Below are 57,671 nucleotides of genomic sequence, written 5' to 3' on the forward strand. Positions count from 1 at the left end.
ATGAGCTATTTTCGGCTCTGCGCGGTAAAGGTGCTAAGTACAACGAATTCCGGATGCGCGTATCTAAAAGAAACGAACTTAGCGAAACAATTATTGCGACCGGCTTTCCTTTCAAAGCAAAACAGCACACAGAAACTTACATGAAAATATTGAGTGAACTATTCACACAATGTGCTGATTTACGTCGTGCAGGTTCTGCCGCTCTTGATCTAGCTTATGTAGCTGCAGGTCGTGTTGATGGTTTCTTCGAAATTGGCCTTAAGCCTTGGGATATAGCTGCAGGTGACCTGCTGGTTCGTGAAGCAGGCGGTACCGTTACTGACTTTACTGGAAACCATGAGTACATGACCTCTGGCAACATCATTGCAGGTTCGCCTAAAGTAACCTCTGCAATTGTCAAAACGGCTCGTCCACTGTTGAGTGAAGCACTTAAGCGTTAATATATTCCCAAACCGCTTGAGTATGCATAAAACAGATGTAAATAGTGTCATAGAGAGCCATCCAACAGGATGGCTTTTCTGTATCTATTCCCCTTGAATTAATGCTCAGCTTCATGATAGGTGTCATTTACCTTGTCGATTGGTATTATTGTGAAAAGCGTCACAGATATAGACAAGAATAGAATGTAAATCCTGATACCATTGAAAAAAATTATTCAGAGGCAACCATGAGATCAGCATACCAACGATATAGTTCCAAAAGCTTAAAGGCAGTTGAACATCTCGTATTGTTTATCATTGCATTAGCAACCATAGTCGCAATTGGGCAAGAAATATTTCATATTTTTGAGGTTGGCAGGGTTAGTCTTGCAGATCTTCTTCTTCTATTCATCTACTTAGAAGTGTTGGCCATGGTTGCCAACTATATCGAATCAGGAAAGTTACCTGTTCGTATGCCGCTTTATATTGCGATAGTTGCTCTCGCTCGTTATCTTATTTTGGATATGAAAGGAATGAGTGACTGGCGAATCATCGCCATCGCAATGGCCACTTTGATACTCGCATCCACAGTGATTATTATTCGATGGGGGCAGCTCAAGCTTCCATACCCAAAAAGCGAAGATTAATACGACAGAAAATTGAACATAAACTCAGCCAGCTTTAGGCTGAGTTTCCTCAAAAAAACAACACTAAACCATCCTATTTAATTTTTGTTTTTAACTTGATAAACATGCTACGTTTAAAAGGGTGAATATATCAAGGATGTGCAAATGGAAGATATTGAAGAGAAGCGTCAATCTTTAAGAATCGATATGGAGTCCGATAAAGTAGAGTTAATCTGGCTCGATGAAAATGGGCACGAACAAGTTGCAATGGCAAGATGTATTGACCTATCTCGACGCGGTGTACTCCTAATGTACAGTGGCAACTTTACTCTAGGTTCATTACTCAATATTACATTTAACCCTGATAATGAAGGAAGTAAACACACAGTCAAAGGCCAAGTCTGTCGTAGCAAAGATATTGACGATGCTTACCACATTGCTATTCAGCTAATTGGTTTCAATTAAAGAATCTATTTCATTTTCCGACTAGTTTTCAGCAGCATCAAAGAGTCTGTTCTATACTTATTCTACTTAATAATCCTCGGATAATAAGAAGAAATGTCATGGAGATGCTTATATGATAATGCTCGTGGGTGGTGAAAAGGGTGGAGCAGGAAAAAGCTGCTTAGCTCAGAATCTGGCCGTTCATATTACCCAGAAATATCAGGCAAATGTGCTGATGGTCGATTGTGATCCCCAACGAACAACCTCTGATTGGATCCAAGCCCGTAATGAGGATCCAGAGCTTCCAACCATCAACTGTATTCAACTCTACGGAAAAATTCGTAACGACCTTCTCAGTCAAGATGAAAGGTTTGATTACGTGATTGTTGACTGTGGAGGACAAGATAACCTCGCCATGCGAGCGGCAATGTCTGTCGCGACTTATGTTTTACTTCCCTTAAGACCTAAACGCCGGGATCTCAAAACACTTCCTCATATGGAAGATATGCTCAGTACATGTAAAATGGTTAACCCTAAGATGGTAGCTTGTATCGTCATGACACAATGCCCTTCACTTCCAAGCCAATATAAACGAATTCTTGAGGCCAAAGAGGTTGTACAATCCTTTGGTCTTAGGGTATTGAACTCAGTGACTTTCAGTAGAAATATCTATGACGACAGTGAAGAGCAAGGTGCATCGGTTATGGAGATAGAACCAGAAGGTAAAGCCGCGATAGAGATCGTTGCCATCGCCGATGAAATTTTCGCTATAGAGCCAGAAAACTGCTATGAGCTTAACTGATCTCAAACGAAGAAAAAAGAAGTCCCCACAGGATTCTATCTCTGTCGATGACTTTATAGAAAATGCCAACAGCTATGCTTTTGGACAACAAAGTGCCGTCAGTCGTAACAGAAAAAAACTTAAACAAGCGCAGTTAAATGGTTTGGATAAACATTCGACAAAAATATTTAAACATGCAACCTTCTCATTGACTGAAGATGCCATTATTATTTTAGACGATTTAGCAACACAATCAGAAATAGCAAAATCTCGTTTGGTACGGATCTTAATTCACTATTTTTTTGATAAATGTGACTCAGAAAAACGCCAGATAATAAGCAATGGTGAGAAGTAAAATGATCTGACGAGAAAAGACAATTACTGAAAATGCCCCCCGAACATATCGTACCCAAACTATCTGAAAATGCGCATTAAAACCTCAAGATACCCCACCATTTCAGGCCATATATCGATCGCGCTACTTACAAGTCTCAGATATTATGGTCTTCAAATAATTGTTCTGCCTTATATTAAGACTATGCTCAACGCCTCACTGTTGAGTGGAAACCATAATACTCTATTTTGCAATTTTCCAATGCTCTGGCAAAATAACCCTATCATTTATTAGGATAGATACCGATGTCATTAATCTTGCTTTTAACACAACAGATGAGCCTATATCTGGTGATAGTGTACCTTGTCAGCAAGACACCACTGTTTAAATTTTTCTCAGAAGCAGCCACTCGGCTTCCCCATAAGATATTTATCTATCTCACCTTTTCAAGCTTTTGTATTATGGCCACCTATTTCGGTGAACACACTAATGATGCATTAGCCAATACTCGAGCTATGGGGGCAGTGCTTGGTGGTTTACTCGGTGGCCCTGTAACGGGATTTCTAGTTGGGCTCACAGGCGGCTTGCATAGATATAGCATGGGAGGTTTTACCGATCTGGCTTGTGCCATCTCAACGACACTTGAGGGATTATCTGCAGGTGTCATCAGCCTCTATCTCAGAAAACAAGGCAAAGGAGAGTTAATTTATGCTCCACTACTGGTTTTTTTAGTCACTTTTTCCGCTGAACTGCTACAAATGGCAGTGATATTACTCGTTGCTCAACCCTTTGGAGATGCCTGGTCTTTAGTTAAACAGATAGCGATACCTATGTTACTGATCAACTCGGTAGGTGCTGCACTTTTTATGAGCATGGTACGGGATCAAAAAGCCATGTTTGATAAGATGTCATCGGTATTTTCAACTAAAGCACTCAAAATTGCAGAACGTAGCGTTGGCATATTATCCAAAGGTTTCGATCAAAGAAGCAGCGCCGAAATTGCTCGAATAATCTTAGAAGAGACCAATGTAGGTGCAGTTGCCATCACCGATACCGAAAAATTATTGGCATTTATTGGTGCAGGCGCCGATCACCATATCCCTGGAACGCCAATATCATCGAAGATAACCCAAGAAGCCATCGATAATAATTGTGTCATGTTCGCCGACGGAGTTAATGTCGCTTATGCCTGTTCCATCTCATCCCAATGTAAATTAGGTTCAAGTTTAGTGATCCCCCTCCGCAGTGAAACTCAAGTCATTGGCACCATCAAGCTCTATGAGCCGAAAAACAAACTTTTCCTGAATATTAATCGCACCTTAGGTGAAGGAATTGGTAAGTTGCTCTCGAATCAAATTCTATTTGGTCGGTTTGAACAACAACAAAATCTACTGACCCAAGCTGAGTTGAAATTACTGCAGGCTCAAGTCAATCCACATTTTTTGTTCAACGCACTCAATACAATAGCTGCAATCATAAAAAGAGATCCACTAAAAGCAAGGCTGTTAATCCAACAACTAGCCCAATTTCTGCGAATCAATTTAAAACGCACTACAGGCTTAATAACACTCGACGATGAGCTGGAACATATAGAGTCTTACTTAGCAATAGAGAAAGCCCGCTTTATCGACAGACTAGAAGTCACAATTCATATATCCAACGAGCTTCATCACTATCGTCTTCCCGCTTTTACATTACAACCCATCATTGAGAATGCGGTCAAGCATGGCACATCTCACATGCTTGATAAGGGAATTATCAAGGTCACAGCTATAATTCATGAAGATCTATTACTGCTAGAGGTAACTGATAATGCGGGCCTTTATCAACTCAAAGAGAACTCTGAAGGCTTGGGAATGAATCTAGTGCATAAACGAATACAGAATCAATTTGGTTCAGAATATGGTCTAAAGGTCGATTGTGAAGCTGATGTTTACACTAGAGTTACTATTCAATTACCTTACTCCGGAGCAGAAAAGTGATCACATCCATCATCGTTGACGATGAACTTTTCGCCCGTGAAGAGTTAGTAGACCTGCTTAGCGAACATGCCGATATTGAGATCATTGGCCAATGCAGTAATGCCATCGAAGCCCTACAGATGATCACAAAACTCAAACCACAGCTTGTCTTTTTAGATATTCAAATGCCTAGAATCACAGGAATGGAACTCATTGGCATGTTAGATCCTGATACTATGCCCTCTATTGTATTTGTCACAGCGTTTGATGAATTTGCCATCAAAGCTTTCGATAATCATGCTTTTGATTACTTGCTAAAGCCCATAGATGAGATGCGATTAGCACAGACATTAACTAAACTCAGAAAAAATATCAGTCCTAAACCCGTCAGCATACTCGCGCCTGCACAACTTACACATCTCCCCTGCTACACAGGAACAAAGTTAAAAGTATTAGCATTAAGTGAAGTTGAATACATTTTTAGCGATCTCAGTGGTATTCATGTCGCAACCAATAAAGAACTTGTACACACTCACTTAACCCTGAAAGTACTTGAAGAGAAGACATCACTTGTTAGGTGTCACAGACAATATCTGATCAAACCTGATGCAGTATCTGAAATAGAAGTACAGGAGACAGGCGCCGAAGTCACAACAGTATCAGGCGCTAAAGTTCCCGTATCTCGGCGCTACCTTAAACCATTAAAACAACTGTTTGGTTTTCAGTAACTCTCTAAGGAAAATGATCAGTGATCGCGATACCACTTAGCTGATGTTTAATACCGCTTAGTCAGCTAAAGCGACCACTGACCACTTTTACACTTATCCTCTTTTCAGTAAATCTTTACAATCTCAGCAACTGAACATGGGAGATTGTAATTATGATGTGGTTTTTAATGTGTGTTGGCCTACTTATTGGCGGATACTTTATCTATGGTAAATTTGTTGAAAAAGTATTCGGCATAAATTCTCAACGCCAAACCCCGGCATTTACAAACACCGATGGCGTCGATTTCGTGCCTATGTCTAAGGGTAAAGTCTACCTTATTCAACTATTAAATATCGCAGGTGTTGGCCCAATATTTGGTCCAATTCTTGGTGCTCTTTATGGTCCAGCAGCCATGCTATGGATTGTATTCGGTTGCATCTTTGCCGGAGCGACTCATGATTACTTCTCTGGTATGCTATCGGTTCGCAACGGTGGCCAGTCAGTTCCTCATCTGGCTGGAAAATATTTAGGTAAAGGTGCTAAGCACTTTATGAACGTCTTCGCCATCATTCTGTTGCTGCTTGTTGGCGTAGTATTTATCTCAGCTCCGGCTGGCTTATTAGGTAAGCTGACTGGATGGGATGTCTCAATTTTCGTTGGTATTATTTTCACTTACTATCTTATCGCCACTGTTGTACCAGTCGATAAGATAATAGGAAGACTTTATCCTTTCTTCGGCGCTTTACTCTTTTTCATGTCAATCGGATTAACGATTGCTATCGTAGTATCAAGCGAACACACCTTGCTTCCAGGTTTTGAAGCTAAAGATTTCCTAACAAACTTAAATCCGAATGATATGCCACTGTGGCCAGCGCTGTTTATCACGATTGCCTGTGGTGCTGTATCTGGTTTCCATGCGACTCAATCACCGTTAATGGCTCGTTGTGTTGAAAATGAATCAAATGGTCGCTTTGTTTTCTTTGGTGCCATGATAGGTGAAGGTGTCATTGCTTTGATCTGGTGTGCTATCGCACTTTCTTTCTTCGGCGGCGTACAGGGATTAAATGAAGGTATGGCAGGTAACCCTGCTAACGTAGTGTATGAAGCCTCTACCGGACTTCTTGGTGCCGTTGGCGGATTTATGGCTATCTTAGGTGTGATAATTCTCCCTATTACCTCTGGTGATACCGCTTTCCGCTCAGCTCGTTTGATCTTAGCTGAATTCTTTAAAATGCCGCAAACTGCACTACCAAAACGTTTGTTACTTGCTATCCCACTATTCATTATGGGCGCAATTTTAACCCAAGTAGATTTTGGTGTTATCTGGCGCTACTTTGGTGTTGCCAACCAAACGACGGCAGTGATGATGCTATGGACTGCTTCTGCTTATCTACTGCGCCACAATAAACTCCATTGGATCTGTACGATTCCGGCAATGTTTATGACAACGGTAGTAATTAGCTTTCTACTCAGTTCACAAACTCTCGGTGCAGGCTTACCAATGACAATTTCAACTGTCGCGGGCTTAGTTTCAACTGCCATTATTACCGCCTTAGTTATGCTTAAAACGAAAGGTAAAGGGGATGAAGGAATAATCGAAGAGACATAAACCTATCGGTTTATCTTCGCCCACTAAAAAGCCAGTCCTAGTGACTGGCTTCTTTAATTGACGATTTTATTTATCTTAGTGGAATTGATGTGATTACTCTTTTAGAATCTCAGGCTCAACCAACACACTCGCTTCATCGGTTGAAACCCACACCTGCCCTTCACTGATATTATATTGCAGCTTCATGCTCCTACTCACAAGTTCGCCCATCTCTTTAACGGCATCTTCTGGAATATTCCATACCTTAAGATTTTGATAACGAGTAAAACTTTGCTCATTTTGCTGCCACCAGATTGGTACACTACGTCCGCCATAAGCAAACAATTGAACTTGTTTAGAGCGGCCACACGCCTTTCTGATCCACTTTTCATCACTTTGACCAAACTCAATCCAGAGTTCTATATCGCCAATTAACGACTTCTCCCATAACTCAGGTTCATCTTCAACACTCAGTCCCTTACTGAACTCTAAGGTATCGCTGGCATTCATTGCGAACGCTAGCAAACGTAGCATCATTCTGGAATCAGTTTCAGAAGGATGCTGAGCCAAGGTGAAATGGTGATCTTGATAGTAGCCACGATCCATATCGGCTATCTGTAAATTTACTTTGTAAACCGTTGCTTTAGCTGCCATAACTGCTTTTATCTTTAAATTATTGGCATTAGTGTACCCTAAAATGTCATCAAGTATAGGTTTGAGACATTCTAAGAGTCACCATAAAAGGTAATCAATTTAATTATTATAGACTTAAAATAGTTTCAGCTTCCATTTTGGAAGCCGAAACTTGGTAAATGATTAGAGTGAACCCGGTTTAAGGTGTTTGGCCATAGGGAAATGGGCTTTTAACTGTGCAATCTTATCGGCATCTGCATAAACAAGATTCCGCTTGCCAGCCTTAAGCAGTAGAGATAATTCATTGGTAGCAAGTAATGGCGATCTAGTCGCATCTCGCCTTACCAATTCATTAAGCGCTAGCGGCAACTCCTCATTAGCAAAAACATGATCTAACTTCTGCATTAATGACATAGCCGCTATCGGCAGCATCGCTATGGGAGTGTTGTCGTCAATTAATAACATCTCACCTTCAGTAACTAGATGTTGAAAAGAGTCTTCATAATATAACGCGGTTCTCTCATCAAATTTATCACCGTTAGCACGAAAAAAATGTTCCCAGAAAAGTTTACGTTGCTTAAAAATAGGCAACTTATCTTGCACCTCTTTACGCCGTTCTGCGACAAAATCAAATAAGTTGGTGAGCGAATGAGGTAACCAAGACTCTAAACGGGAACGTAACTCTCTGGCAAATACCGGTGCAGCTCCTGCCGTGCTTATCGCTATCTGTAATCGACCTCTATCAACAATCGACGGCGTAATGAAACGACAAAGCCCAGGATTATCAACAACATTAACCCAGATACCTGTTTTTGTTGCCAAATGTGCAAGACGAGTATTCAACTCATTATTTGCCGTCGCTAAATAGACAAGATCAACACCAATTATATCTTCATCCACCACAGTCCGTTGAACAAGGGAGATGCGTTTGTTATCTGCATAAGTTTGTACCTCAGATGAGATATCAACAGCAATAACACAGATTGATGCTTCAGTTCTGGCCAACAGTTCTAATTTTCGACTCGCAACTTCTCCAGCACCGATCAATAATATCTTTAATTGAGTCGTATCAACAAACAGGGGGAAGTATTGCATCTTACGCTGCTCCTCTATTTTTCATTGAGGTTTTACTAACGGTAGCTGATTTTGAACCCAAGCTTTATATCCACCAGTTAAAGAGCCCACATCTGTATAACCCATTATCTGTAAGTTCACTGCAGCTAAGGCTGAGCGGTAACCCCCACCACAATAGAGTAAAATAGGCGTCGTTTTATCAGGGAATTGTGTCTCAATATCACGCTCAATGATCCCTCGTCCCAGATGATAAGCCTTAGGAAGGTGATCTTTTAGCCATTCATGATCTTCTCTAACATCGATAAGTTGCCAGCGAATATCTTTTTGATACTCCTCAACCGACACTGCTGTGATCTGAGGCAATATACTCTCCACCAGAGCTAAAAACGCTGCATTATGTTGCACGACAGACACTCCAAAATAACTGACTATAACGTAAGTTTAAATGATTAAAATCCAAAAAATTTAATTGTGTTGAACACACCTTTCAGCACTGCATTGCCAGCAAAGCTCAAAGCTATCTTCATTGATTTCGTGGCATTGGACACACTGCCATTGAGGACTTTCAGTATTCAGTGATTCGAGTTGAGCCTTTGCTTGTTCATATTGTGACTCGCACACCCAAAGTTCAACATTTTGTAGATCTACAGGTAACTCTCCAATCCCGCCTAATAACGCTTCACCTTTCAACTGAACCTCTATTCCACAGGCTTCTAGTAACCCTTTCCAGGTATGAGCTTGAAGTAAGTTTCCACCTGCTACGATTCGATTACGCTTTTCCATTTATTATTCCCCAACATCTCTTGCTCTTCTGGCAAATTTATAGGTTTCATCTCACATCGAGAATGGCTATCAACATCCTACTGCCAAATAGGGAAGACTGTCGAGAGCTAATACTCCGCTTATTGTTAACTTTGTAATTGAAATAAGGCTAATAACTGATCGTTTTAATCAGACATTCAAGCTGTTACTTTTTAGAGGCACAAGTTATATAAGGTCATTTACCCTACCCTATACTGCCGCTATACTGATGAAAGTTTAAGATCTAAACCCATAATGCCTAACTTAACTAAAAATAAGTAAGAGCAAACTTGAAACTAACACTAAGGCTGCCAACACAATGAAATTTATTAACAAAGTATTTAGAGCTCCGAGTTACCTCATCTTTACTATTATGATAATGCTCTCTGTCAGTCAAAGCTCACTTGCTGGTGATGAAAATCCGCAAATAGCTTGGGACAAAATTGATTCTGGAGCGTTAATCGTCGATGTGCGTACCGCAGAAGAGTTTGCTGCCGGACATCTGAAAAATGCCATTAATATCCCCTTTCAAAGTATTAAAATGGGTCTTGAGAAACTACACATAGACAAAGACAGATCCATTGTACTCTATTGCAGAAGCGGTCGTCGTAGTGGTGTAGCAAATGAAACTTTAGTTAAAAACGGTTACAGCAATACTTATAATGGTGGCGGATACGAACGTTTAAACACCTATACAAACAAATAACGCTGCTAAATATTCATTATCGAAAATGTAAAAATCAAATTGCAGCCACTCAGATTATGACTGGCTACTTCTTATTAATACCCTCGACAATATTAAAAGACAAAATCATTCCTCAGGTTTCCACTGACTAAATAAGATCTTCCAAAAAATCATTATCCAAATTCATATTTCACGATTAAAAACGAACTAAAAACACGGCACACGCATGAACGGTGTCTCTAATAACCAACCCTCCCTCTTATTACTTTTGGTTATTACATATTCCATACATCAACGAGTATTTAATCATTTTAAAATCATAACTTTATAGTTAACAAGTAAACACTACTGCTTATATCCATCATTAAAACCACTTTGTATACAAAAATATTCCCGCTCAACATGAACGCATACTAATTCAGTAAAAACGGCAAAATTCGCAATAACATGCATCTTAAACGCAATATTTACTCACTAAAACCCAACTGTTACAAGATGATTTTAATTCAAAACCTCGCAGATACATTTCATTTACAAACGCATCACACGCGGATACATTCATTGTCGAGTAACTGGATTTTTAGCAAAAAGACTAAAAACCAATCTAATAATAATGATAAAAACTAATTAACATGGAAGGCAATTATGACAAATAAAAAAACCACCACGGTGGCGTTAAGCCTATCAGTATTAGCAATGGCTATCTCTGCCAGTGTAACTGCTGCCCCCGCCTTTACCCCGGGATTACAGTCTCTAAACTCAGGCATTGAGCAAACATCTCCGCTACCAAAGCGTTATATCATCAAGTTTAGAAATGCAAACGCCCTCGCTAACTTTCAATCTCAATCAAATGAACTTAATGATGCGCTTTATGAACCAAGATCTAATGAAGTTTTCTCCCATCACAGAGCAATGAACAGTGCCTCAGCCAAAGAGATGAAGCGAATAGGTCGCAGTAACAGCTATACAGCCAAACTGAACGCTAAAGGTATTCGAGTACTTCAACTACGCCCAGATGTAGAATATGTTGAAGAGGATGTACCAAGAAGACTTCTTAGTGAAACGACCCCCTGGGGACAAACCTATGTGGGAGCGACGAGTCTAAGTGACTCTCAAACAGGTAACCGTACTATCTGCATTATCGATTCTGGCTACGATCGTGATCACAGCGATCTCAGCGGTAATAACGTCACAGGTACCAACAACTCTGGTACAGGCAACTGGTACGATCCTGGTAACAACAATGCCCACGGAACACATGTCGCAGGCACTATTGCAGCCATCGCGAACAATGATGGTGTTGTGGGTGTAATGCCAAATCAAAATGCCAATATTCATGTTATCAAGGTATTTAATGAATCAGGTTGGGGATATTCATCCTCACTTGTTTCTGCTATCGATACTTGTGTAAACAATGGCGCTAACGTCGTGACCATGAGTCTAGGTGGTGGAGCTTCTAGTACAACGGAGCGCAATGCACTCAACGCCCATGAAAGCAATGGTGTACTGCTTATCGCAGCTGCGGGTAATGACGGTGATAATACACATAGCTACCCTGCATCCTATGATGCTGTGATGTCTGTAGCTGCGGTCGACAGTAACAAAGACCATGCTGCTTTTTCTCAATACACCAATCAAGTTGAAATATCTGGCCCAGGTGAAGCGATTTTATCAACCGTAACCGTTGGAGAAGGACGTCTTGGCGACATCACAATCGGCGGCCAATCTTACTTCACACAAGGTGTTGTTCCCCACAACCGCTATGTGAAATCTGGAACAAATCACGTAGCCACCCCGATATTTGGCAGTGTTACTGCAGAATTAGCAGAGTGTACGGTATCGGGCACGACATTTAATTGTGGCAACATGAGCAATAAAATCTGTCTTGTTGAGCGAGTTGGCAACCAAGGCGATACGTATCCAGACATCGATGCCGTTAAGGCCTGTAACAGTGCTGGTGCTAGCGGGGTTATTGTCTACAGTAATACCGCATTACCGGGTTTACAAAATCCATTCCTAGTCGATACAAACAATGATGCACCTTTAGTGTCTGTTTCTGTTAGTCGCGCTACAGGTCAAGCACTTCAGGGACAAGTAGGAACAACCGTCACTGTTGCAAATACAGACAATGAAGATTACGAGTATTATAATGGTACCTCTATGGCAACACCTCACGTTTCAGGTGTTGCAACCTTAGTTTGGAGTCATCACACCGAATGTAGCGCAGCCCAAATTCGTTCTGCACTTCACGCCACGGCGGAAGATCTAGGCACTGCCGGTCGTGATGATAAGACAGGTCATGGTCTTATCGATGCCGTTGCAGCAAAAGCATACTTAGATCAATCATGTGATGGTCCAACCGATCCTGGCACTGGACCGGGTGATAATGTACTGGTTAATGGCACAGCTAAAACCAGCCTTGTAGGTGCACAAAATGAAGAGCTTCATTACTCAATCGATATTCCAGCGGGGGCGTCAGACTTAAGCTTTACCATGAGCGGTGGTACAGGAGATGCCGATCTTTATGTTCAATATGGCGCAGCACCCACGACTGGTAGTTATGATTGTCGTCCGTGGAAAGGAGGAAACAGCGAGTCTTGCCCTATTACCAATGTCCAAACTGGCACTTACTATGTCATGGTTCAAGGTTACAGTGCATTTAGCGGCGTGAGCTTAGTGGCTAACTATACTGAATCAAACGGCGGTGGAAACCCAGGTGGTGGTGCAGCGAGTTACACCAACAACACCAGCTACGCAATCCCTGATAACAGATCTTCAGGTATCAGCAGTACACTCTCTGCAACTCGTACAGGTGACTCAGGTACTGTATCGGTAATCGTTGATATTTCACATACTTATATTGGTGACTTACAAGTTGAGCTACACAGTCCTACTGGTCAAATCGCCATACTCCATGATAACAGTGGTGGCAGCGCTAACGATATCAACAAAACCTATAATGTCGATATGACAGGGGTTGAATCCGCAGGTCAATGGACACTTAAGGCTGTTGATAGTGCCAGACGTGATACTGGGACGATAAACTCTTGGACGCTAAGCTTCCAGTAATTAATCACTTTCAGTAAGTAATAGCTGATACTAAGGCAACTTGGTATAACAATAGATAGAATTAAGAGGGCGTTCACGCCCTCTTCTTATTGCCTGCTTTATCCCCAACCAGATTTACTGGTATAATCTAGTTAATTTCAACTGATCCAGTAAACACATGACACAAGCAAATAATCCACTGCACGGTATCAAGCTAGAAGCCCTACTTACAGATCTGGTCGAATATTACGGGTGGGAAGAACTCGGAGATAGGATCGATGTTCGCTGCTTTAAGAATGACCCTAGCATGAAATCCAGCTTACGTTTTTTGCGTAAGACTCTCTGGGCCAGAGAAAAAGTTGAATATCTTTACCTTAAGATGAATAAATTACCTCTGCCTGCACACAAGCCAAGGGACGACGGCTACCAAGCCAGTGATAAAACTCGTCGTGCAGCAAATGACAAAACGGCAGCTAAACAAAGTAAAGACTCGAACGATGATGCACAGGTAAACGCCAATATCTGGGGTAACTAACCTGAACAAGGGTTAAGATCTGACGGTTTATATCACTGTCATCTCCCTTCTCTGTATTGACTGCGTATAGACAATAAAAAAAGGCTGCAAACTTATCGTCTTGCAGCCTTTTTAGATAACGAATACTTTAACAGTGCATATTATAACTGATAGTCACTGCCATCTTTAGCGGTAAACATTTGTTCTTGTTGCTCTTTTGATACTCTGTTCTGCTCATCAATATTAAGCAAACTAATCCAATACTCGTGTCCCTCAAGTTGGATATCATCAATATTTGCCGAATCTTGTGATCCGCTAATACCACAGCGATCAAATGTTAACGCCACATGTGTTCCTTTATCTTGAAGTAGAATAGCTGCAGGCTCACTTTTATGGCCATTTAGTGCAACAAATTGACGAGGGTCACGCAGACCACTATGAGTGCCATCTTTAAAGAACATTAATAGATTTTGGTAATAAACAACATAGCTACTGACATCTTTATGTGATCCCGTTGCTAATGGAAAAGTCGTATCAAGAAACTCTTTCGCATTGCCCTTAGTCTCTTCTGCCTTAGATGCAGCATAAGCATCCATTGACACGACATCAGCACTGATAAGGTCGTTCATCTGTTGTTCGTTTTGAGTGCTTCTCATTGTTGATGTGTTCATAGCCTTATCCTCTCGCTCAATCTTAGGTTTGATTTTCCGTTTATTACCGCATCACCGAGATAGTCTTAATTGCAAAAAACTGTTTTATTAACTTTCCCGACTGCTTGATTTGTAGTCTAGCTAATTTTTCATTACAATTTCACAATTAAAATTTTACATTGTGAATTTTACAAAATGAGCAAATCTCAAAGTCTAATGCGCAAATCACATTTTCTTGGAACCAAGATACGTAATCTAAGAAAGCGTAACCATCTCACCATGGAAGATCTATCAGCCAGGTGCATGAGAGTTGATCCTGAATCTGCCCCATCTATCTCATACCTGTCAATGATAGAGCGAGGGAAGCGAGTTCCCAGCGCGAATATGATGGCCGTTATCGCGACCGTTTTTCAAAAAGAGGTCGATTGGTTTTTAGATGATGTGCCAGAAGATCAGGCTATTACGCCTGAAAAGGGACGCCGTGGCGGCATAAGCGGTATGGCACTAGAGCCGAGCTTTCTTTTCTCCAAAGACATACTACAAATTGCCATTCCAGAGATGCTTTCACAAACAGGTATTACCGGCAGACAGTTTGCTCACCTGCTTATTCGAGCCCATCAAGAGCATCACCAAAATCACTTCCCCGATCTCGAACGAGCGGCTGAAGAGATAGGCATGAAACGAATGCCATTGGCAGTAGAAGACATTATGGATATCGCCAAAGGCATAGGCTTAACGATAAAGTGGGTCGATCGGGCACCACAAGATGTAATCGATGAGATGGGCGTCACCTCAACACAAGTTATTACCTCTTTCTTTGAGCCTCCCTCTACCATCTATGTCAATAAACGACTTCAAAACGTACCCTTTAGGCTTAAATACGATCTTGCAGTACACATAGGACACTGTGCATTGCACAATAAAGACGGTTTAAAGTCGGTATTAACCACAGGACGAAGCCAGATAGGTGCATCTGGAGAGCTTGGTACGCCCGCCTCTTCCACGGTTAACGCCCAAGACATCTTGCATGCTTGGCGCGATTTTGAATCCAGTTTTTTTGCTGGAGCATTACTTTGCCCCAAAGTGCCGTTCAGGCAACTACTCGACCGCCATGGCTATGAAATTAATGTTCATGAACAACTGGGGATCTCGGCATCCGTTGCCATGCGTCGCATGACCGTAGTGTCACCCTACCCTCATTGGCACTATTTCGATGCTTATGCTCCCGGAAAACTAAAAGCCGTATATAGAGGCAATGGCATTCCCCTTCCGTGGGGCAATATGAGACAAGTGCAAGATCCATGTCAACACTGGGCAGTATTTAGAATGATAAATGAGCCCACACAAGGCACCTCGGCACAGATATCGATCCTCAATGTGGCCGATGAGCCGAGAATTTACTGCTGCGAATCAATAAAGGTGGAAGATTTAGCGGGAAATAATCATGTGCTTTGCGCAGGTATCGATCTCAATCCAGCTATCGACGCCCAAGGCGGAGACTCACGGTCAATCGCTTCTGAGCTGAAACAAGCCTGTGTCGGTAAAAACGGTTCTGCTCAGATCCCGACTTCAATCAAGAAAGATCTAATGAGTGTCGCCAAGATATTGAACATAAACTGGATAGAGCGGGGGATCGAAAATGAAGCCAGACTTATCTGCTCAAGAGGTGCAGCCTGCCCTCGTCAGCCAAGTTGTTATGCATCAGGAAAAACTGAATGTGAAAATTGACCAGTGAGAATGAGATTGTAACGGTAATACCTATTAGTATGCGGCGTATTCTGGCTGTTCATATTTAACCGTAATGCCAGTGGTGGGTCGAGTGTTAGACTAAATAGGAAACTCAAATATTAAACGCCACACCTGGATCCCATTTCCAGACCTTACACTCAAACCTAACCTGTCGATGCCCATCCACTCCCAGTGGTATGGGCTTAGAAAAAGCTAAGGTCGCACCGAACTCAACACTATGAGACACAAGTACATTATTTTCAAAAGGAGTCACAAAGCGTAACTTATCAAAATACCAGTAACCAGCAGCAAAGATTCTGGGCTCAACATCTACACCTAACCAATTCCAACGCCAATGGATATCGGTACCAATATCGATCCCAGATTGTATCGCTGAATAGGTTTCAGCCTGAAAACCGTCAAAACTTCTGTAGCCCGCAAAAAACAAACGGTTAACCCAAACTGGCGTGTTTTGCTTAACATTTAGATCCAAAAGGCTCGAAACACCTGTGGACATAATGGCGACATTTGCTCCGGAATTTAAGTTTTTGCCATAACCCAGATCGAAATAAGTTTGAAATTCATGATCTTCAGCCGTACGCATACGATACTCAACACCGGGAGTAAAAGTAACGGTTCCAACACTCGACGGGAAGTCACCTCCAGGAATATCATCCCACTTAAAATTAAAAAAACCGAGTGAAATGGGAGTACGAAGCGTTAATGACTCGGTATCACTTTGTTGAATATTGAAACTTAACGGCAAGTTTACGACTGTCGTATTTTGCCCTGCCGTACGATACAGACCACTGCCAAGATAGTTTGCAAATGCATAGTGAGTAAAATCTTCTTCTGTTGCGTGAACAGGCAATGAAAGGGAGATAAAACATAAAACTACAAAGATGATTTTATTCAGAACCATACATTAACAAATAAGTGTATTTATATGGTACTGAATATAACGTGTGATAGGATAAAAATCTAGAATACCCAGAGAACGATCTATAAAAACATTCTACAAAAGCTATGAATCACCATCAACGGCGAAGTAATGTTCTGACATCATATGACCAAGCTCGGTAGACTTAGTTTTAAGATAAGCCTCATTGTATCGGTTTTTACCGACCTGTAAAGGAATGCGCTCAACAACCTTAATCCCTAACTCCTGCATCGCCTGCACCTTGCGCGGATTATTTGTCATTAGTCTGACTTGATTAATACCTATCTTTTCCATCATAGGTAAAATCATATCGTATTTACGCATATCAGCGGCAAAGCCTAATTTTTCATTAGCTTCTACGGTATTTGCACCTTGATCTTGTAACTCATAAGCGCGGATTTTATTCAACAAACCAATACCACGTCCCTCTTGACGTAGATAAAGAATAAAACCTTGTCCTGCTTCCGCAATATTCTGCATTGCAGTTTGCAACTGAAAACCACAGTCGCAACGTAAACTAAACAGTGCATCACCTGTTAAACATTCGGAATGAATTCGGCCTAACGTAGGGAGCCCAGCATCGAGAACACCAAATGTCAGTGCCACATGCTCTTTACCTGTCTCTGTATCTTCAAAACCATGCATATCAAACACACCCCAAGAGGTGGGTAACGTTGAAGAAGCGACATACTTAATCGACATGAAATAACCTTAACAACTCTCTTCCCTGAGACAACAATAAATCAAGAAAACAACGAGATGAATGTTTACCAATGAATAAAAGAAGCAAAATAGTACATTTTATTTCTCTACATAATAGGCCGAATTTTATCGTTTTTTTCCAATAAGTGAAATAGCTTAGCGATTTAATCGACTATTACTTCATCTTAAGGATAGTAGACCCACTTCATCAGCGCATAAGAGGATATGCTGAGCGACAACAAAAAAAATTGATATCGCTCACTAATAATTAATCGCTAGCTAACTAATTTATCAGTATTTAAAACTCTTTTGCTGCAAAGCCAGTCACAACCTTAATACCCATTTCACGGCCAAGTGCCGTCATGGGATGAACCACAACAAGACCCTTAACTGTTTTCTTGAACTTACCCATATCGGCTTGTTCTTCTTTCGTTAGCGCGCGGTTGAACTTCAAGCCCATGACCGAACCACCCTGTTTACTCAGTTCTCGAGTCTGCTGTGCTTTAACACTCGCAATACGCTTAGTCACTGCGTTTATCTCTTGTCTAAACTGCAACATGATACCTTTATCAGCGCGCTTTTCTGCTGCAGCTAATTTACGACGAAACTGTTCTAGTTTATCGCTGAGTCCATGAAGTTCTTCTTTTAAATTCATCTTCGTGCCTTAAAAATTCTATAAAATGCAAAAACAGCCTCAATACCGAAACGACTTATTAACAAGATAAATCCTGTTTTTAGATGCCGTTTAGCTACATATAATGGCTGTTTTATAATAATTAATTGGATCTGATGACGGCATTATAACAGCATCTGGGCGAATACAGTTACCGCTTTTCTGCGTGATCACCGAACACCTGAATTTCAAATAGACAATTGGCTTAACTAAATACCGCTCAAAAGAAGAAAATCAAGCTCACCCACCACTCAGGCAGTGAATAATTTGATTACTGCTTCCTCTGAATTGCAAACTGGGGTCCGCCAACACCTGCTCAAATTTTCCATCCACCAGCACATCAACATAAGCGATAATCGCTTTTTGCGCTTCACTTAACTCATCGAGTCGATAGCCAGACCAAAGCCAGATATCTTTCTCTGGACACTCGGCTTTAACTCGTTTAACTAAAGCGAGTATTGATGCTAGATTGTCAGGAAAAAGTGGATCGCCACCAGATAAGGATAATCCTCTGCGCTTAATGCGGGTGTCTTTTAAATCCCGCAACACTTGATCTTGCATCTGCTGATCAAACTCATGCCCGTGACTAGGATTCCAAGTCGACTGGTTATAACAACCGCGACACTGATGTTCACAACCAGAGACAAACAAGGTAGCACGGGTACCGGGTCCATTAATCACATCGACCGGAAAATATTGGTGATAATTCATCGCATTTTCTTAAGAGTTAATGAGTTCATAAAAAAATATCACCTCCGAGTAAGCTGAGTCGCAAAATGGCGTCTCACTTATCTGGAGGTTATCTATTTAAGAGCCAGCACAATGGATATCAGCTCTATTTATGCTTTAGCAAAAAAGTTCGTTATCTTTATGTTTTGCCACGGCAGTGGCTTACATAATCCATGCTTTAGCATAAAAAAGTCTGTTATCTTCATGCCTTGCCACAATAGTGGCCTACATAGAAATGCGCAGCAGCTCTATTGTTATAGGTGCTTCACTCTGCGCTTAACTTCTTCTTGCTTACCGAAATTAAATGGACGCGCATCTGGGCTGCCTAAATAACCACACACACGGCGTGTTACAGACACTCGGCTCGGCTCGTGATTACCACACTTAGGGCAGGTAAATCCCTTACTGGTACAGGAAAACTCACCTGTAAAGCCACAATCGTAACACTCATCAATGGGTGTGTTAGTGCCATAATAGGGAACGCGACTAAAACTGTAATCCCATACATCTTCTAAGGCTTCGATATTATGCTGCATATTGGGGTATTCCCCGTAACAGATAAATCCACCACTGGTTAATTCAGGATAAGGTTGCTCAAAATCTAATTTGTCATAAGGATTAACGGCTTTCTCAACATCAAGGTGAAAGCTATTTGTGTAATAACCCTTTTCAGTCACACCTTCTACCACGCCAAACACCTGAGTATCTAGTTTACAGAAGCGACTACAAAGGTTCTCACTCGGTGTACTGTAGAGGCTAAAGGCGTAACCCGTCTCTTCAGTCCACTTCTCTGTGGCAGCCTTCATATACTTGATAATCTCGATAGCCTTCTCTCGCAGCACTTCGCAATCATACAGATGCTTATCTAAACCAAACAGCGCGTTAATGGTTTCATGCAAACCAATATAACCAAGAGAGATAGAGGCTCGGCCATTTTTAAAGATACTTGAGATCTCATCATCGGCATTTAATCGCACACCACAAGCCCCTTCCATATACAGGATTGGAGCCACTCTGGCTTTCACGCCTTCAAGACGTTCAATACGAGTATCAAGTGCTTTACGGGCAATTACTAAACGCTGATCTAGAATCCGATAGAACTCGGCTTCATCACCTTTTGATTCTAAGGCAACACGCGGCAAGTTAAGGCTCACAACCCCTAAGTTATTTCGACCTTCATGAATTAACTCACCATTCTCTTCATAGGTGCCAAGAAAGCTTCGACAACCCATAGGCGTTTTGAATGAACCTGTTACTTTCTCGACCTGTTCGTAGTTAAGAATGTCTGGGTACATACGCATTGTGGCGCACTTAAGTGCTAACTTCTTAATGTCGTAGTTGCAATCACCCACTTTGTGATTAACACCATCACGAATAGCAAAAACCAGTTTAGGAAAGACAGCCGTTTTACGATTCTTACCCAATCCTGCTATCCGCACCTGCATCATAGAAGATTGGATTAGTCGAGACTCCCAAGAGATGCCTAAACCAAAACCAAAGGTCACAAAAGGGGTTTGACCATTGGCAGTGTGTAAAGTGTTAACCTCATACTCAAGAGACTGGAAAGCATCATGACACTCCTTCTCCGTTTGCGCAGTCGCGAACGCTTTTGCATCTTTTACCTCCCATTTCAGGGCGACTTGATAATGCTTGTCATAACTCTTCTTCACAAAAGGCGCGAGCACTTCATCGATGCGATTGATGGTAGTGCCACCATAAATATGACTGGCAACCTGCGCAATAATTTGTGCTGTTACGGCTGTCGCTGTCGAAATTGACTTAGGAGTATCTATCTCGGCATTACCCATTTTGAAACCTTGGGTCAACATGCCTGCAAGATCTATCAACATACAGTTAAACATAGGGAAAAATGGTGCATAATCGAGATCGTGATAATGGATCTCACCCGATTCATGGGCCGCGACCACATCTTTTGGCAATATATGTCTGGTCGCATAATGTTTAGCCACAATACCAGCAAGTAGATCCCTTTGAGTCGGGATCACTTTTGCATCTTTATTGGCATTTTCATTGAGAAGCGCGGCATTGCTCTGATCGACTAAACCACGGATCTCACGGTTTAAACGGCTGCTAGTTTCGCGGTGTAGATCTCTGTCATGACGATATTCAATATACACGCGTGCTAAGGACTTATATGGCCCTTCCATAAGTTGATTTTCAACCACATCTTGTAGGTCGTGAATATCAATCTCTTGCTTATCAGCCACAGATTCAGCGACTCTATTTGCCACTTGATTTGCATAACTATTATCTTCAATACCTGCCGAGATTGCCGCTGCTGCAACTGCATCTCTAATCCTTGTTTCGTCAAAAGGCGTGCGGTAACCATCTCGCTTAATAACCACTGGCATTGTTTATAATCTCCTCAAGTGAAGCTGCAATTAACACCACATATAGTGTTAGTTTAGATCGAAAGCACAATATGTTGCGTATTAAGCTACAAACTAACGTTGAGAACATTGATCTTGATCATATTATTGCGGATGTGAGAAAAGAACAAAACATAAGTGCCATTGAGGCCACTTATCTCATATTTGCCCCTTGACCATACCGATAAATCGGGCTAGATAAAGGATAAAAAAGGTAAAAGTTGTGGATAAAACTTACAAGAAAATTTTATTTCAAATGTTAATATTTTCCTAAAGCTAAGTAACTATTGAGCTGTCCGCCAGCTTGCTGACTATCCCCCATAGAGGAAGCCAGTTGCATCAAGGATTTAAGCCCTTGCCATTGATCTTTATCTTTCGCACTCATCTCAACATCGGCCTGTAGGTAAACATTCAGTTGAGAGGAAACCCGTGCGGCTTCTTGGCTGGTTTCTTTACTTTGTACACTGTCCATATTATCTAACACGGACTCTGCGTCATCCAATAACGTGATCAATACATTCGACATAGACTTGTCATCTTGAGATGTTTTTTCAAATTCATTGCGCTTTGATTGGATAAATGTCTTCATATCTTGCACTTTATCTTGAGACTTTGGCAGTTCGATGCCTCCCTGTGACAAACGGTTTAGTTGAGTTTCTGATAAAATACCGTCTTGATATAATCTCTGAACCAACTTAGGCAAATCAGTGCTTGAGAAATTACCATCAGCAAAAAAATCTTTCGCCATACTCTCAATCTTCTGCGCTCGAACGGCTCTAGGTGACAGGGACACCGACTCATCTTTAACCTGCTCCTTGCTGCCAACCTTCGACGAGTGACTGGTCTGACTTAAGCTCACTTTATCGCTATGCTTTCCTGCTTCAGCTTGGTTACTGTTGATACCATATTTATCAGCAAGACTAGTGTTAGTCAGCTGACTTGCTGTGCTTGTAGTATTAACGATTGGATTCATTGTCAAAAATTCGGCGTATTAGGAAGATATGAACATTCATATGCATTAATTACGCCGAAACTAATCTTTTAAATAAGGATTTGAAAATAAAGATGAAGAGGAATAAAACTCACTCAATTAATGTAAATTAAGCAGTTGCAACACAGTAGGCATTAACTCATTTTGTTTGATGGGTTTACAAAACCAACCAGTAGCTCCAGCAAGTTTTGCCTGATCTTTAAGCGCTGAACAGTTTGACTGTCGATACTATTAAGATAGGTATGCCGATATAAGATCTTAACTCTCTTAACTTTTGGATCAGCTCAATACCATTAAATTTCGGCATATAAAAATCAGTAATAACCATATCATAATCCACCAATTGAGCCGCTCGGTAAGCTAGAGCACCATTTTCAGCAAGGGTAACCTCAACACCATCATAGACTAGAATTTTCTTAAACATATTTCGCATAGCAAGTTGATCATCGACCACTAAAATTTTCTTCATATATTCAGTCCCGTTGACTACATACTAGAAACTTAGGGCTAAATGAATAACCCATATCCTGTATATTGTTCACTATTAGACCAAAAAGCGTAAAAAATAAGGATAAACAATTGTTTATCAGTAACCCTCCAATCTCACCTCAATTTGATGTCTGGCAAGTTTGACCGCTAACTCACCTGCGGCAATCGCCTCTTCAGCGCGATGAAATTCCATGGTACCGATATCTCCAACGTCTGGAATGAGACAGATATCAGGTGGATCACCCATTAACCTCGCTCGCTTATAGCGTTGCTCGAGTATGTCCATAGACTGTGACATTACAGCTAACATGCCAGGGTTTGAGCGACTGCCCATTGAAAATTTATCAGTCAAGTTAGTGACATAATCTCTACCTCGGGCGAGCAAATCCATAAACCCTGTTTCTTCATGAGCTTGGGCTTGTACTCGCTCTTCAACCGAAGGCTTATTACAGGCCATATCGATAGGTAGAACCTGCATGCGACCTCGCCTTTGGCCATTAAGATCCACCGCTATCACCACATCGACATCCATGGCCCGACTAACAGACACTGGCACAGGATTCACCACTGCACCATCGACAAGCCAACGATCACCTAGTTTCACCGGCGGTAAAATACCAGGCATAGAGCAAGAAGCGCGAATCGCATGGCGTAGATCCCCCTCTTTAAACCAGATCTCCTGTCCAGAATAGAGATCCGTAGCCACTGCAATTAAGGGACGCTGAAGCTGCTCTATCTGTAGATCGCCGATCCGACTTTGGATCACATCGAACACTTTCTCACCGCCAATCAGCCCACCTTTGCGCCAACTCAAATCCATCAAGCCCAATACGTCCCAACTGGAAAAGCTACGCACCCAAGTTTCAAGTTCATCTAGTTGATCGTTCGCATAAGCCGCACCAACAAGCGCACCAATTGAACAACCTGAGACTTTATCAGGTTTAATCCCCATCTCCGCCAACCCATTGAGCACCCCAATATGTGCCCAGCCTTTAGCAGCACCACTGCCTAACGCAATTCCAATCGTTGCCATTATCGACTCTCTACTTTCATTAATAACCCCTTATATCGCGACAAACGAATATTCGCAATAATAAAAGATCATCACCTAAAACGGAAATGAGATGAATCAAGTGTTCTCTATGGCTGAACAGCATAAACTTAGGTTATAATGCTCGGTCAAATTAATCTTGGAGCACCCCCCTTTGCAATTTACCGAATTTTCCCTGGACACTCGTCTATTACAGACTCTCGATCATATGGGTATCACGACACCTACTGAGATTCAGGAGAAGGCGATTCCCGTTGGTCTTGCAGGAAAAGACCTGATGGCGTCATCAAAAACAGGCTCGGGTAAAACCTTAGCGTTTTTGTTACCGGCAATGCAGAGAGTCATTTCAAGCAGAGCCTTGAGCAAGCGTGACCCAAGAGTACTTATTTTACTGCCGACTCGAGAGCTTGCTAATCAGGTTTACAGCCAGTTGCGTCTGTTAGTCGCCAATACTCAATACAAAGCCATGAAAATTCTCGGTGGTGAGAATTTTAACGATCAAGCTAAATTATTATCTCGTGAGCCTCACTTTATCGTTGCCACGCCAGGCCGACTTGCAGACCACTTAGCACAGCATCATATACACCTGAATGGCCTAGAGTTGCTTATTCTAGATGAAGCTGACCGTATGCTCGACTTAGGTTTCGCCCAACAGCTTAAAGCCATCAATGCCGCAGCCGATCATAAGCGTCGTCAAACCTTGATGTTTTCAGCAACCTTAGATCATGGTGAGATTAACGAGATTGCCGCAGAGTTATTGAAAGACCCTAAGCATGTGGCTGTGGGGGCTGGCAATATTGAAAACCAAGATATTACTCAGAAAATCTACCTGTGTGATCACCTTGACCATAAAGAAGCTTTATTACTCAGCATTCTTAAAAGTGGTAATCAAAAGCAAGTCATTATCTTTACCGCAACTCGCCAAGATACCGACCGTTTAGCCAAGAAGCTCGCCGAAGATGGCTTTAACACAGCCTCGCTCAGTGGCGATCTTAACCAAAACGCCCGTAATCAAATCATGGATCAATTTAGCCGTGGCATGCAGGATATTTTGGTGACAACCGATGTCGCATCCCGTGGTCTCGATCTATTGAATGTCTCTTTGGTTATTAACTTCGATATGCCTAAGCTACCCGAAGAGTATGTACACCGAATCGGTCGTACTGCGCGTGCAGGCGCTAAAGGAGACGCGGTATCTTTAGTTGGACCTAAAGATTGGGTTAACTTTAAACAGGTGCAACAGTTTTTGAATAGAGGCTTCGAATTGAGCACTATCGAAGGTCTTAAAGGCAAGTTCTCAGGCCTAAAAGATAGGCCTAAGGCTGGCAAGAATGTATCAAGTAATGCCAAGCGTACTAAAGTAACGCCTAAGAAAAATGCTAAGCCGAAGCCTAAAGTGGCTAAAGATAAGCGCTTTATCACGGGCATCGATATTGGTGATGCGCCTATGTTAAGAAAGCCTAAATCTAAGCTGCAAGATACACCTGAAGATTAATCTTCTTTAATATGATTAACATTAAAAAGCCCTACCGCTGTAACCGTGATAGGGCTTTTTTGTAACGAGGCGCTTATTTTGTTAACTTCTTGTCCCACTGCTTATCGGCGCGATCGACATAACTTTTGGTGTCTTCAAGCCAAGTTTCTCTGACCCCTAAGCTGTAATTCAGGTATAACTTATCATTAAGAACAGTAAAGGCTTCCGGTACCGTGTCGACCACAAAACCGTGAGACATGGCATAGGCACAGTAACCGCCATATTGCGGCAGATACCGCTCTGGCTGATATTCAAACTGAGCTAGATTCTCAGCAGAGCTAAATAGCCAAATCACCTGTTCATGCTCGACCTTAAATAGCTCACTTCCCTTCACAGGGGCATTTTCTGCAAAATAAGCAACAGGATCATAGCCATTAATTGCCACTCCCTTTTCGACATAAACTGGATGTTTATCTAAACTGGTGCAAGCTGATAAGAAAAGCACTAGCACCGCGACTAAGTAGCCATATCGAATATTGTTCATCCTTTATCCCCTCTAATGATTTTTCTGATCCTTGTTCTCATGCAATAGAAGACCTTTAAACCTTAAAGTTAATTTCATGAGCAAATATAAACCCACTGTACTTTTATGGTTTTTTCAAAGGAAAATCTCATTCAGTTAAATCTAAACGCTGACCCTCGACACGTTTCACTGTACAATGCGCGCAATATTGTTTTATTTAAGGTGTAACATGAGAGTTTGTGGCGTTGAATTAAAAGGTGGCGAAGCCGTTGTCTGCTTATTGAGCTATGAAGGTGAGACTTTTAACGTGCCTGATTGTCGCCAACAATCATTTGTAATTTCACACTCAGAAGCGACAGAATCGATCCGTGATTTTCACTTTGCATTCAGTAAATTGATGCAAGATTACCATGTCGATAAAATCGTGATTATTGCCCGTGAGCAAAAAGGTAAACTAGCCGGTAGTGCGACCAGCTTTAAAGCTGAAGCCGCCATCCAGTTACTCGATTTGCCAGTGATATTAATGTCACCTGTCACAGTGAAAGAGCGCCTAAAGCGTAATCCACCTCTTGTCGACTTTGATGGGTTAGAGCTTAAACGCTTTCAAAAGCCTGCATTTGACGTAGCTTATGCTTATCACAATCAGCATATCTTCAATGTTTGGGACAATGTGTAACCTAACCTGAACAAGGGGATAAGTTACAGTCTCAACAGAGCACGAGCCTAGTATCTACTAGGTTCGGCTTTCTCATCACGCTATGCTCTCAATATATTCACCACAGTCTGACTTATTATGAATCCACTCAAATACCTCAATGGCTATCGGCAAGAGATACAAGATCAAGTTTCCAACCTACTTAACGATGATAAACTGAAAACGGTCTTACTCAAACGCTACCCTAAAGCCCATGAAATTCGTACCGATAAAGCACTGTATGACTATACGATGGCAATTAAAAACCAGTATTTGCGTAAGTCTCAGCCACTATCGAAAGTTCTCTTTGATGATAAAATTAGCTTAAGCCACCAAGCACTAGGCTTGCACTCTTATGTGTCTCGAGTGCAAGGAAGTAAGACTAAGGCTAAAAATGAGATCCGTATATCGTCACGATTAAAGCGCGTGCCGGAGCCATTTCTGCGTATGTTGGTCGTCCATGAATTGGCCCATCTGAAAGAGAAAGATCATAACAAAGCCTTCTATCAACTTTGCTGTCATATGGAAGGGGATTACCACCAGCTCGAATTTGATCTGCGCTTGTTACTAACCCAAATCGATCACCACTCGAACCCATACGCTTAGCACTCAGTATTGTAACCAAAACGCCAGTATCTCTCTGCTGGCGTTTTGGTTTGTAATGAACAATAAGCTTAGCTCATGCCCATCATCATTTGGCGTATTCTAACCAGCTGCTGAAACTCGCTCATCTCTTTATTCGATAACTGGCTTGCCATGGGAATATTGGCTTTCATCGCATTCACCGGACGACCATTTACATGGAACTCATAGTGAAGATGGGGACCCGTTACCCGTCCAGTATTGCCAGATAGCGCAATAACTTGACCACGGGAAACCCGCTGACCTTTATGCACCAATGCCTTAGAAAGATGAAGGTAACGAGTACGGTATTTATTTCCATGCTCAATCACTACATAGGTTCCAGCATAAGGATGTTTAGTCACCATTGAGACTATACCATCACCTGGAGCGACAATCTTGGTGCCTATTGGCGTAGCGAAATCGGTGCCGTTATGGTGCGTGACACGCCCAGTGACGGGATGATGTCGATTACGATTAAAGCTGGAGCTGATACGATAATTGGCCTGCAACGGTATACGCTGAAAAGCGCGGGATAAGCTACGACCTTGATCATCATAAAAATTTCCGTCACGGTTTTGATAAGCATTAATATCGCTGCGACCACGGTGGATGGTAACCCCTAATATTTCACTTGCCCCAGTTTCATTACCGTCAATAAACTGATCGTTCATCAAAACAGAGAAAGTATCGTCAGCTCTAAGGTCTCTGGAAAAATTTAACTTCTCTTTTAGCAAGGACTCGACACGCTGAATTTCAGCAGCATTCAAGCCTGCTCTTTTCGCTGACACATAGAAAGAACCTTGAATATCGCCAGAAACGGTGCGACTTTGCCAGATCCCATCGATATTGATCTCTTCAACCTTATAATCACCATCATCAAAACGACTAAACACCACTTGTCGTGCAGCCGAAAAATAAAGCTCAAGTTTTTGCAACTCGCCTTTATCATCCAGCCAGAAACTGATCTTATTGCCTGGTTTTAGCGTGTCCAATGCTAGAACATCAAGATCAGCCTCAAGCACATGATGCATGGTATTTTGATCTACACCCGCCTCAACAAACAAACCACTTAAGGTATCGCCAGAAGCAATACTCTTGACATAATCGGGCTTACTGCTTAACGCTTCAAAAGGGGGTGAGGGTGTCAACTGTGCCACTAAGGTGTCAATATCGAGATCGATGGGAATACGTTGAGGTAAAAATTCCTGTTGACTGGGCCATAAAATCGCCGCGCCTAACAGCAGTCCAGCACCCAAAATAAGTTTCTTGTGAACATTCGACTTCTGCGAAAATGACAACACCTGAACATTTAACTGCGGCATCTTAAAAAATGATGTTTTACGAATATGCAACTTTAGCCCCATCTAACTTTATTATATTTTACATCGAACTTAACTCACATGAAACTGGAGCAATCCTGACATGAATACATCACCTATCATTGCAATGAAATTACAATATCCTCAGTGACTTTCACGGTTTAGTTACAAGTGTAAAAAACTGAAACGATTAGTCTTAAAATTATACTAGCAAGTCAATTTATACCAAAAAAAAACCAATTTACAAACTGTTCCACGAAACAAATTCAATAATTATTATTAATGAATACCTAAGCTCAGGCTAACAGCTGAGCTTTAGATCCCTTCCGCTTTCAACTTTAAAGCTTAAAAAGCTTAAAAAGCTATGGCAATACAATGACCGTCTTACTGCCATTGATCGTTTTGATGATATCGATGCGAGTACCAATCTGTTCTTTCATCTCTGACACATGGGAGATAACCCCAATCATGCGGCCCGCAGACTGCAGATCCATCAAGGTGCGAATGGCTAAATCCAGCGAGTCTTGATCTAAGCTGCCAAACCCTTCATCGATAAACAGAGTATCTAGCTTAATTCCTCCCGCATAAGCCTGCACCACCTCTGATAATCCCAATGCCATCGATAAAGCAGCCATAAAGCTCTCGCCACCGCTTAAGGTCGCAACAGGACGCACCTTGGAGGTGTAAGCGTCTTCAACTTCCAATTCAAGCCCAGAAGCCTTATTACCTTTAGACCTATCTTCTTTGCGTATTAATCGATAACGCCCTTTACTCATTAACTGCAGACGATGACTCGCTTCGAGTAGCACATCGTCGAGTAACACGCTAAGGACAAACCGCTGCAAGCTAATTTTATTGCCTGTCTGACCGTTGGTGACATCAGACAAAGTGCCGATAATCGCGTATTCATCCTCTAACTTCTTGGCCCGAGCATCGGCATCCTTCAACTGTTTTTGCGTTTGAGTCAATTGTGTCACTCGGCCATGTAAGACTTGCCATAGCTGTTCGGCTTCTCGTTGCTTAGCCTTAGTCGCCACTAAACACGCTTCAACTTCACTCAGTTCAGGTTTAACCTGTTCGAACAACTTCTCATTAAGTTGGGTTAATGACGTTTGGTTAGCAATACATGCCTGTTGATAATCTGCAATGTCATCACTTATCCGTTTAACCTCTTCAGCCGACAACAAGGCCTGTACTAATGCTTGTTTATCATTAAAACCGGATGACGATAGATGTGAAATAAGCTCTGCTTGCGCCCTATCACTTTGATTTTTTGCCTGACTAAAGCTTGACTGAGCCGCTGCAAATGCTGCTTTGTGCATAGCATCTTGCTCAAGAGCTTGAGTATGCGACTGGCGAATCGTGCTTATGTTTTGCTGAATAATTGTTAACTTCTGTTTCACTTGATTTATCGCACTGTTAAGCACATCTAAGCTACGCTCTTGTTCAGGTACTGTGGCGAGCACCTGTTCCAACTTTCCCTGAAGCTCAGAGACTCTATTCTGTAGCCCTTGAAAGATATCTCGCTCAAGGTCAAGTTGAATCTGTAACGCCCTCTCTTTTGACTGCCACTCTTGGATCTTCTGCCTAAGTTTAGTTAACATCTTAGCTGCGGTATTAGCTTGCTCAGCTTGCCCCTGTAACTGTTGTTGATGTACCTGTAGCGAATCTAAAGAGTGAGATGACCACTCACCGAGTCTTTGTTGATACTCATCCCTTAGCTTCACCTGCTCCTGTAACTGGGCCTTTAATCCTTTGTAGTCGGAAATAAGTTGATTTAAGGCATAATTTGCCACTTCACACGCCTGCTTGCTTGATTCTAAATCCTCTTCAGAGGGCAAAGCATGCTCGCTATAAGCAAGATTGGGGTGCACAGCACTACCACATACAGGACAAGGCTCTCCAGGGTTAAGTTTTTGCGCTAATACACTGGCCTGCCCGCGATGCCAGATCAGTTGTAGTTGATCATAAACATCTTCTCTGTCTTTGGCATCGAGACGAAGCTGCTTGCCTTTCTCCTCGGCTTTCAGCAACGCTTGTTGGGTTTTATCTGCATTACCTCTCGCTAGCTGCCATTGATGATAGCGCTCAACAGTGTCATTGTGAGCGGTCACAGTTTGCTGGACATTCACCAGCTCAGTAGCCTGCAGTTCCAGTTGGGGAAGTTGCAGTTCAGCACCGTGCTTATCTGCCAATAAAGCATCTAATATAGCTTTGCCTTTAATCCCTTTATCTTTAGCTTGCCCAAGACTACTATTGGCTTGGATTAGCTCTTTTTGCAGATTATCCAGCCCCTGCAACTGTGGGATCAGCTGAGTTAATCTCATCTCTTCACCCTGAGACTGTTGTAATTTCAGATCTTCTTCGTCCAAAGTAGTAAATTTAGCTTGAGCAAGTGTAAGATCTTGCTCACTGTGCAGCTTGGCTGACTGGGCTTGTGTTATCACGTTCTGAGCTTGAACCACCTCAGACTCACGAGCCAGCGACGCATCTAACATCGGCTTGATTTGCAGTGCTTTTTGGCCATTTTCAATTTGATATTGACGCTGTTCAATACCCACTTTTTGCTCAGCCAACAATGTCGCCATCTGTTGCAATTTAGCTTGAGAGTAGAAATCACTGATCAACACTTTGGCAGATTCAAACTGTTTATTAACCTCAATCAACGCCGACGTCGCCAGCTCTTTACTCTCAGAGGCACTGGCGAGCTTAGGCGATATATCTGTCAGCTCAGCAGTCAAGGCTTCATCAGAGCCGAGCTCGACGCTTTGAAGTATACCGTCACGTTTATTACGCCCATCTCGCACTTCATTACGGATAGCTGATGCTTGAAGTTTCAATTTATCTTCAATCTTTCGATAAATTTGCGTCTGGAACAGCTGACTAAATATCTTCTCTCTGTCTTTAGAGTCTGCCATCAACAACTCACGGAACTTGCCTTGGGGCAATACCATTACCTGACGGAACTGATCGGCATCAAGGCCAGTAAGTTGCTCAATCTCTGCAGTGGCTTCAGAGACCTTGCTCGCCACCAGCAGATGCTCTGAGCCATCTTTGTCTATCCGATACAACTGAGCTTCCGGCTTTTGCACCGTAAAACCCTCGCCACTTTTTTTGGCTCGATGCTGCTCTGGTACTCGACGGATGCGATACTGAAACTCACCTAAGCTGAAACTAAAGGTCACCTCTGTCAGTAGGTTATTATCTGCCACATCACAGCGCATCTGACTGCCTTCACGCTCATCACCAGTGGTTTTACCATAAAGCGCAAAGCAGATAGCATCGAGGATGGTGGTTTTACCCGCACCAGTCGGTCCATTGATTAAAAAAAGCGGGTTGGTGCCTAAAGCAGAGAAATCAACCTCTTGAGTCGAAGCAAACGGACCAAATGCAGACATACTCAGAATAAGTGGCCTCATGACGTACTCTCCACTTTATGTAGCTCATCAATGGCATTGACCATCACGGCTTGCTGCGCATCAGTCATAGGCTCACCAGAGACTTGAGAGAAAAAATCAGTGAACATATCGAGTTCGCCCTTTTTAATATGATCACGACCGATAGCAAGCTGGCTATTATTAGCCATCAAACCGGTACGTTCCAGATGCAATACATTGGGATAAACGGCTCTGAGCTTGCCCATGGGATCTAAAATAGCCTTCTTGTCCAGCAACCTAACCATCAGGTAATCGTCTCGATGCAAGTCAACTTTACCCAGTTCAAGTAGCATATCGAGCTCACCTTCAATAATACGTACATCGCGCATCGCACTCAGAGGTAACAGTTCAATGCTCGCCTTGCCCTCGGGCGTCAGCTCCACTAAAGTCACTGACTTCTTCTGATGCTGCTCACTAAATGAATATTTTAAGATGGAACCTGAATAGCGAACATGCTCCTCGCCCTTATACTGTGGTCCGTGAAGATGACCTAAAGCAGCGTAACTAAAAGGAGTAAACACAGTGGGAGAAATTTTATCCGCGCCGCCAATACTCAGAGGACGCTCAGATTCAGACTCACAGCCGCCATCGAGGAAACAGTGACTTATCACTACCTTGGGTAAATCTTGGCTATCATGCTCAATAACCTGTTCAAGCAGTTGCGCCATCGCTTGTTCGTGGGTGCTCACGTCAGAATCAAACACATGACGCACCATCGCAGGGTCGGCATAGGGCAAACCATAGAAAATGGCATTACCAGACTTACCCACTATTTCTATCGGCACCAACACATTATTGAGAGGGCCTATAATATGTAAACCGCTCTCCCTCATCTGCCTAGAGGCAAAGCCTAAACGTTCATGACCATCATGGTTACCAGCGATCATAACAACGGGGATATTGAGTTCATTGACTAAGCGATTGACCACTTCATCAAGTAAAGCAACCGCATTGGCTGGCGGTATAGAACGGTCATAGATGTCACCGGCAATAATCACTGCGTCGACATCATGGGTCACTGCCAACTCAACAATTTGCGTCAACACATGACGCTGATCTTCAAGCAAACTCTGGTTATGAAGTTGACGGCCAATATGCCAATCCGAAGTATGGATAAATTTCATGCATTCTCGTTTAAAAATGAGGAAGATAGTCAAACATTTGAGCTTGCTATAGTAAGAAAACTGAAGCTTTTTCACAAGAACAAAGGCGCTGCCAGATAAAAATGTTGTCGCTTATGAGATAACAAATTGGGGACTTGTCCGATAACAAGTTTCAAGTCTCTTTATGGTTGGCTCATTGGGCAGGTTTGATGTTTATTTGAATTATTGATTGGCATGGCTTTCATTTGTATAAATTGCTTGCAGCAGGCCAAACGTGCAGATACTTCTGAGGGACGCTGTAAAACCATCCCTGGCCGCTTAACAAAAACATCCTTTTGATACCCTCAGCCGTATCACCACCTGGTTATCAATCTCTTAGATTAGGCTTTCTAATATGAATTAAAATAAAAGATAAAGTGTAAAAGCTTTTGAACTTATCGCAGCAAAGCGCTCTAGCAGTGAGCTTGCGAACGAACTCGCAGGCACAAAGTGCCATCCTATCCACTTCAACAAAACAAAAAAGCCCTTATTAATGAATAAGGGCTTTGGTCTTAACCTGCGTATTACTGTTTTTTAAGTATTAACTATAGTTGCCAGTTAATGCCGACAAAGACTTGGCGACCCGCTTGTGGCATAAAGTCACTTTGATAATAAAGTTCATCAAACAAGTTAGTAGCTCTAACATATAGCTCTAAATTATCATGCAGTATCTGTTGGCTCACGCTGAAATCAACTAATGTATAGTTGTTTAACTGAACGCCTTTGCCGTTCACTTGATCGATGATACGTTCTGCATTTAAACGCGTCGTTAAACCAAATGAGAAATCATAACTCGCTTGTAAGCGTAGGTTGTGAGTAGGACGGTATTGTAGACGTTCATTCGTCACACTATCTTCTGTGTCAATATAGCTATAAGCAAAGGTTAATCCTAAGTTATCAAAATAACGATTAGTTAGCTGCAGATCGACGCCCATAAAACGGTAGTCACCAATATTTTGCTCTTGCTTGTTGTCATCTTTAGCTATGTAATCATCAGCTTCAGTAATGTAACTACTAATATCTAATTGGCTATCAAAAGGTAAAGATTGCTGTAAGCCAAGTTCAAACTGGTGAGCAACTTCCGCTTTAAGGTTTATATTACCTCCCTCAACCGCGTATAAATCGCTAATTGATGGATAACGTACTTTTCGAGCAAAACCGGTGTGTATACGACTTGAATCTGTGATTTGATAAAATGCTGATGCTTGCACTGAAAAGTCAGTTTCGCTATTAATATCGCGATCATAATTATGCACCGCAGCACCTAAGCTGTAACCATATTGACCATCGTCTTGATATTGGTATTCTGCAGCGCCCGTATAAACGATGATACTTTCATCAATATCGCCAGAGCCTCCTTGACCACCACCTGAACCTGACCCGTCACCACCGGCTTTAACGCTGCGCATGTTACTGGTATGAGAGAACCAATCTTGCTTTTCTACAATAACCGATGTGGTTAATACGGCGCCATAATCAAATTCGCTAATAAATTGAATATTAGTACCACTGACTGTCGAGGTGCTTTCGACAATGCTATTCAAATTATTCATTCTGTGGTTATAGAAGTTCTCAACCATATCTGTTTGGTTATAGTAAACAAAACCACGAACAGCATATTGCTCGTTTATTTCATGTGCGGCACCAAGTTGAATGCTTTGTTCGTTATAATCTTCTACCCTTGATGGCGCTTTTTTACGATCAACTGTGGGTGATTTACCCCATTCACCATCACGTTGGCTATAGTTTGCCATCAACTTAGTTGAGTCATTGATGAAATAACTACCTTGAGCATAATAGTTAGTTAACTTTCTATCCGAGTTAAAACGCACATCACCGATTTGATTACGCGTATCTTCAAAATCATCTGACATCGGCGTGCCATCAGTTTCTTGATGAGTGACACTCATAATACCTTGCCAGTTATCACCAGAACCCGCCGCGCTTATATCTGCATTGAGGGTATTGTCTGGGGCTGATTCAACTTTACCTGACAGTGACGATGATTCATCACCTTGTTTGGTGATAATGTTGATGACACCTGCACTACCACCAGGTCCGTATAGTACAGAACTTGGACCCACAGAGACTTCAACTTGTGCGATTTGATTAGTTGGGATCACACTTGGATCAAACTGACCATCTTCAGTGCTACTTGCAGGTACGCCGTTAATTAAAAAAGTAATATGGCGAGTTTTTAAACCACGAATATCAACACGTGGTGTAGAGTCACCGCCGACTCGAACATATACACCTGGTACATTCTCAATGACTTGATCAAATGTTTGTGCGCCTGAAGCAGCGATCTCATCTGCATCGATGACCCACTTAGTGGTAGACATTTCGCTTGCTTGAAGATGTTCCCCTTTTACAACAATAACCTCTGCGATATCAAAGATACGATCGCGTTCAATCTCATCTGCAGAAACAGGACTGACTAAGCCCATCGCAAGCGTTAGGCTACTTAATGTGAAGATATTTCGGGTTATAGACATTCGTTTATACTCAATTAGGCGGTTGTAATATCATTTTCGCGGCGATTATTAACAGCCCACTAATATCGGTCAAGCTTAAGCTACCAGAACAGGGATCTAACCGACTTATTACTCCATTTAACGGCGAGATATCACAGGAAATAGGCCGTATTCAGTCATTTTGGGATACTCTTTCTATCAAACCTTAGTCAAACTTCGAATTTAAACTACGTCAATGTCATTATTAAATTACACTGCACATTTAATAACCAATATTATTTCCTATTTCTTACAATGACTTAACTCGAGATCGTAAAATTAACTAACTGATTAAGCGAACATTTATAGACACGAGTTTTATCATATTACGTCTGAATATCAGGAGGTGACCAAATAGTCTCATCACGCCTAAACTTGGACATTATGTCCCTTACAATAAGAATGGACAGCAGATACTTAGCTAAAAAGTTGACTCTTATCTGTTTATTAAACTAAATCACTTGCTGCGGCGTTATATTGCATAACCAACAAGTATGGAAACGAGGGTAACTCAGCCAGATTGGATAATTTGTTAAAACTATTTTTCAAGTAGATATAACTCTATTTTTTCCATTTCGTTTTGCTTTATATAAAGCATCATCCGCACGTTTTAAGGCTGTTCCATAGGAAGAGTCTCTCAATGAAATAGTTGTCACACCGATACTGACAGTGGTGCATGCTCCTTCAAAACTCCACTTATTGAGTTCCAAGTTAAAAAGTTCGCGCAATCGATTAGCAAGGTGAACCGCCTCCGCCAGTTCAATACTTGGTAAGACAATAACGAACTCATCTCCGCCCAAACGATATGCAGTATCAATTTTCCTTAGTTCTGACCGACAAACATTTGCAACAGCAATGATGGCTTCATCACCGACATGATGTCCATACGTGTCGTTGAGTAGCTTTAGGTTATCGAGATCGAAGAGCAAAATAGAAGTTGGTTCTGAATATCGTGCAAATGCTTCATATTGCAGTATTAAATCTTGCTCAAGCCTCCTTCGATTGAAAAGGTTTGTAAGCTGATCTTTATCACTTAATTCACGAAGTTTGATTTCCTGCTCATGTCGAACTGAAATATTACTTGCAACCCATAGCACAATTTCTTCATCATCGATAAGGAAATCAAGTGCATAAATACGTCCTTCGAACCAGATCGGTTTATCTGGTCCTTCATCAAGTAAACCTTTTACATCTTTATTGCTAAGTTCATATTCTACTATCAGCAACTTTCTAGATTGAAGAGCCTCAACAATTTTCTCATCAAACCAATCCGCTTTTTCCGGTTTAATCAAATCAGATATATATAGACCGACAAGCTTAGAGCCATCATGATAATAACGGGGATCTCTACCACCAAACACTGCCAAATATCTACCGCTACGGGACAATAAAAATGCAGGATCAGGTAATGAAGCAAGAACGCAGGACATGTGCTCGACATTACTCATTAAACAATCCATGAAATTGACTTGAGAAATGGTTGAATTCATATATTCACAACTCCTTTTAATTCCATCTAAGTTGGTTAGAATATGCTTATGTAACGTTAACGAAAATAATGCTTTTACTTATAAAGTAATATCTTACTGACTTATGGCTGCAAGGCAAGTGAACTAAGTTTATTAGTCTTCTTTTTACAAAATCTATCCTATGCCAGCGATTTTAATATTATAATTAAAACATCGGTAGCATCGTAAATCCTTTTCTTAAACTTTTCACTTAGTGCTCCTAAGGTTGGTAAACCTAGCTCAATGTTAATCAATGGTTAACATAAGGCTAGGCACGTAACCAAGATAAGGGTTAAAAGTCTTATACCTTTATAAATCTCAGTCAGATTATTAATTGAACTTTATTTTACCCAATGACTGTTTATAATAGTCTCCTTTAAAATATAAGCTGATTTCCACAAAGGAGATTAGCCTTGAGTTCATTTCACATTGATAATCTACCTATTATGAAAAAACATACATTATCCGTTATATTAATCACTAAAAATGAAGCCGACCGAGTCGAAGCTTGTTTGCGCTCAGTCGTTGACATTGCAGATGAGATTATAGTGCTAGACAGTGGCTCAACCGATAATACTGTTGGTATATGTCAAAACTACACTGATAATGTCACGATCACCGATTGGCCAGGTTTTGGTAAGCAAAAGCAACGTGCGTTAGATAAAGCGAACTGTGATTGGGTACTCTCCATTGATGCTGATGAAGCATTAGATGAAGAGATGAAGCAGGCTATCATTGCTCTGCTATCACAAGATGCCATTAAAGAGACTTCATATCGCCTACCTTGGGGGGTAACACTCTATGGTAAAACCCTTAAATATGGTCGAAGCGCCCGAGCGGTATTACGTCTATTCCTTAGAGAAGGTTCTCGTTATACACTCGATGAAGTGCATGAAACAGTCATACCTGCGACAGGTTCCACTGGCAAACTTCAAGGCTTACTGTTGCATTATACCCACAGAGACTATGGCCACGGACTGAACAAAGCCGCCCAATACGCTTGGCTTGGATCACAGAAGTACTATAGAAAGGGCAAGAAATCAAAAGGATTAGGACTGGCACTGCTGCGAGGCTTATGGACCTTTTTCCTTATTTACTTTATTCGTCGTGGATTTTTAGATGGCAGCATAGGTTTTATTGTCGCCATGACCTATGCACAAGTTAGCTTTAATAAATATGTAGGGCTTTGGTTGATTGAGCAGGAAAGAAATAAATCTGACACAAGTAACAAGTAACAAGTAAGTATAATTATAGTAACGGTAATTTGATATGTTGAATACAAACGAAAGAAACTGGCAGAGTAACCTCGATAGTCTGAAGAATATGCATTCTGAAATAGCAAAGAGCTTGAAAGGAAAGAAAGTAGCTTATATTGACATTCCACTTTATTACAATGTAGGTGACATTCTTATATATCTCGGTACTGAACAATTTATTGAAGATAATGATATCAATGTCATACATAGAGCATATCAAAAGAACATTGATTACAGCAAGCTCGAACATGCGGACGTAATAATGTTTCAAGGAGGTGGGAATTTTGGCGATTTGTATATAAAACATCAAAATCTTAGGGAAAGAATTATAAAAAAATATCCACATAAGGATATTATAATGCTCCCCCAAACCATCTATTTTAAATCTCAAGAAGAAGAGATTCGTTCAGCAAAAGTATTTAACGAACATAAAAACTTAACCTTCTATGTTAGAGACAAAAGATCATTCGATATTGCTCAATCTTTTAGTAATAAGGTTATATTAATGCCCGATATGGCTCACAGTCTCCATCCTTTAGTTGATATTCAAGAGGTTGTGGATAATAACAGACCCATTAGAAGAGTGTTGAATTTAGGAAGGAAAGATGTAGAAAGTACTGGACAGTCTAATGCGTTGAATAAAAAGACATTTGATTGGGTAAATATGCTTTCTCTATCAGATCATATTATTCTCAAGTGTTTCAAAAAACTGCAGAAGGTACCAGTGCTAAAGTATAAAACAGCTAGCAACTGGAAAATACAATCCGACTCTCTACTATTTAGATCTTCAAATTTCTTCCTTCAGCATGAAATAGTTCATACCGACAGGCTTCATGGTTTAATTTTATCTGTTTTATTAGGGAGAAAGGTAATTCTGTCCGATAACTCTTATGGTAAAAACACTGCATACCACAAGCAATGGCTTTCAGAGAATCCACTAATTACAAAGAAATATTAATTAAGTATTTAAAACATAAACAAAAACATTCTATTTTTAACAATCGCTATTGGGTATGGCGATTGTTAAAACATCACTACATCTACATCACTTATTTTTCTTATTATAGGCAGATTGAGCGACTTTTTTAGTAAACCTATAGAGTTCTGCACTGACTTTATTCAATGTACCAAGACGTGACTTGTCTTTACGCTTTCCAATAACCGAGCTAGCATCACTTCTAGAAACTAATTTCGGATGATAACTGTACAGTGTTTGCTCTGTACGCCATTCATTATCCATGAAATCATCTACGGGTTCAAAAAAACCAGCAACGTGTTCAAGATAATTCTGTGCAGCTTTGGGTGTTATTGCATATGCAGATGTACCACATGCACCTTTCAAGTTCGAAATAAGTGTATATTTCTCATCTATTCTTTGGATCTCTGTATATTTTCTCTCGAAGATATTTCCAAGTTTTACAACACCATACTCTATAACTAAAGATTTAATGTTACTAAGCTGTTTATTTAAATCGCCGAACAAAGACAAATTGTCTTCAAAAATCAAATATTCTTCCCCATCAGCAACACACTGTCTCCATAATGAAATATGACTGGCGAAACAACCTAACTCTGGAATGGTTAAATCATAGCCTTTATACCTTTTTGTTTTCGCCTTGTCGTATAAGGAAAAAATAAAATGATCTGGGTTTTCTTTTAAATTGGAAGCATCAAAGAAAGAAAAAGGTATCCCTTTCAACTCTTTTGCTGCTGTTTCTCGACGTGATACTGAGCTTTTTAAACTAATAACAAAAATCTTCATTGATGACTCTACCTAACTAACACAGAAAACCCGATCGCTAATTGACCAAAAGCAATATGGCTAAGACATATTATACACCGTGAGACTATAGCCTTGATACAAAAATATCGGATATAGAGTTTTGCTCTATTTAATACCTGTGAACAAGTGAAAGAACAATTATTCAGCGATTTGTTGACACATCCTTAATAAAGACAAAATTATTCACTAAAAAGAGAAAAAAGAAGTGCGTTTATCCTGAAATATGTTACTACAGGCACTCTTAAGCAATTTTGGTTTTCAGGTACCGTTTTCATGCAGTTTTCAAAGTTTGGTGAAAAGTTTAATCGTTACTCAGGTATTACCCGTTTAATGGATGATCTCAATGAAGGTCTTCGTACACCAGGGGCCATTATGCTAGGTGGTGGTAATCCAGCGGCTATTCCAGCAATGCAAGATTATTTTCACAAGGCAACTGCTGAGATGCTTGAAAATGGTGAATTGGTGTCAGCCTTAGGTAATTATGATGGACCTCAAGGGAAAGACTCTTTCTTAAAAGCCTTAGCCGATCTGTTAAAAGACACCTATGGATGGAATATCAGTGAAAAAAATATCAGTCTGACTAACGGTAGCCAAAGCGCTTTTTTCTATCTGTTTAATTTGTTGGCCGGTAAACAGTTGGATGGCAGCCACAAGAAAATCCTTCTACCACTGGCGCCTGAATACATAGGCTACAGTGATGCTGGTCTAGATGATGATATTTTTGTCTCTTACAGACCAGATATCGAACTGTTGGATAACCGCATGTTTAAATACCATGTGGACTTTGAGCAACTAGAAGTCGATGACTCGGTTGCGGCTATTTGTGTGTCTAGACCCACAAACCCTACGGGAAATGTACTCACCGACACTGAGATCTTCAAGCTTGATAAATTAGCCCAGTCCAAAGGGATCCCTCTTATCATTGATAATGCCTATGGCACGCCCTTCCCTAATATCATCTTTGAAGAAGTGACACCATTTTGGAACAGTAACACCATACTGTGCATGAGTTTGTCTAAACTCGGACTTCCAGGGGTTCGCTGCGGCATCGTCATAGCCAATGAAGAGATAACTCAAGCGCTGACTAACTTGAACGGGATTATCAGTCTAGCCCCTGGTGGATTTGGTCCAGCCATTGCCAAACATATGATTGATTCAGGTGATCTACTGCGTTTAAGTGAATCAGTCATCAAGCCCTTTTATCACAAACGAGCAGAGTTTGCAGTCACCTTGCTGCAAGAGTCAATTCGCGATGAGCGCTTTAAAATTCATAAACCTGAAGGCGCCATCTTCCTCTGGCTATGGTTTGACGAACTCCCTATATCTACAATGGAGTTGTATAAACGATTAAAAGCGAGAGGTGTATTAATCGTTCCAGGAGATTATTTCTTCTTTGGCCAGAAAGACCAACCTGAGGGAAAGTGGCAACATGCTCACCAATGCCTGCGCATGAACTATGTCCAAGATGAAACCAAGATGCGAGATGGCATAGCAATTATCGCAGAGGAAGTGATAAAGGCTTACGCAAACGACTAACTTGTCAGATAACAAGTTTAAGTATCTATTTGGTTGGTTTCATTTGGCTGACGTGGTATTTGGTTGCATACCAAGTACCAATAAGCTTTTAGACAGAGATACCGTTGCAAGCATATTCATTTACCTTTCAATTAAGCCTTGCTTTTTAAGCTCCGAAGTAATTGCATTTTTAGTTCGTCCATGCGTTTTAGCAAGATTAGGAACTCGTTCATCAGCTTCAAATTGACTTGCAAGTTCATCTCTTTGCTCTTTTGTCCAAGGTAGTCCCGCATTTTCAGGAAAACCATTTCCAACATTTTCTGATTGTTTTTGTTCAATCGTTTTCTTTACTTTAGGTCGCTTACTCGAAGGGAGCTTCATACGATTAACTGCAGCAGAGCCCTTAATAACATCAGGGTGACTATAAGGAGATTCATTAGTCAGCTCTTCCCCTGTTACAGGATTGATACCATTAGCTAATGCCTCAATAATTTTCAAGTGTGTATCAAGACTCATTTATATCCCCAATATTTGAAATCCACATCGATTCATCTTCTATGTTTTGCCATGCTTCAAAGTTAAAATATAGATCCTTTCTAACTTTATTTATTTCTTTTTTGATAAATAAAGTTAGATTACGACATCCACCAGTTCTAAGTCTTTCTAGGCACTCATTACAAACTTTGGTTTATGCAATAAAGTAATGAGATGACGATTCAAAAAAGCCATAACTGAATATATCAATATCTAATTGCCAAGGTGAATGTATACACCTTGGCTGATGTAAAACGGTAGGATTAGATTGGCACCTGATGATTTGTGAGGCGGCAAACCTTCATCATATAGATAGTCTAGGAAGAGGTCAGCTACCTATTAAGTCGCTGTAACTGTTTAATCTTCATTCGAGGCACTGACACCTAAATCCAGAAAAACAGATCATATTGAGTTGATAGTAACTTAACGCTCATGATCAATGACATTGTCACCACTAATGGCTTGATAATTTTAGTGCCTTTCGTCAATACCATGCGTGAGCCCAGTGTCGCACCTATGGCTTGACCCACTAACATTATGCCGCCTAGTAGCCAGAAGACCTTGCCACCGATGGCAAAGAAGATAAGCGAAGCTATGTTAGTTGAGAAGTTCAACACCTTAGCATGGGCGGTTGCCTTGGCTAGGCCGTAACCTGCCAATGACACAAAGGCTAAAGCAAAGAAACTGCCAGTACCAGGACCAAAAAAACCGTCGTAGAGTCCAACCCCAAGCGCAGCTGTTAATGCAAACAAACTAGGAGTTAATACTTGATGTTTGTCATCTTCACTGATCTTTTTGGAAAACAAAAAGTAGCCACCTATGGCTAACATGAGAAATGGCAATAACACCTCCAAAAAAGCAGTGTCGACCAGTTGTACAGCAATGGTACCTATGGCTGAGCCAATAAATGCACAGAGTATCGCCAATTTCATTTCTCTGAGTTTCACCATACCTTTACGCACAAAATAGAGACTAGCAAAGAAACTGCCTCCACAGGCTTGAAGCTTATTGGTCGCCAACGCTACCGTTGGAGGTAAGCCCGCCCACATCAATACAGGAATCGTCAACAAGCCACCACCGCCAGCAATAGAGTCTATAAAGCCAGCCAGTACCGCGACAGCAAACAGTATTGCGATCAGTTCATAGGTGAGTTCTATGCCCATGGGGATTGATTCTCTATATGAGTATTGAAAGTTCCATAATTAAACGCGGTTTGCAGAAGGAACACAAAGGAGTTATTGTCTTCACATTGTGAGAAAAACTCACACAATATTAATATCGTATGGATATAATAAATGCACACAGCGTTTCCCCCTCTCAATGCACTGCTGGCGTTTGAAGCAGCCTCGAGACATTTAAGCTTTTCACATGCAGCGGATGAGCTTTTTGTGACTCATGGAGCCATTAGTAAACAGATAAAAGGACTTGAAACATATTTGGGCGTGGCCCTTTTTCTTCGTCAACATAGAAAATTGGCACTCACCGATGATGCCAAACGATATCTGCCACAAATACAGGCCGCACTGCAAACAATCAGGACTGCAACAGATGAGATTAAGTCACATCAGATGCAGTCACAGTCCTTAGCCATAAATGTCTTGCCTAGCCTGACCATTAACTGGCTTATTCCTCGTATGGAGGAGTTTAAACAACGTTACCCTCACCTGTATGTGGATCTATCAATTGGTGACTTTACGGTCAATTTTAAACAACAGCGCTGCGATATTGCCATTAGAAGTGCAACTCAGCCTCCAAAAGAGGTTAATTACCTTAAGTTAATGGATGAGGATCTTTGTCTGGTCTGTGCACCACAACTGCTTAATGAACTCAATTGCTTAGATGATATTAACAAGATGACACTACTGAAACATACCACTCGCCCAGAACTCTGGCCCTACTGGGCAAATCAGCTTGGTCTAAGTTTGACGACAGAAAAAAAATTCGGCATGGAACATTTCTATATGTTGAGTCAGGCGGCGGTCAGTGGCATGGGAGTTGCGTTGATACCGCGTTTTTTCATAGAGGAACAACTCGCTGACGGCAGCCTAGTCATCCCCTTTGATGCTGGCTTTACCAGTCCTTATACTTATTATGTAATAACCCCAAAATCGAAAAATATGCCATTGAAAGCCCAAGTCTTTATCGATTGGTTATTAGAGATATTCGCCCCATACCGCAACGTTTAACCAAATATCACCCAATAAAAAAGGCGTCACTTAAACCAAACTATCGACCACATCAAACGCTTCAAGATAATTATCACCAGGCTTAACATCGAATTCAAAATTTAAGACTTTCATGCAAGTATCAAACGTCTTCTCACCAAACCAGGCTTTATCGAATGAATTTAATGCCTGAATAATCCCAGTCTGTCCTTCGTCACCTTGCAAAGCAATAGGCGCTAGTGTGGCAATAAAGCTGGCAACCAAACCATAAAGATCTTTCTCAGCTTCCCCTTCAGCCGCCCATAGCTGTGGATCGGCATACTGACTTGCGTAATGGCTTGTTGCGATATCCAAACCTATCCCAAAGTTCACCAGTATCGCTTTCTCTTGGTTACAAATGATATTTTTAGGACAGATAGCACCATGGTGAATATCCATCTGGTGCATATATTGTAAAGCCGACAACAGTTGCGTAAACCACATAACAGGTTGGCCTAGTTCAATCGTTGATAACTCATCGAGCGAAGCACCATATTCCCATGATCTGGCAATAAACAACTCTTCGCTTTGAGGCAGTTGGCCAAACGCTAGCACCTTTTCCACATGGGGATGATACAGTTTTGACAAACTTCGATATAAGCTGCTCAAAGTGGGCCATTTAGCCTCAACCTTGCTATAAATAGATACGCCGCATTTAAATTGACCTTGAATATGAGTCGCTCGCCAAAATTGACTAGTGGGCGTCGCCGCAATAAACTGCTCGAGTCGATAGTGATGATCTATAATCGCACCTATATTCACGGTCAGCTTTTCTGGAATAGTGTCACATACACCATTATCTATCAGGGCTGACAAATCACATCTTAGACCATCAACATCTAACGTTTCCCCCTTCGCCGCTTGCTGATACCACTGATAGATCCGTGGCTGCTTTGTCTGAACAGCTAAATGTAGGAAGCCTTCAGCATAAGCTTTAACGTCTTCATTCGATGTTAAACTATCTTTTATATCGATAAATTCAACGTCCCCCAAGTCAGAGACAAAAACACAGTTGCTAGTCCAGCCCCCCACCGTATAACCACGGCGGTGGATCTGTTGTAAGCCAGAGACTGAACGGCGTAAAATCTCCAGCAATTGATAGGTCGATAAACTATCAAGATCTAATACATTGAGCGGCACACCACGGGGCATACGAATAGGAAGTACTAACTGCTCACCATCATGGATAAGTGGTGCACAATAGGGAACACCACCGCAACCAGTTAATGCTTGAAGTCGTTTGAACTCCTCTCTCAGTTGCAGCTCATGAGTCTGAGATTGCCGCTGATCGGCAAACTGATTAGGGGTAAGTATCTTAAGCAACCAAGGCGCAGTCCAATCACCTGGATTGTATTCCGCTTGCCACACCTCCAAACCACTCTGAATAAACAGGCATTTGAGTTTAGTAAAGTCTTGTATCTTGTTATTGCGCTGCTCTACAAGTGCAACTTGACCTATGGTCTTAAGCACTAACTCTTTTTGCTCATCTGTTACCTGATGGCTATGGGGAGCAGTAAGTCCCCACTCTTTAGTTAATGCATCAACTATCTGCTTAGGCGTATAGATACTTAATGAACCTTGCTGTTTCTCTAGCTCAATCTCTTCACCTTTTCTGCCGGTGACAAATACCATCCCCTGGCACCAAGGCGCGTAAACGCCAACTGGAATGGTATGTTTAACGTTCCCTGCGAGAACACGGGCCACGTAATTAGCCTTAGACAGGCTATTATCAACTTCGCGCCCATCGAGGGACCAAGCATGCAGCCCCGCATCTAAGCGGCCAATATAGCCTTTAACATCGACCACATACACGCCCCACTCACCTATCACAAGGGCATCAACTTCCATCGCTTGACCAGATTTAGTAGGGATTTCAACATTAGTCAGTAAAATATAATTTTCTGGGAGCTCATCGGCCAGAAGTGAAAATGCCCACCGCTCGGCATCATTAACTGGAGTTCCGAAACTTATCTGCTTTGCCATTCTTATCTCCATCAGTGGCATTTTTTATCTTATATTTAATAAGTTATATCAAAATAGTCAAAAAAAAGACATAAAAAAAGCCACCAAAATGGTGGCTTAATACAAAATATCGGTCGTCTCATGACTTGACGTTAATAATCCAATAAATACGTTACAGGGTAACATCAATCGAGATGCGCAGCAGATCGATTAGTGCTTACAACTGTCACTGCATTCATGGTCATCATCGGCATAATCATCATCGCCTTCTTGATGCTGCATTACGCCCCAACCATCAGTTGCACCGCCAAACTCTTCGGCAAACTGATTTAAATGTAGCTCTTGATCTACGATAGCCTGATACTCAGGTACCATCTTGATGCAAACAATCAGTTCCCACTTACCCACTTCATCATTTAAATGAAGTTCCATCTCTCCTTCCAGATCTGAGTTGGCAAGCTCTTCTGTGGCTGATTCTGCATCTCTTTGATCATCAAAGATAAGGAAGAAATCAATATCAAGCAGCTTAGACAGATCAATACCTGCTTCACTCATTGCCGCAAGCATTTTACCGTTATCATCATCAGGGAATTGCATTATTTACTCCATCTAGCTTCAAAGACTAAGGTGCTGCCACGATTTGAACTGACTCACCATTAAAGGCAACCACTTCACCGGCTCTTACTTTCTTACGCTTACGGGTCTCAACCACACCGTCAACTGTCACCTTACCTTCGCTGATCACGAATTTGGCTTCCCCGCCACCACCGATCATGGCCTGGACTTTTAAAATCTTGTATAACTCGATGTATTCTTCACCAGCCAATAATGCCAATGTCTCAATTTGTGCTGTCACGCGATTTACCTTTAATCAAATTTCTAGGGAGATTATAGCATTCAGAGTAAAGGATTAGCGCGATCTTTCTTCGCTTAATAAGCCATAGACGTTGTCATCAATCCAACGCTCATCTATTTTGAAATTATGCCTAAGCACACCTTCTAACTTGAAACCTGCTTTCTCAAGCACCCGCACTGAAGCAAGATTACCAGTAGAGCAGGTTCCAATAAATTTATGCACATTGCAGCTTAAACAAGCCCAATCAATTACTGCCTTGAGGCTTTCTGTTGCATAACCTTTCCCTTGACCTTCAACCGCTAGCATATAGCCAACCTCTGCATGCCCTAATACTAGGTTTGAGCAGTACAAGCCAGTAAAGCCGATAAAGCGGTTAGAGCTGATTTCCTCGATAGTGAGTGTTAACCAATCACCAGACTCATAAGCCCAGGGAGATAATTTATGCTCAAACTGTTCAAGTATGACAGCTTCAGACTCTGGAACTCTGACAAATTGATTGACTATTGGGTCGTGATGAACACGCAAAAAATCTTGCACGTCCTCTCTCTTAAGTGTTCTTAATCTCAATCTCTGAGTGTACAGTTCGAGCATAATGATGAAACCTTACAGTGATTAAGCGCGACTTGTTACTTCAAGTAGGTGGTAACCAAACTGAGTTTTAACGGGACCTTGAACTTCGTTCAATGGTGCACTGAACACAACTTCATCAAACTCTTTAACCATCATTCCTGGGCCAAAAGAACCAAGATCACCACCTTGAGCACCTGATGGACAAGATGAGTTAGCTTTAGCTACATCGCCAAAATCTGCACCAGCAAGGATCTCTTGCTTAAGCGCTTCACATTTTTCTTCACTGCTAACTAATAAATGTCTTGCTGTAGCTTGTGCCATGGTAAAAACTCCTAAATTTTGATAACTTGCCAATAAATCTATACTGTTATAGAAAGTGACAATTATAAATAATTAACCCTAACCAAGCACCTAAGATACTTGGTCTCACAAAGTAAAGGGCACTATTCAATCCCGCTGGGAGTAAATAAACCCAACCAGTATATTGATAAAAGCCGAGTTTAAAAAGCAATAAAAATGAAAGTCTACATAAATTGACTTATGTCAGATTCACTTCTGTGTTTCAATCCATTGATGAATTTTCGACTCCATTACCGCCATTGGTAGAGAACCAGATACGAGAATTTGATCGTGAAACCCTTTTAGATCAAACTTATCACCCAGTGTACTTTCCGCTTCAGCACGCAAAGATAGGATTTTTAACTGACCTACTTTATAGGACAAAGCTTGGCCCGGAATCGCCATATAGCGTTCAACTTCAGCGGTGATATCCGACTCAGCCATCGGTGAGTTATCCTTCATATATTGAATGGCTTGCTCACGAGTCCATCCCTTAGAGTGCAATCCGGTGTCGACCACTAGGCGCATCGCTCTAAGCATTTCATCAGATAACTTCCCAAAATATTGGTAAGGGTCATTAAATAGTCCCATTTCAATGCCTAAATTCTCTGCATACAGTGCCCAGCCCTCTTCAAATGCGGTATAACCACCAAAACGTTGAAATTCTGGTACGCCGATCAACTCCTGTTTTATCGCTATTTGAAAATGGTGACCAGGGGCTGCTTCATGTAATGAAAGTGTTGTCATTCCCCATTTCGGCTGAGCTTTCAAATTATAGGTATTGATATAGAATACACCAGGGCGTGAACCATCGACCGCGGGAGACTCATAGGAAGCACCTGCAGCCGATTGTTCACGAAAGCTTTCAACAGGCTTAACCACGTAATCCGCTTTAGGCGTCACGTTGAAGTATTTAGGAAGCTCAAGATTAATCTTATCCTTAATCTCCATGTAACCATCGATTAATCCCTGACGATCGGTAAAAAAGTACTGCGATTCAGAAGAAAGTGAAGCAAAGAATGCGCTTAAATCACCTTCAAACGCTACCTGCTGTCGCACTTTATCCATTTCAGACAAGATACGCTTTACTTCACTTAGGCCTATTTGGTGTATTTCATCCACTGGCATTGTCGTTGTGGTATGGGAATTAGCCAAATGTTGATACCAAACTTTGCCATTTGGAAGCCCCCACCACCCATCAGTTCCTCTGGCGACAGGCAGATACGTAACCACGAAATAGTCTTTTAACGAAGTCAAAGCGGGTAACAATTCATCTTTAATTAACTGAGTATATTGTGCTGTGAGTTCATCTTTTTGAGCTTGGGTGAAGCTCTCTGGTAAATTATTAATAGGGGCATAGAAAAGACTGTCTGATGGGTTTTCAACAAGCTGGGCATCTAACTGAGGGATGATCCGCTCAACAAGTACTCTAGGTAAAACAACTTTACTCTTTATCCCTTCATCCATACGCGACTGTGCAAGCTTAGTCCAAGCAATAAAGCCAGAAAGACGCGACGCCCAGTTCTGATAATCTTGTACTGTTTTGAATGGTTGAGCACTCTCTCCACTGCCGAGCTGAACCATGCTTATCACAGTGCTATAAAACTGATTCATCGGCATAAAACGTTCGGGGAAAGTCTCATTTACCAAAGCTATATTTCGATTATAGGCAAACATGTCATAACTAAGTTGCAGCTCGGAGGACAGCATACTGCGATCAATATCTTCTACTTGTGTGAGGTAACGAGTATTTAGATCATGTCGTGCTTTTAAATATTCTTCGGTTAGATCACCACCGAACTGATCGTTATAATCATTTACGCCAACAAACGTTGCATAGATAGGTTCTAACATTAAGTGATCGTTGAAAAACTGGTCAACTAATGCAAGGTAGGCTTGTTCTTGCTTTTGAATTTCAAGGTTTTTAGATGATTCAACCTCTGTTTTCGATACTAAATCAACTGCCGTTACTAGTGGTTTGTTTGTGTTTTTTTCACTTTCAGAACAGGCTGTTAGGCTAATAACTAGGCCAATCGATATGGCAAGTAACGTTTTATTCATGGATTTCATCTCCCTCTTATTCTGTGCAAATGCTTGTTATTTTCTATACTTATTAGCAAAAGATACCATTTCACATTCTATTTTCCCCTAAAAGCAGTGTAGGTATGGAAAGGAGTCAGCCCAATGATCTATTCATTTCGTAACTCAGGTTTCAGAGATCCTGAAACCGGCGTCTATAACCAAACTTACTTTATGGAAGTATTCAACCGAGAATGGCATCGGCATATACGAGAACATCAAAGTTTGGCCTTATTGTATCTGCGCCCGCACATACATGAAACAGTTAAACAACCTCATTTACTTGAATTCTTTATGAAACAAGTTCAAGAAGCCATTCTCAGAACCACAGATCTCGTCGCTAGACTCGATGACAGCAACTTTGTATTAGGTTTGTTTAATATCGATGAAGATGGCACTACAGTCGTCCTTGGGAGAATAGAAGAAAAAATTGAGCAGTTTAATTTAGAGTATGGAAAACAGCACACGAGTCATGTCGATTATGATCTCGCAGCCTGCATCTGCATACCCGAGCGAGATCTGAACATTGAATTGCTATTTGAAGATGTTGAAAAGCTTAGCCATGAATTAGAGCTTGAACAAAATAAGCATATCGAATTCAGGAAATTGCAGCAATAGGGTATTTATGACATCCATGGCAAATTGACATAAGTGTTCTAGACACAAAAAAGCCCCTTGCGGGGCTTTTTTAATAAGACACTAGATTATAGTGTGACGTCATGTATGCGAGCTTTCTCTTTGATATAAGAGATATAGCTTTTCGCAGAACGCGCTGTCTTCTTATCATTTGCCGCCAATTTAGCACGGGAATAAGCAGACTTGTATTGCTTCAGACCTAAGTAAGACAAAGCAAGCTCAAAGTGAGCTTCACCTGGATTATCTATACCCGCATCAAGCGCTTTTTTCAATGCAGCAATAGCTGGCTTATGCTTACCATCCAAAGACAAGATGCGTCCTTGTCTTAGATAATATTTACCATTATTGCCAGCATCTGCAGCTTTACCATAGAAAATTGCCGCTTCCTTAAACTCTTTAGCGTTATGATAGAAACCCGCTAAAATCGCAAGCGACTTTTCATTTTCAATGATCAAGCCTGATTTAAAGTGCTTCTCATAGATTTTAGCTGCACGGTATGGCGAACCATTTTGTGCAAGTAATTGAGTAAGACGAGTAATGTTACCCGGCGTCTCTAAAAATCCATTCATATAAGCGAGATCATAGGTCGCCAATGACTTACTATACTTCTCTGTCATCAGATAAAACTGAGCTAACTGAACCCAAAGACGTTTATCATCCTGAAAAAGTGGCACCATAGTCTCTAATACACCGACAGCCTCTGGATACTTTTTCTGGTTAAAGTATGCCGTCAACTTCATCTGATAAAGCCCTTTATCGGGTTTATCAGAGATAGTCAGTCCTTTATTTGCAACTTCTAACACCTTACTCCAGTTTTTCTGCTCAGAGTATGCAATGCCAATACGACGATAGGTTTGAGCATCTTCTTTACAAGTAAACTCCATCCATTTGTAGTATTGAGGAATTGATTCTTTGAACTTCTTTTCCTGAATAAGTAAATCAGCGTATAGTTTAAGAGTTGCAGCGTGATCGACACCACCTAAGATGTCAGCCTCAACCGCTTTTTTTAGGTACTTAATTGCGGTGCCCATTTGAGATTTTTCGGCGTAAAAATTACCCAACATGCGGTCAATATACGCTTTATCAAACTCATTCTTTGCATTCGCTTCAAGTAAGATGGCAATGGCTTCATCGACATTGCCTTCCTGATACGCTTCAAAAGATTTACCAACCTTTTTTGCTGCACTTTGGCCAACTGCTTTAGATTTTCTCAGTTCTATTGGACACTTTTCAGCAGCATTAACTGCGGGTACTAATGCTAAGCTACCTCCGACAGAGAGTAATAAAGCAGCGGCTATACTAGTTGTTTTAAAACTAATCTTAGTCATCTCTATCTACCTCCCTTATCTAAAGTGAAATCTAGTTGTACAGTTTGACCTGGCACTCTCAACGCTTTGCCGTCAATGATCTTAGGCTTATATTTCCACTTCTTTAGAGCACGTTTAGCTTCTCTATCAAAAACTCGCTTAGGATCAGCCTTGATAACTTTCACGTCCTCAACACCACCAAGTTCGTTAATAGTAAAGCTGAGTTGTACCCATCCTTCTTTACCATCTCGTGCTGCTGCGATTGGATATTGTGGCTCGATTCGTACGATAGGTGTCGCATCACCATCACGTGTCATCATGTTGCCCAATTTAAAACCTGTGTTTGCATTACCTGCCGCTACACCACCCATGTTAAATGACATATTGGTATCGATGTCAGATGAACTGTCTGGCGGAGTTGTATCCGGCTTAGGCGGTTGCTCAGGTGGCGTTGGTGGCTTAGGTTTTACCCTAGGCTTTTTCTGTGCTGATGCATCATCTTTGTTCATGGTAATTTCAATGACAGGACTTTCTGTCGAGGCATCGTGGCGGGTTGGACCGCCACCTACCAAAAAGGCCATGAAAACAAACAGAGCAAAAGTCACAGCAGCACCAACTATCAGTGATACTATTCCTCTTAGCATATTACTCGTTCCCCGCCGATACAGAAATTTTATCAATACCCGCCGCTTTCACGTTATCCAAAACTTTAACCACTAAGCCATGTTTGGCATCTTGGTCTGCTTGAATAAGGACTGCAGCTTCCGGTGCTTCTGCTAGCATACGTTCAACGTTTGCAGTTACACGTTCGATATCAACCTGACGATTTTCCATCATGATGACGCCAGTCTTGCTTACACCAATAAAGATGTTAGCTGAAGGCTTCTTCGTCGCTTGTGATGCCTCTGGCTTGTTATAGTCAAGACCTGATGGTTTAACAAACGATGTCGTTACAATGAAGAAGATAAGCATGATAAACACGATGTCTAGCATCGGTGTCATATCAATCTCAGCTTCCTCGTCTACGCTTGAATGCTTTCTACGTGCCATATTAATTTCTCTCTAGTGGTGCGGCAGGCTGTCTTTTAGCTTCTCTAAACTGATTTTCATTTTAGCGTCTAGGCGAGTACTAAAAAATACTCCCGATAACGCTGCAACCATTCCCGCCATTGTCGGCATGGTTGCCATTGAAATACCAGCTGCCATCATACGAGCGTTACTCGTGCCATGAACTGCCATCACATCGAACACTGATATCATACCAGTTACGGTTCCTAGCAGACCTATCATAGGACAGATAGCAACTAAGGTTTTGATAAGCAGCATACGTGCTGTTAAGTCTTGCTTCGCTTGGGATACCCAGGCTTCACGGATGCGGTGTGCATACCAAGAGGTTGAATCCTCTCGTGCTTCCCATGCTGCGATGATTGCTTTGTGCTCTTTAGGTGATACCCAATTAAGGTACCAGTAGCGCTCAAGCATCAATACCCACATAGCAAACAATACAGCTGCAACGAGCCAGAGGACGTCGCCCCCGGCGGCCATGAAGCCCCTGACGGAATCCCAGATATCCATCAGGAATAACATTAGGCTTTCCTCTTCTCAGCGTGTGAAGCAATTATGCCCGCACTTTGTTCTTCAAGAACTTGGACGATGGACTTACTACGTGCAATCACAATTGCATGCATAAGCATCAGTGGAAGTGCTGCAACTAAACCTTGTACTGTGGTCATAAGTGCCATAGAAATACCACCTGCCATCAACTTAGGATCACCCGTACCAAACAACTGAATGCTTTGGAAGGTTGCAATCATACCGGTTACAGTACCTAGCAGACCCATCATAGGTGCAATAGCCGCTAGAACCTTAATGATTGAGATACGAGCTTCAAGTGCTGGTGTTTCTTTAAGAATAGCTTCGTCAAGCTTTAACTCTAATGTTTCAACATCAACATCTTTGTTGTCTTGGTAAGCTTGCAGTACACGACCCAATGGGTTATTACCAGGTTTATCAAGATGCTTACGCTGGGCTTTAACTTTAGCGCCAACAATGCCTAACGTAACCAAACGCTCAATAGAGATCAGCGCACCAAGTGCTAACAACACCATAATGATGTAACCAATGGTTCCACCCGCTTCTATGCGCTCTTCAATCGTTGCCTTTTGAGTAAAGATGTTCAGTAGCACACCTTTAACAGGGTCAATGTAGAGCCTTGCTGCACCAGAAGTCGTCTCTTCAAACTCTCCAACAGTCTTAACTTGATATCCATCAGGTTGCTGAGAAAGCTGCTGGATAAGACCAAGATCGGCGTTATAAACAACATACTGACCGTCGGCTAATAGGTTAAATGGCCCAACACGAGTAATTGTGGTACTAGAAACACTACCATCTATATCCGTGACTGCACCTTCAAATTTAACGACTTTTCCTGACTCAGCCATCTCAAATAGCTGCTCTTCCCAGAAACGTTCTAACTCGTCAATTTTAGGAAGCTGCTTACGAGCACCAAGTTCTGCGATAAACACTTCACGACCAGGATACTGGGCAGAAATATTTGAACCCGCTAGTTTTCCAGCGAAATCTCCTGCATCACCTTTAACAACACCAAACATTTCACCCAAGTCACCTTGAGCTGTTTTCAAGTCTTCTTCTAACTGGCCGATTTTACGTTCGTTATCCAAAAACGCTTGGTTTAGATCTTTACCACGTTGCCTTTCAGCAGCTAGGGCATTTTTTTCATTTTTGAGCAATTGAGCTTTATCGCCACGTTCATTTCTGAACTCTTGCTCACGTTTCTTATTCGTATTTGATGCATTGGCACGCTCTGTTTGAACTTGCTTAAGCAACTGATCAATTGTCTTAGGTGCATCTGCAGCACTAGCAATACCTGCAGAAAGCGACAGGGTCGCAGCAACGATTGCTGTAGTAATTAACTTCTTCATTATTGTGCAGCCTCCGCAGCAGGAATTGGTAGCGAGAATAGATCCGGTGCACCCTGTTTACGTGCAATACGAATGCCTTTAGTGATCTCACGAAGATAGCTATCTTCTAACTGATCCCATCCCTTAGTTTCGTCGTTATACATCCAAGCAGACCTTCCGTCTAAGCTCTGAGCATAAAGTGCAACACGACCTAAGTTGAAGTAATCAACCAAAACCTCTTTCCCATCTAACTGCAGTTGACCCGTTTTAACGGCAATAAACCCACCATACTCACGCTCAATACTGTATGCATCTAAGATAAGACGATATTTCTCAGCAAGGGTAACTTCTGCACTGTTCAATAGAGCTTTGAGGTTATTAACACGTTCAACACGGGTTTCAGTGTTAAATGGAAGATCAAGCGCAATAAACTGCTCTAACGCATCAACCATTTTAAACATTAATGGCACAACGCCCTGACGAAGTGCGTCGACACCATTGATGTCACCTTGAATAGATTTCATGGTAGCTTCTTGATCTGCTACCAGACCAGCTACGTAATCGTTGTAAGATTTCAGTGACTCACGTTCATCTGCAACTGAACCGTACTCGAACACCATGTCCTGAGCTTGGTCAAAGTACTTATCGACTTTCTTTTGAGATGTTGCTGCTTCAGCGTGAATTTTGCTGTCAGCCTTCTGAACATCAGAAAGGGGATCGGCAATCACTAAGTTACTGCCGGCTAAGGCTAATGCGCCTACGAGCGCTATAGCGATTTTTGTTTTATTGCTTACCTTGGACATAGTTCCCAACCAATTTGAAGTAAAATTAAAAAGGTTAACTTATTAATAACATAGGTTTCTGCTTATATTTGCAAGAATCCCTAGCTCCTAAGTACGTCTTTCTTTTGTGATTGTTAATTATTATCTTATTTTTCTACGCCGTATAAGGCGTAGCACCACTAGCATCATTTCACAAATTGTTGACCTGTGTCAACAATTGGACAGGGCTAAAACTAGTAGAAAAGTGCCTTAAAGGCGGTAAAAGTAGCAAAATGGAGTTTTTTAGACAAACAAGACTAAAATGTATTAATAAAGCTTTAATAGCAAAGCTGAAATAAAGTTATTACCCATTGAAAATTAAGAGATTAATTGCAGTAACCAACATTTAACAAGTTTAACATCTCAGCAACTCAATCTGATTATACCAGTATAACTACACGGTTTAGAAAAATTAAATGAGTTACTCATGAGAAATAATTAAATATAATTGTATTTATAACGATAAAATAACGACTATAAATAGAGTCAAAATATAAGACCTATCGTACTCTAAATAAAAAATGGCCTAATGAATGCACTTCACAGGCCGTATTTTGTAACTTATTATAATCCACTAGTTTGAGTCTGACCTTTTCTCATTGCATCTCTTAGATCTTGCTTGTTTTGCTCATATAACTCTTTAGCTAAAGTTTTTGTCATACATGTTTTTTTCTTTAAATTGCTCCCTGTTTTAGCACGATATTCACAAACTAGTTCTTCGTTATTTGATGCGGACTGCTTCTCCGTTTCTGTCGAGGCACAACCTGCCAATAGAACAAACAAACCACTGACTATATACTTTTTCATATAATGACCCTTGTAATTTAGCTAGAAAATCGAAGTTGGTTAATTCTCAACATTTAATAAAAATATACACTTACAAATGAAAAAGGCATGTTTCATACTACGAAACATGCCTTTTTACAGTTAAAATAACACTACTTATAACTTAGAACGTTACACCTACTGCTAAGTAGAGGTGTCGACCAGTTGTCTCATAAGTACGTGGATCTGTATTATCATTAAATCCAGTATTGGCAAATGATGGATCTTCATCGAAGAGATTATTCACTCCAATAGTTGTACTTACATTATCAAAGAAATATGTGAATCTTACATCGTTGATAATTTGGCTATCAACGGTGCGTGAATCACTAGGATCTGCTAAATCAGTTGTGCCATCAGCATTTGCATCAAATGGTTCTAACACTTCACCAATGTAACGAACCTTCCAATATGCAGACCAATCATTACTCGCTAACTTCACATTTAAGTTAGTTTTCCATTCAGGGAAGTTACCATCACCACTATTTTGACGGTACCAACCTGCATTTTCAACTACAGAGCCATCAGCCTGTGTAATATCATATGTCTGGTAATAAGTACTGTCTAAACCAAAGCTCAAAGTACCAATCTGAGTGTCCATGGTATATAAGGCATTGAAATCATAACCCTGTGAATGGATTGAACCTACATTGATGTTTCGATCATCAATGTCACTGGAGTTACCATAAAGTGAACCAGCGTCAGCCCCATAACGAGTGATCAGATCACAGTACAAGCCTTCATCAGCACACTTATCTAGAATCAATTGCTCACCAATTGTTGAAATAGCACTGGTTAAATCAATATCCCAATAATCAATAGTCAATGACAAGCCTTCTATAAAGTCAGGGCTATAAACGATACCAACTG

At 41.3% G+C, this 57,671-nt stretch carries 56 protein-coding genes (2 of these 56 cut by a window edge); 20 read left to right on the top strand and 36 right to left on the bottom strand.

The window, feature by feature from the left end:
• The 8 genes from suhB to HWQ47_RS16890 form a co-directional block, all read left to right on the top strand.
• Nucleotides 1–440: the 3' portion of an inositol-1-monophosphatase gene (gene suhB / locus HWQ47_RS16855; protein WP_269967222.1), read on the top strand. 364 nt of this gene lie to the left of the window's left edge; only the last 440 of its 804 coding nucleotides appear in the window; the start codon falls outside the window, past its left edge; the stop codon is at nucleotides 438–440.
• Nucleotides 441–667: 227 nt separating this feature from the next.
• Nucleotides 668–1,066, top strand: coding sequence for a phosphate-starvation-inducible protein PsiE (locus tag HWQ47_RS16860; protein ID WP_269967223.1), 399 nt, complete (start codon nucleotides 668–670; stop codon nucleotides 1,064–1,066).
• Between the two features lie 144 nt (nucleotides 1,067–1,210).
• Nucleotides 1,211–1,510 (top strand): PilZ domain-containing protein, encoded by a 300-nt coding sequence (locus HWQ47_RS16865; protein ID WP_269967224.1) that lies wholly within the window; start codon nucleotides 1,211–1,213, stop codon nucleotides 1,508–1,510.
• 112 nt (nucleotides 1,511–1,622) lie between these two features.
• Nucleotides 1,623–2,291: an AAA family ATPase gene (locus HWQ47_RS16870; RefSeq protein ID WP_269967225.1), complete on the top strand. Its 669-nt coding sequence runs from the start codon at nucleotides 1,623–1,625 to the stop codon at nucleotides 2,289–2,291.
• Complete coding sequence (locus tag HWQ47_RS16875) at nucleotides 2,278–2,625, top strand: replication protein RepA (protein WP_269967226.1); 348 nt, start codon at nucleotides 2,278–2,280, stop codon at nucleotides 2,623–2,625. The genes HWQ47_RS16870 and HWQ47_RS16875 overlap by 14 nt, the downstream gene beginning before the upstream one ends.
• Before the next feature lie 284 nt (nucleotides 2,626–2,909).
• The gene (locus HWQ47_RS16880) at nucleotides 2,910–4,586 is read left to right on the top strand and encodes a sensor histidine kinase (RefSeq protein ID WP_269967227.1); all 1,677 of its coding nucleotides are present in this window, start codon (nucleotides 2,910–2,912) and stop codon (nucleotides 4,584–4,586) included.
• On the top strand, nucleotides 4,583–5,293 hold the full coding sequence (btsR, locus tag HWQ47_RS16885) for a two-component system response regulator BtsR (protein WP_269967228.1): 711 nt from the start codon (nucleotides 4,583–4,585) through the stop codon (nucleotides 5,291–5,293). The genes HWQ47_RS16880 and btsR overlap by 4 nt, the downstream gene beginning before the upstream one ends.
• 152 nt (nucleotides 5,294–5,445) lie before the next feature.
• On the top strand, nucleotides 5,446–6,882 hold the full coding sequence (locus tag HWQ47_RS16890) for a carbon starvation CstA family protein (protein ID WP_269967229.1): 1,437 nt from the start codon (nucleotides 5,446–5,448) through the stop codon (nucleotides 6,880–6,882).
• A 93-nt stretch (nucleotides 6,883–6,975) separates the two neighbouring features.
• Here the strand turns inward: HWQ47_RS16890 and HWQ47_RS16895 are convergent, their stop codons facing one another.
• From HWQ47_RS16895 to HWQ47_RS16910, 4 genes are all read right to left on the bottom strand, one after another.
• The gene (locus HWQ47_RS16895) at nucleotides 6,976–7,515 is read right to left on the bottom strand and encodes a YaeQ family protein (RefSeq protein WP_269967230.1); all 540 of its coding nucleotides are present in this window, start codon (nucleotides 7,513–7,515) and stop codon (nucleotides 6,976–6,978) included.
• A gap of 162 nt (nucleotides 7,516–7,677) precedes the next feature.
• A complete protein-coding gene (locus tag HWQ47_RS16900; protein WP_269967231.1) occupies nucleotides 7,678–8,589 on the bottom strand; it encodes a precorrin-2 dehydrogenase/sirohydrochlorin ferrochelatase family protein in 912 nt (303 codons plus the stop codon).
• A gap of 21 nt (nucleotides 8,590–8,610) precedes the next feature.
• On the bottom strand, nucleotides 8,611–8,973 hold the full coding sequence (locus tag HWQ47_RS16905; RefSeq protein ID WP_269967232.1) for a rhodanese-like domain-containing protein: 363 nt from the start codon (nucleotides 8,971–8,973) through the stop codon (nucleotides 8,611–8,613).
• 60 nt (nucleotides 8,974–9,033) lie between these two features.
• Nucleotides 9,034–9,351, bottom strand: a complete 318-nt coding sequence (locus HWQ47_RS16910) for a putative signal transducing protein (RefSeq protein ID WP_269967233.1) — start codon at nucleotides 9,349–9,351, stop codon at nucleotides 9,034–9,036.
• 337 nt (nucleotides 9,352–9,688) lie between these two features.
• On the opposite strand from HWQ47_RS16910, the gene HWQ47_RS16915 reads away from it, so the two are divergent.
• From HWQ47_RS16915 to HWQ47_RS16925, 3 genes are all read left to right on the top strand, one after another.
• Entirely contained in the window at nucleotides 9,689–10,075 is a 387-nt protein-coding gene (locus HWQ47_RS16915) for a rhodanese-like domain-containing protein (protein WP_269967234.1), read from the top strand.
• A gap of 624 nt (nucleotides 10,076–10,699) precedes the next feature.
• Nucleotides 10,700–13,123 carry a S8 family serine peptidase gene (locus HWQ47_RS16920; protein ID WP_269967235.1) on the top strand — a complete coding sequence of 808 codons (2,424 nt, stop codon included), beginning with the start codon at nucleotides 10,700–10,702 and terminating at the stop codon, nucleotides 13,121–13,123.
• A 157-nt stretch (nucleotides 13,124–13,280) separates the two neighbouring features.
• Nucleotides 13,281–13,637: a VF530 family protein gene (locus tag HWQ47_RS16925; RefSeq protein ID WP_269967236.1), complete on the top strand. Its 357-nt coding sequence runs from the start codon at nucleotides 13,281–13,283 to the stop codon at nucleotides 13,635–13,637.
• Between the two features lie 140 nt (nucleotides 13,638–13,777).
• Here HWQ47_RS16925 and HWQ47_RS16930 read toward each other — a convergent pair whose 3' ends face one another.
• Entirely contained in the window at nucleotides 13,778–14,287 is a 510-nt protein-coding gene (locus HWQ47_RS16930) for a malate synthase (RefSeq protein ID WP_269967237.1), read from the bottom strand.
• A gap of 174 nt (nucleotides 14,288–14,461) precedes the next feature.
• On the opposite strand from HWQ47_RS16930, the gene HWQ47_RS16935 reads away from it, so the two are divergent.
• Nucleotides 14,462–15,994 carry a DUF3612 domain-containing protein gene (locus HWQ47_RS16935; RefSeq protein WP_269967238.1) on the top strand — a complete coding sequence of 511 codons (1,533 nt, stop codon included), beginning with the start codon at nucleotides 14,462–14,464 and terminating at the stop codon, nucleotides 15,992–15,994.
• A 112-nt stretch (nucleotides 15,995–16,106) separates the two neighbouring features.
• Here HWQ47_RS16935 and HWQ47_RS16940 read toward each other — a convergent pair whose 3' ends face one another.
• The 8 genes from HWQ47_RS16940 to rssA all read right to left on the bottom strand — a co-directional run bounded on the left by HWQ47_RS16940 (nucleotide 16,107) and on the right by rssA (nucleotide 23,941).
• On the bottom strand, nucleotides 16,107–16,916 hold the full coding sequence (locus tag HWQ47_RS16940) for a hypothetical protein (RefSeq protein ID WP_269967239.1): 810 nt from the start codon (nucleotides 16,914–16,916) through the stop codon (nucleotides 16,107–16,109).
• Nucleotides 16,917–17,018: 102 nt separating this feature from the next.
• Nucleotides 17,019–17,636: a GTP cyclohydrolase II gene (ribA, locus tag HWQ47_RS16945; protein WP_269967240.1), complete on the bottom strand. Its 618-nt coding sequence runs from the start codon at nucleotides 17,634–17,636 to the stop codon at nucleotides 17,019–17,021.
• A gap of 298 nt (nucleotides 17,637–17,934) precedes the next feature.
• A complete protein-coding gene (locus HWQ47_RS16950) occupies nucleotides 17,935–18,291 on the bottom strand; it encodes a YibL family ribosome-associated protein (protein ID WP_269967241.1) in 357 nt (118 codons plus the stop codon).
• Nucleotides 18,292–18,549: 258 nt separating this feature from the next.
• Nucleotides 18,550–19,020 (bottom strand): anaerobic ribonucleoside-triphosphate reductase-activating protein, encoded by a 471-nt coding sequence (nrdG, locus tag HWQ47_RS16955; protein WP_269967242.1) that lies wholly within the window; start codon nucleotides 19,018–19,020, stop codon nucleotides 18,550–18,552.
• 272 nt (nucleotides 19,021–19,292) lie between these two features.
• Nucleotides 19,293–21,410, bottom strand: a complete 2,118-nt coding sequence (gene nrdD / locus HWQ47_RS16960; protein WP_269967243.1) for an anaerobic ribonucleoside-triphosphate reductase — start codon at nucleotides 21,408–21,410, stop codon at nucleotides 19,293–19,295.
• 277 nt (nucleotides 21,411–21,687) lie between these two features.
• A complete protein-coding gene (locus HWQ47_RS16965) occupies nucleotides 21,688–22,401 on the bottom strand; it encodes a hypothetical protein (protein WP_269967244.1) in 714 nt (237 codons plus the stop codon).
• A 217-nt stretch (nucleotides 22,402–22,618) separates the two neighbouring features.
• Nucleotides 22,619–22,888 carry a response regulator gene (locus HWQ47_RS16970; protein WP_269967245.1) on the bottom strand — a complete coding sequence of 90 codons (270 nt, stop codon included), beginning with the start codon at nucleotides 22,886–22,888 and terminating at the stop codon, nucleotides 22,619–22,621.
• Between the two features lie 117 nt (nucleotides 22,889–23,005).
• Nucleotides 23,006–23,941 carry a patatin-like phospholipase RssA gene (rssA, locus tag HWQ47_RS16975; RefSeq protein WP_269967246.1) on the bottom strand — a complete coding sequence of 312 codons (936 nt, stop codon included), beginning with the start codon at nucleotides 23,939–23,941 and terminating at the stop codon, nucleotides 23,006–23,008.
• A gap of 172 nt (nucleotides 23,942–24,113) precedes the next feature.
• Between rssA and HWQ47_RS16980 the strand changes: the two genes are divergently transcribed.
• Complete coding sequence (locus HWQ47_RS16980) at nucleotides 24,114–25,454, top strand: DEAD/DEAH box helicase (protein WP_269967247.1); 1,341 nt, start codon at nucleotides 24,114–24,116, stop codon at nucleotides 25,452–25,454.
• A gap of 73 nt (nucleotides 25,455–25,527) precedes the next feature.
• On the opposite strand, the gene HWQ47_RS16985 is transcribed toward HWQ47_RS16980, so the two are convergent.
• The gene (locus HWQ47_RS16985; RefSeq protein WP_269967248.1) at nucleotides 25,528–25,977 is read right to left on the bottom strand and encodes a YHS domain-containing (seleno)protein; all 450 of its coding nucleotides are present in this window, start codon (nucleotides 25,975–25,977) and stop codon (nucleotides 25,528–25,530) included.
• A 208-nt stretch (nucleotides 25,978–26,185) separates the two neighbouring features.
• Between HWQ47_RS16985 and HWQ47_RS16990 the strand changes: the two genes are divergently transcribed.
• Both HWQ47_RS16990 and HWQ47_RS16995 read left to right on the top strand, forming a co-directional pair.
• Nucleotides 26,186–26,632: a DUF3010 family protein gene (locus tag HWQ47_RS16990; RefSeq protein ID WP_269967249.1), complete on the top strand. Its 447-nt coding sequence runs from the start codon at nucleotides 26,186–26,188 to the stop codon at nucleotides 26,630–26,632.
• Between the two features lie 117 nt (nucleotides 26,633–26,749).
• On the top strand, nucleotides 26,750–27,256 hold the full coding sequence (locus tag HWQ47_RS16995) for a M48 metallopeptidase family protein (RefSeq protein WP_269967250.1): 507 nt from the start codon (nucleotides 26,750–26,752) through the stop codon (nucleotides 27,254–27,256).
• 68 nt (nucleotides 27,257–27,324) lie between these two features.
• Here HWQ47_RS16995 and HWQ47_RS17000 read toward each other — a convergent pair whose 3' ends face one another.
• The 5 genes from HWQ47_RS17000 to HWQ47_RS17020 all read right to left on the bottom strand — a co-directional run bounded on the left by HWQ47_RS17000 (nucleotide 27,325) and on the right by HWQ47_RS17020 (nucleotide 37,175).
• The gene (locus HWQ47_RS17000; RefSeq protein WP_442802064.1) at nucleotides 27,325–28,626 is read right to left on the bottom strand and encodes a peptidoglycan DD-metalloendopeptidase family protein; all 1,302 of its coding nucleotides are present in this window, start codon (nucleotides 28,624–28,626) and stop codon (nucleotides 27,325–27,327) included.
• A 329-nt stretch (nucleotides 28,627–28,955) separates the two neighbouring features.
• Complete coding sequence (locus HWQ47_RS17005; RefSeq protein WP_269967251.1) at nucleotides 28,956–32,012, bottom strand: AAA family ATPase; 3,057 nt, start codon at nucleotides 32,010–32,012, stop codon at nucleotides 28,956–28,958.
• Complete coding sequence (locus HWQ47_RS17010; RefSeq protein WP_269967252.1) at nucleotides 32,009–33,154, bottom strand: exonuclease SbcCD subunit D; 1,146 nt, start codon at nucleotides 33,152–33,154, stop codon at nucleotides 32,009–32,011. The genes HWQ47_RS17005 and HWQ47_RS17010 overlap by 4 nt, the downstream gene beginning before the upstream one ends.
• A 563-nt stretch (nucleotides 33,155–33,717) precedes the next feature.
• Nucleotides 33,718–35,667 carry a TonB-dependent receptor plug domain-containing protein gene (locus HWQ47_RS17015; RefSeq protein ID WP_269967253.1) on the bottom strand — a complete coding sequence of 650 codons (1,950 nt, stop codon included), beginning with the start codon at nucleotides 35,665–35,667 and terminating at the stop codon, nucleotides 33,718–33,720.
• Between the two features lie 563 nt (nucleotides 35,668–36,230).
• Nucleotides 36,231–37,175 (bottom strand): GGDEF domain-containing protein, encoded by a 945-nt coding sequence (locus tag HWQ47_RS17020; RefSeq protein ID WP_269967254.1) that lies wholly within the window; start codon nucleotides 37,173–37,175, stop codon nucleotides 36,231–36,233.
• Between the two features lie 431 nt (nucleotides 37,176–37,606).
• Between HWQ47_RS17020 and HWQ47_RS17025 the strand changes: the two genes are divergently transcribed.
• Nucleotides 37,607–38,428, top strand: a complete 822-nt coding sequence (locus HWQ47_RS17025; protein WP_269967255.1) for a glycosyltransferase family 2 protein — start codon at nucleotides 37,607–37,609, stop codon at nucleotides 38,426–38,428.
• A gap of 34 nt (nucleotides 38,429–38,462) precedes the next feature.
• A complete protein-coding gene (locus tag HWQ47_RS17030; protein WP_269967256.1) occupies nucleotides 38,463–39,407 on the top strand; it encodes a polysaccharide pyruvyl transferase family protein in 945 nt (314 codons plus the stop codon).
• A gap of 87 nt (nucleotides 39,408–39,494) precedes the next feature.
• Here the strand turns inward: HWQ47_RS17030 and HWQ47_RS17035 are convergent, their stop codons facing one another.
• A complete protein-coding gene (locus HWQ47_RS17035) occupies nucleotides 39,495–40,211 on the bottom strand; it encodes a glycosyltransferase family 25 protein (protein ID WP_269967257.1) in 717 nt (238 codons plus the stop codon).
• Nucleotides 40,212–40,505: 294 nt separating this feature from the next.
• Between HWQ47_RS17035 and HWQ47_RS17040 the strand changes: the two genes are divergently transcribed.
• Entirely contained in the window at nucleotides 40,506–41,768 is a 1,263-nt protein-coding gene (locus HWQ47_RS17040; protein ID WP_269967258.1) for a valine--pyruvate transaminase, read from the top strand.
• 120 nt (nucleotides 41,769–41,888) lie between these two features.
• Here the strand turns inward: HWQ47_RS17040 and HWQ47_RS17045 are convergent, their stop codons facing one another.
• On the bottom strand, nucleotides 41,889–42,263 hold the full coding sequence (locus HWQ47_RS17045; RefSeq protein WP_269967259.1) for a hypothetical protein: 375 nt from the start codon (nucleotides 42,261–42,263) through the stop codon (nucleotides 41,889–41,891).
• A gap of 401 nt (nucleotides 42,264–42,664) precedes the next feature.
• A complete protein-coding gene (locus HWQ47_RS17050; RefSeq protein ID WP_269967260.1) occupies nucleotides 42,665–43,444 on the bottom strand; it encodes a TSUP family transporter in 780 nt (259 codons plus the stop codon).
• Between the two features lie 132 nt (nucleotides 43,445–43,576).
• Here HWQ47_RS17050 and gcvA point away from each other — a divergent pair, with 132 nt between their 5' ends.
• Nucleotides 43,577–44,467 carry a transcriptional regulator GcvA gene (gene gcvA / locus HWQ47_RS17055; RefSeq protein WP_269967261.1) on the top strand — a complete coding sequence of 297 codons (891 nt, stop codon included), beginning with the start codon at nucleotides 43,577–43,579 and terminating at the stop codon, nucleotides 44,465–44,467.
• A gap of 30 nt (nucleotides 44,468–44,497) precedes the next feature.
• On the opposite strand, the gene HWQ47_RS17060 is transcribed toward gcvA, so the two are convergent.
• The 6 genes from HWQ47_RS17060 to HWQ47_RS17085 all read right to left on the bottom strand — a co-directional run bounded on the left by HWQ47_RS17060 (nucleotide 44,498) and on the right by HWQ47_RS17085 (nucleotide 50,273).
• Nucleotides 44,498–46,468: an NERD domain-containing protein kinase family protein gene (locus HWQ47_RS17060; RefSeq protein ID WP_269967262.1), complete on the bottom strand. Its 1,971-nt coding sequence runs from the start codon at nucleotides 46,466–46,468 to the stop codon at nucleotides 44,498–44,500.
• 189 nt (nucleotides 46,469–46,657) lie between these two features.
• Nucleotides 46,658–47,044, bottom strand: coding sequence for a ribonuclease E inhibitor RraB (locus tag HWQ47_RS17065; RefSeq protein ID WP_269967263.1), 387 nt, complete (start codon nucleotides 47,042–47,044; stop codon nucleotides 46,658–46,660).
• Nucleotides 47,045–47,069: 25 nt separating this feature from the next.
• The gene (locus HWQ47_RS17070; protein WP_269967264.1) at nucleotides 47,070–47,303 is read right to left on the bottom strand and encodes an RNA-binding S4 domain-containing protein; all 234 of its coding nucleotides are present in this window, start codon (nucleotides 47,301–47,303) and stop codon (nucleotides 47,070–47,072) included.
• A 54-nt stretch (nucleotides 47,304–47,357) separates the two neighbouring features.
• Nucleotides 47,358–47,894: a GNAT family N-acetyltransferase gene (locus HWQ47_RS17075; RefSeq protein ID WP_269967265.1), complete on the bottom strand. Its 537-nt coding sequence runs from the start codon at nucleotides 47,892–47,894 to the stop codon at nucleotides 47,358–47,360.
• 21 nt (nucleotides 47,895–47,915) lie between these two features.
• Nucleotides 47,916–48,194 carry a peptidylprolyl isomerase gene (locus HWQ47_RS17080; RefSeq protein WP_269967266.1) on the bottom strand — a complete coding sequence of 93 codons (279 nt, stop codon included), beginning with the start codon at nucleotides 48,192–48,194 and terminating at the stop codon, nucleotides 47,916–47,918.
• Nucleotides 48,195–48,422: 228 nt separating this feature from the next.
• Complete coding sequence (locus tag HWQ47_RS17085; protein ID WP_269967267.1) at nucleotides 48,423–50,273, bottom strand: DUF885 domain-containing protein; 1,851 nt, start codon at nucleotides 50,271–50,273, stop codon at nucleotides 48,423–48,425.
• A gap of 123 nt (nucleotides 50,274–50,396) precedes the next feature.
• On the opposite strand from HWQ47_RS17085, the gene HWQ47_RS17090 reads away from it, so the two are divergent.
• A complete protein-coding gene (locus tag HWQ47_RS17090) occupies nucleotides 50,397–50,909 on the top strand; it encodes a GGDEF domain-containing protein (protein WP_269967268.1) in 513 nt (170 codons plus the stop codon).
• Nucleotides 50,910–50,995: 86 nt separating this feature from the next.
• Here the strand turns inward: HWQ47_RS17090 and HWQ47_RS17095 are convergent, their stop codons facing one another.
• The 8 genes from HWQ47_RS17095 to HWQ47_RS17130 form a co-directional block, all read right to left on the bottom strand.
• Nucleotides 50,996–52,255 carry a tetratricopeptide repeat protein gene (locus HWQ47_RS17095; RefSeq protein ID WP_269967269.1) on the bottom strand — a complete coding sequence of 420 codons (1,260 nt, stop codon included), beginning with the start codon at nucleotides 52,253–52,255 and terminating at the stop codon, nucleotides 50,996–50,998.
• A 2-nt stretch (nucleotides 52,256–52,257) separates the two neighbouring features.
• A complete protein-coding gene (locus HWQ47_RS17100; protein WP_269967270.1) occupies nucleotides 52,258–52,878 on the bottom strand; it encodes an energy transducer TonB in 621 nt (206 codons plus the stop codon).
• A gap of 1 nt (nucleotide 52,879) precedes the next feature.
• Nucleotides 52,880–53,284, bottom strand: coding sequence for an ExbD/TolR family protein (locus tag HWQ47_RS17105; RefSeq protein WP_269967271.1), 405 nt, complete (start codon nucleotides 53,282–53,284; stop codon nucleotides 52,880–52,882).
• A 12-nt stretch (nucleotides 53,285–53,296) separates the two neighbouring features.
• A complete protein-coding gene (locus HWQ47_RS17110) occupies nucleotides 53,297–53,821 on the bottom strand; it encodes a MotA/TolQ/ExbB proton channel family protein (RefSeq protein ID WP_269967272.1) in 525 nt (174 codons plus the stop codon).
• Complete coding sequence (locus HWQ47_RS17115; protein ID WP_269967273.1) at nucleotides 53,821–55,176, bottom strand: MotA/TolQ/ExbB proton channel family protein; 1,356 nt, start codon at nucleotides 55,174–55,176, stop codon at nucleotides 53,821–53,823. Before HWQ47_RS17115 ends, HWQ47_RS17110 begins: the two co-directional genes overlap by 1 nt.
• Nucleotides 55,176–55,958 carry a DUF3450 domain-containing protein gene (locus HWQ47_RS17120; RefSeq protein ID WP_269967274.1) on the bottom strand — a complete coding sequence of 261 codons (783 nt, stop codon included), beginning with the start codon at nucleotides 55,956–55,958 and terminating at the stop codon, nucleotides 55,176–55,178. Before HWQ47_RS17120 ends, HWQ47_RS17115 begins: the two co-directional genes overlap by 1 nt.
• 582 nt (nucleotides 55,959–56,540) lie before the next feature.
• The gene (locus tag HWQ47_RS17125) at nucleotides 56,541–56,783 is read right to left on the bottom strand and encodes a hypothetical protein (RefSeq protein ID WP_269967275.1); all 243 of its coding nucleotides are present in this window, start codon (nucleotides 56,781–56,783) and stop codon (nucleotides 56,541–56,543) included.
• Between the two features lie 142 nt (nucleotides 56,784–56,925).
• On the bottom strand, nucleotides 56,926–57,671 hold the 3' portion of the coding sequence (locus HWQ47_RS17130) for a TonB-dependent receptor domain-containing protein (protein WP_269967276.1). It continues 2,095 nt past the right edge of the window; 746 of the gene's 2,841 nt are visible here — the last part of the coding sequence; its start codon lies off the right edge, out of view — the gene reads right to left on this strand; the stop codon is at nucleotides 56,926–56,928.

The organism is Shewanella sp. MTB7 (assembly GCF_027571385.1).
Classification (GTDB): Bacteria; Pseudomonadota; Gammaproteobacteria; order Enterobacterales; family Shewanellaceae; genus Shewanella.

What these genes read in the sequence shown, in the direction of transcription:
- HWQ47_RS16860 (WP_269967223.1), top strand. Translation starts at nt 668, where the DNA reads ATGAGATCAGCATACCAACGATATAGTTCCAAAAGCTTAAAGGCAGTT.
- HWQ47_RS16865 (WP_269967224.1), top strand. Translation starts at nt 1,211, where the DNA reads ATGGAAGATATTGAAGAGAAGCGTCAATCTTTAAGAATCGATATGGAG.
- HWQ47_RS16870 (WP_269967225.1), top strand. Translation starts at nt 1,623, where the DNA reads ATGATAATGCTCGTGGGTGGTGAAAAGGGTGGAGCAGGAAAAAGCTGC.
- HWQ47_RS16875 (WP_269967226.1), top strand. Translation starts at nt 2,278, where the DNA reads ATGAGCTTAACTGATCTCAAACGAAGAAAAAAGAAGTCCCCACAGGAT.
- HWQ47_RS16880 (WP_269967227.1), top strand. Translation starts at nt 2,910, where the DNA reads ATGTCATTAATCTTGCTTTTAACACAACAGATGAGCCTATATCTGGTG.
- HWQ47_RS16890 (WP_269967229.1), top strand. Translation starts at nt 5,446, where the DNA reads ATGATGTGGTTTTTAATGTGTGTTGGCCTACTTATTGGCGGATACTTT.
- HWQ47_RS16895 (WP_269967230.1), bottom strand. Translation starts at nt 7,515, where the DNA reads ATGGCAGCTAAAGCAACGGTTTACAAAGTAAATTTACAGATAGCCGAT.
- HWQ47_RS16900 (WP_269967231.1), bottom strand. Translation starts at nt 8,589, where the DNA reads ATGCAATACTTCCCCCTGTTTGTTGATACGACTCAATTAAAGATATTA.
- HWQ47_RS16910 (WP_269967233.1), bottom strand. Translation starts at nt 9,351, where the DNA reads ATGGAAAAGCGTAATCGAATCGTAGCAGGTGGAAACTTACTTCAAGCT.
- HWQ47_RS16915 (WP_269967234.1), top strand. Translation starts at nt 9,689, where the DNA reads ATGAAATTTATTAACAAAGTATTTAGAGCTCCGAGTTACCTCATCTTT.
- HWQ47_RS16920 (WP_269967235.1), top strand. Translation starts at nt 10,700, where the DNA reads ATGACAAATAAAAAAACCACCACGGTGGCGTTAAGCCTATCAGTATTA.
- HWQ47_RS16925 (WP_269967236.1), top strand. Translation starts at nt 13,281, where the DNA reads ATGACACAAGCAAATAATCCACTGCACGGTATCAAGCTAGAAGCCCTA.
- HWQ47_RS16930 (WP_269967237.1), bottom strand. Translation starts at nt 14,287, where the DNA reads ATGAACACATCAACAATGAGAAGCACTCAAAACGAACAACAGATGAAC.
- HWQ47_RS16935 (WP_269967238.1), top strand. Translation starts at nt 14,462, where the DNA reads ATGAGCAAATCTCAAAGTCTAATGCGCAAATCACATTTTCTTGGAACC.
- HWQ47_RS16940 (WP_269967239.1), bottom strand. Translation starts at nt 16,916, where the DNA reads ATGGTTCTGAATAAAATCATCTTTGTAGTTTTATGTTTTATCTCCCTT.
- ribA (WP_269967240.1), bottom strand. Translation starts at nt 17,636, where the DNA reads ATGTCGATTAAGTATGTCGCTTCTTCAACGTTACCCACCTCTTGGGGT.
- HWQ47_RS16950 (WP_269967241.1), bottom strand. Translation starts at nt 18,291, where the DNA reads ATGAATTTAAAAGAAGAACTTCATGGACTCAGCGATAAACTAGAACAG.
- nrdG (WP_269967242.1), bottom strand. Translation starts at nt 19,020, where the DNA reads ATGAATTATCACCAATATTTTCCGGTCGATGTGATTAATGGACCCGGT.
- nrdD (WP_269967243.1), bottom strand. Translation starts at nt 21,410, where the DNA reads ATGCCAGTGGTTATTAAGCGAGATGGTTACCGCACGCCTTTTGACGAA.
- HWQ47_RS16965 (WP_269967244.1), bottom strand. Translation starts at nt 22,401, where the DNA reads ATGAATCCAATCGTTAATACTACAAGCACAGCAAGTCAGCTGACTAAC.
- HWQ47_RS16970 (WP_269967245.1), bottom strand. Translation starts at nt 22,888, where the DNA reads ATGAAGAAAATTTTAGTGGTCGATGATCAACTTGCTATGCGAAATATG.
- rssA (WP_269967246.1), bottom strand. Translation starts at nt 23,941, where the DNA reads ATGGCAACGATTGGAATTGCGTTAGGCAGTGGTGCTGCTAAAGGCTGG.
- HWQ47_RS16985 (WP_269967248.1), bottom strand. Translation starts at nt 25,977, where the DNA reads ATGAACAATATTCGATATGGCTACTTAGTCGCGGTGCTAGTGCTTTTC.
- HWQ47_RS16990 (WP_269967249.1), top strand. Translation starts at nt 26,186, where the DNA reads ATGAGAGTTTGTGGCGTTGAATTAAAAGGTGGCGAAGCCGTTGTCTGC.
- HWQ47_RS16995 (WP_269967250.1), top strand. Translation starts at nt 26,750, where the DNA reads ATGAATCCACTCAAATACCTCAATGGCTATCGGCAAGAGATACAAGAT.
- HWQ47_RS17005 (WP_269967251.1), bottom strand. Translation starts at nt 32,012, where the DNA reads ATGAGGCCACTTATTCTGAGTATGTCTGCATTTGGTCCGTTTGCTTCG.
- HWQ47_RS17010 (WP_269967252.1), bottom strand. Translation starts at nt 33,154, where the DNA reads ATGAAATTTATCCATACTTCGGATTGGCATATTGGCCGTCAACTTCAT.
- HWQ47_RS17015 (WP_269967253.1), bottom strand. Translation starts at nt 35,667, where the DNA reads ATGTCTATAACCCGAAATATCTTCACATTAAGTAGCCTAACGCTTGCG.
- HWQ47_RS17020 (WP_269967254.1), bottom strand. Translation starts at nt 37,175, where the DNA reads ATGAATTCAACCATTTCTCAAGTCAATTTCATGGATTGTTTAATGAGT.
- HWQ47_RS17030 (WP_269967256.1), top strand. Translation starts at nt 38,463, where the DNA reads ATGTTGAATACAAACGAAAGAAACTGGCAGAGTAACCTCGATAGTCTG.
- HWQ47_RS17035 (WP_269967257.1), bottom strand. Translation starts at nt 40,211, where the DNA reads ATGAAGATTTTTGTTATTAGTTTAAAAAGCTCAGTATCACGTCGAGAA.
- HWQ47_RS17040 (WP_269967258.1), top strand. Translation starts at nt 40,506, where the DNA reads ATGCAGTTTTCAAAGTTTGGTGAAAAGTTTAATCGTTACTCAGGTATT.
- HWQ47_RS17045 (WP_269967259.1), bottom strand. Translation starts at nt 42,263, where the DNA reads ATGAGTCTTGATACACACTTGAAAATTATTGAGGCATTAGCTAATGGT.
- HWQ47_RS17050 (WP_269967260.1), bottom strand. Translation starts at nt 43,444, where the DNA reads ATGGGCATAGAACTCACCTATGAACTGATCGCAATACTGTTTGCTGTC.
- gcvA (WP_269967261.1), top strand. Translation starts at nt 43,577, where the DNA reads ATGCACACAGCGTTTCCCCCTCTCAATGCACTGCTGGCGTTTGAAGCA.
- HWQ47_RS17060 (WP_269967262.1), bottom strand. Translation starts at nt 46,468, where the DNA reads ATGGCAAAGCAGATAAGTTTCGGAACTCCAGTTAATGATGCCGAGCGG.
- HWQ47_RS17065 (WP_269967263.1), bottom strand. Translation starts at nt 47,044, where the DNA reads ATGCAATTCCCTGATGATGATAACGGTAAAATGCTTGCGGCAATGAGT.
- HWQ47_RS17075 (WP_269967265.1), bottom strand. Translation starts at nt 47,894, where the DNA reads ATGCTCGAACTGTACACTCAGAGATTGAGATTAAGAACACTTAAGAGA.
- HWQ47_RS17080 (WP_269967266.1), bottom strand. Translation starts at nt 48,194, where the DNA reads ATGGCACAAGCTACAGCAAGACATTTATTAGTTAGCAGTGAAGAAAAA.
- HWQ47_RS17085 (WP_269967267.1), bottom strand. Translation starts at nt 50,273, where the DNA reads ATGAATAAAACGTTACTTGCCATATCGATTGGCCTAGTTATTAGCCTA.
- HWQ47_RS17090 (WP_269967268.1), top strand. Translation starts at nt 50,397, where the DNA reads ATGATCTATTCATTTCGTAACTCAGGTTTCAGAGATCCTGAAACCGGC.
- HWQ47_RS17095 (WP_269967269.1), bottom strand. Translation starts at nt 52,255, where the DNA reads ATGACTAAGATTAGTTTTAAAACAACTAGTATAGCCGCTGCTTTATTA.
- HWQ47_RS17100 (WP_269967270.1), bottom strand. Translation starts at nt 52,878, where the DNA reads ATGCTAAGAGGAATAGTATCACTGATAGTTGGTGCTGCTGTGACTTTT.
- HWQ47_RS17105 (WP_269967271.1), bottom strand. Translation starts at nt 53,284, where the DNA reads ATGGCACGTAGAAAGCATTCAAGCGTAGACGAGGAAGCTGAGATTGAT.
- HWQ47_RS17110 (WP_269967272.1), bottom strand. Translation starts at nt 53,821, where the DNA reads ATGTTATTCCTGATGGATATCTGGGATTCCGTCAGGGGCTTCATGGCC.
- HWQ47_RS17115 (WP_269967273.1), bottom strand. Translation starts at nt 55,176, where the DNA reads ATGAAGAAGTTAATTACTACAGCAATCGTTGCTGCGACCCTGTCGCTT.
- HWQ47_RS17120 (WP_269967274.1), bottom strand. Translation starts at nt 55,958, where the DNA reads ATGTCCAAGGTAAGCAATAAAACAAAAATCGCTATAGCGCTCGTAGGC.
- HWQ47_RS17125 (WP_269967275.1), bottom strand. Translation starts at nt 56,783, where the DNA reads ATGAAAAAGTATATAGTCAGTGGTTTGTTTGTTCTATTGGCAGGTTGT.